The organism is Streptomyces sp. NBRC 110028 (genome assembly GCF_001417735.1).
In the GTDB taxonomy this organism is placed as follows: domain Bacteria; phylum Actinomycetota; class Actinomycetes; order Streptomycetales; family Streptomycetaceae; genus Streptomyces.
Map to the genome: position 1 here is coordinate 1 of NZ_BBUZ01000053.1, position 45264 is coordinate 45264.

The 45264-nt window shown below is 72.1% G+C and carries 44 protein-coding genes; 26 read left to right on the forward strand and 18 right to left on the reverse strand.

Annotation, left to right across the window (positions count from 1 at the left end):
- Window positions 1-124 precede the first annotated feature (124 nt).
- The 6 genes from ASC60_RS35540 (at window position 125) to ASC60_RS35565 (ending at window position 6372) form a co-directional block, all read left to right on the forward strand.
- Window positions 125-1219: a hypothetical protein gene (locus tag ASC60_RS35540; RefSeq protein ID WP_055557848.1), complete on the forward strand. Its 1095-nt coding sequence runs from the start codon at window positions 125-127 to the stop codon at window positions 1217-1219.
- A gap of 102 nt (window positions 1220-1321) precedes the next feature.
- Window positions 1322-2350 carry an N-acetyl-gamma-glutamyl-phosphate reductase gene (gene argC / locus ASC60_RS35545; RefSeq protein ID WP_055557849.1) on the forward strand — a complete coding sequence of 343 codons (1029 nt, stop codon included), beginning with the start codon at window positions 1322-1324 and terminating at the stop codon, window positions 2348-2350.
- Window positions 2347-3504: a bifunctional glutamate N-acetyltransferase/amino-acid acetyltransferase ArgJ gene (gene argJ, locus ASC60_RS35550; protein WP_055557850.1), complete on the forward strand. Its 1158-nt coding sequence runs from the start codon at window positions 2347-2349 to the stop codon at window positions 3502-3504. Before argC ends, argJ begins: the two co-directional genes overlap by 4 nt.
- A gap of 162 nt (window positions 3505-3666) precedes the next feature.
- The gene (argB, locus tag ASC60_RS35555) at window positions 3667-4605 is read left to right on the forward strand and encodes an acetylglutamate kinase (RefSeq protein WP_055557851.1); all 939 of its coding nucleotides are present in this window, start codon (window positions 3667-3669) and stop codon (window positions 4603-4605) included.
- Window positions 4602-5792 (forward strand): acetylornithine transaminase, encoded by a 1191-nt coding sequence (locus ASC60_RS35560; protein ID WP_079038843.1) that lies wholly within the window; start codon window positions 4602-4604, stop codon window positions 5790-5792. Before argB ends, ASC60_RS35560 begins: the two co-directional genes overlap by 4 nt.
- A gap of 19 nt (window positions 5793-5811) precedes the next feature.
- Entirely contained in the window at window positions 5812-6372 is a 561-nt protein-coding gene (locus tag ASC60_RS35565) for an arginine repressor (RefSeq protein WP_055557852.1), read from the forward strand.
- A gap of 356 nt (window positions 6373-6728) precedes the next feature.
- Here ASC60_RS35565 and ASC60_RS35570 read toward each other — a convergent pair whose 3' ends face one another.
- Window positions 6729-7727 carry a bile acid:sodium symporter family protein gene (locus tag ASC60_RS35570; RefSeq protein ID WP_055557853.1) on the reverse strand — a complete coding sequence of 333 codons (999 nt, stop codon included), beginning with the start codon at window positions 7725-7727 and terminating at the stop codon, window positions 6729-6731.
- 87 nt (window positions 7728-7814) lie between these two features.
- Window positions 7815-8405, reverse strand: a complete 591-nt coding sequence (locus ASC60_RS35575; protein WP_055557854.1) for a pyridoxamine 5'-phosphate oxidase family protein — start codon at window positions 8403-8405, stop codon at window positions 7815-7817.
- Window positions 8406-8456: 51 nt separating this feature from the next.
- On the opposite strand from ASC60_RS35575, the gene ASC60_RS35580 reads away from it, so the two are divergent.
- Window positions 8457-8843 carry a DUF488 domain-containing protein gene (locus ASC60_RS35580; protein WP_055557855.1) on the forward strand — a complete coding sequence of 129 codons (387 nt, stop codon included), beginning with the start codon at window positions 8457-8459 and terminating at the stop codon, window positions 8841-8843.
- Window positions 8844-8864: 21 nt separating this feature from the next.
- Here the strand turns inward: ASC60_RS35580 and ASC60_RS35585 are convergent, their stop codons facing one another.
- The 4 genes from ASC60_RS35585 to ASC60_RS35600 all read right to left on the reverse strand — a co-directional run bounded on the left by ASC60_RS35585 (window position 8865) and on the right by ASC60_RS35600 (window position 12713).
- Window positions 8865-9653 (reverse strand): FAD:protein FMN transferase, encoded by a 789-nt coding sequence (locus ASC60_RS35585; RefSeq protein ID WP_234357272.1) that lies wholly within the window; start codon window positions 9651-9653, stop codon window positions 8865-8867.
- The gene (locus ASC60_RS35590; RefSeq protein WP_055557856.1) at window positions 9650-10096 is read right to left on the reverse strand and encodes an FMN-binding protein; all 447 of its coding nucleotides are present in this window, start codon (window positions 10094-10096) and stop codon (window positions 9650-9652) included. Before ASC60_RS35590 ends, ASC60_RS35585 begins: the two co-directional genes overlap by 4 nt.
- 14 nt (window positions 10097-10110) lie before the next feature.
- On the reverse strand, window positions 10111-11481 hold the full coding sequence (locus tag ASC60_RS35595; RefSeq protein WP_055557857.1) for a ferric reductase-like transmembrane domain-containing protein: 1371 nt from the start codon (window positions 11479-11481) through the stop codon (window positions 10111-10113).
- Between the two features lie 194 nt (window positions 11482-11675).
- Window positions 11676-12713, reverse strand: coding sequence for a hypothetical protein (locus tag ASC60_RS35600; RefSeq protein WP_055557858.1), 1038 nt, complete (start codon window positions 12711-12713; stop codon window positions 11676-11678).
- A gap of 117 nt (window positions 12714-12830) precedes the next feature.
- On the opposite strand from ASC60_RS35600, the gene ASC60_RS35605 reads away from it, so the two are divergent.
- The gene (locus tag ASC60_RS35605; protein ID WP_234357273.1) at window positions 12831-13415 is read left to right on the forward strand and encodes a hypothetical protein; all 585 of its coding nucleotides are present in this window, start codon (window positions 12831-12833) and stop codon (window positions 13413-13415) included.
- Here ASC60_RS35605 and ASC60_RS35610 read toward each other — a convergent pair.
- From ASC60_RS35610 to ASC60_RS35620, 3 genes are all read right to left on the reverse strand, one after another.
- Window positions 13396-14553, reverse strand: coding sequence for a Cmx/CmrA family chloramphenicol efflux MFS transporter (locus ASC60_RS35610; protein WP_055557859.1), 1158 nt, complete (start codon window positions 14551-14553; stop codon window positions 13396-13398). The genes ASC60_RS35605 and ASC60_RS35610 overlap by 20 nt on opposite strands.
- Before the next feature lie 124 nt (window positions 14554-14677).
- Window positions 14678-14926 carry a DUF397 domain-containing protein gene (locus tag ASC60_RS35615; protein ID WP_055557860.1) on the reverse strand — a complete coding sequence of 83 codons (249 nt, stop codon included), beginning with the start codon at window positions 14924-14926 and terminating at the stop codon, window positions 14678-14680.
- Window positions 14923-15756, reverse strand: coding sequence for a helix-turn-helix transcriptional regulator (locus ASC60_RS35620; protein ID WP_055557861.1), 834 nt, complete (start codon window positions 15754-15756; stop codon window positions 14923-14925). The genes ASC60_RS35615 and ASC60_RS35620 overlap by 4 nt, the downstream gene beginning before the upstream one ends.
- 168 nt (window positions 15757-15924) lie before the next feature.
- On the opposite strand from ASC60_RS35620, the gene ASC60_RS35625 reads away from it, so the two are divergent.
- On the forward strand, window positions 15925-16380 hold the full coding sequence (locus ASC60_RS35625) for an ATP-binding protein (RefSeq protein ID WP_055557862.1): 456 nt from the start codon (window positions 15925-15927) through the stop codon (window positions 16378-16380).
- Here the strand turns inward: ASC60_RS35625 and ASC60_RS35630 are convergent.
- Window positions 16355-16603, reverse strand: coding sequence for a hypothetical protein (locus tag ASC60_RS35630; RefSeq protein WP_055557863.1), 249 nt, complete (start codon window positions 16601-16603; stop codon window positions 16355-16357). The genes ASC60_RS35625 and ASC60_RS35630 overlap by 26 nt on opposite strands.
- A 185-nt stretch (window positions 16604-16788) precedes the next feature.
- On the opposite strand from ASC60_RS35630, the gene ASC60_RS35635 reads away from it, so the two are divergent.
- Complete coding sequence (locus ASC60_RS35635; RefSeq protein WP_055557864.1) at window positions 16789-17820, forward strand: Gfo/Idh/MocA family protein; 1032 nt, start codon at window positions 16789-16791, stop codon at window positions 17818-17820.
- On the opposite strand, the gene ASC60_RS35640 is transcribed toward ASC60_RS35635, so the two are convergent.
- The gene (locus ASC60_RS35640; RefSeq protein WP_199831143.1) at window positions 17792-18976 is read right to left on the reverse strand and encodes a macrolide family glycosyltransferase; all 1185 of its coding nucleotides are present in this window, start codon (window positions 18974-18976) and stop codon (window positions 17792-17794) included. The genes ASC60_RS35635 and ASC60_RS35640 overlap by 29 nt on opposite strands.
- A gap of 310 nt (window positions 18977-19286) precedes the next feature.
- Here ASC60_RS35640 and ASC60_RS35645 point away from each other — a divergent pair, with 310 nt between their 5' ends.
- Complete coding sequence (locus ASC60_RS35645; RefSeq protein ID WP_055557865.1) at window positions 19287-20024, forward strand: dienelactone hydrolase family protein; 738 nt, start codon at window positions 19287-19289, stop codon at window positions 20022-20024.
- Window positions 20025-20278: 254 nt separating this feature from the next.
- On the opposite strand, the gene ASC60_RS35650 is transcribed toward ASC60_RS35645, so the two are convergent.
- On the reverse strand, window positions 20279-20821 hold the full coding sequence (locus ASC60_RS35650; protein WP_055557866.1) for a Uma2 family endonuclease: 543 nt from the start codon (window positions 20819-20821) through the stop codon (window positions 20279-20281).
- Between the two features lie 141 nt (window positions 20822-20962).
- Here ASC60_RS35650 and ASC60_RS35655 point away from each other — a divergent pair, with 141 nt between their 5' ends.
- The 3 genes from ASC60_RS35655 to ASC60_RS35665 all read left to right on the forward strand — a co-directional run bounded on the left by ASC60_RS35655 (window position 20963) and on the right by ASC60_RS35665 (window position 24671).
- Window positions 20963-22159 (forward strand): argininosuccinate synthase, encoded by a 1197-nt coding sequence (locus ASC60_RS35655; protein ID WP_055557867.1) that lies wholly within the window; start codon window positions 20963-20965, stop codon window positions 22157-22159.
- A gap of 104 nt (window positions 22160-22263) precedes the next feature.
- Window positions 22264-23694 (forward strand): argininosuccinate lyase, encoded by a 1431-nt coding sequence (gene argH, locus ASC60_RS35660; RefSeq protein WP_055557868.1) that lies wholly within the window; start codon window positions 22264-22266, stop codon window positions 23692-23694.
- Complete coding sequence (locus ASC60_RS35665; protein ID WP_055557891.1) at window positions 23694-24671, forward strand: aldo/keto reductase; 978 nt, start codon at window positions 23694-23696, stop codon at window positions 24669-24671. Before argH ends, ASC60_RS35665 begins: the two co-directional genes overlap by 1 nt.
- A gap of 261 nt (window positions 24672-24932) precedes the next feature.
- Here the strand turns inward: ASC60_RS35665 and ASC60_RS35670 are convergent, their stop codons facing one another.
- From ASC60_RS35670 to ASC60_RS35685, 4 genes are all read right to left on the reverse strand, one after another.
- Complete coding sequence (locus ASC60_RS35670) at window positions 24933-26078, reverse strand: RNA polymerase sigma factor (RefSeq protein ID WP_055557869.1); 1146 nt, start codon at window positions 26076-26078, stop codon at window positions 24933-24935.
- An 8-nt stretch (window positions 26079-26086) separates the two neighbouring features.
- A complete protein-coding gene (locus ASC60_RS35675; RefSeq protein ID WP_055557870.1) occupies window positions 26087-26494 on the reverse strand; it encodes a YciI family protein in 408 nt (135 codons plus the stop codon).
- A 163-nt stretch (window positions 26495-26657) separates the two neighbouring features.
- Window positions 26658-27536, reverse strand: coding sequence for an alpha/beta fold hydrolase (locus ASC60_RS35680; RefSeq protein ID WP_079038844.1), 879 nt, complete (start codon window positions 27534-27536; stop codon window positions 26658-26660).
- Window positions 27537-27666: 130 nt separating this feature from the next.
- Entirely contained in the window at window positions 27667-28356 is a 690-nt protein-coding gene (locus ASC60_RS35685; protein ID WP_055557872.1) for a 1-acyl-sn-glycerol-3-phosphate acyltransferase, read from the reverse strand.
- A 260-nt stretch (window positions 28357-28616) separates the two neighbouring features.
- Between ASC60_RS35685 and ASC60_RS35690 the strand changes: the two genes are divergently transcribed.
- The 3 genes from ASC60_RS35690 to ASC60_RS35700 all read left to right on the forward strand — a co-directional run bounded on the left by ASC60_RS35690 (window position 28617) and on the right by ASC60_RS35700 (window position 31041).
- Window positions 28617-29777: a glycerophosphodiester phosphodiesterase gene (locus ASC60_RS35690; RefSeq protein ID WP_055557873.1), complete on the forward strand. Its 1161-nt coding sequence runs from the start codon at window positions 28617-28619 to the stop codon at window positions 29775-29777.
- 112 nt (window positions 29778-29889) lie between these two features.
- Window positions 29890-30420 (forward strand): sigma-70 family RNA polymerase sigma factor, encoded by a 531-nt coding sequence (locus tag ASC60_RS35695; RefSeq protein WP_055557874.1) that lies wholly within the window; start codon window positions 29890-29892, stop codon window positions 30418-30420.
- Between the two features lie 117 nt (window positions 30421-30537).
- Window positions 30538-31041, forward strand: coding sequence for a GNAT family N-acetyltransferase (locus tag ASC60_RS35700; RefSeq protein WP_055557875.1), 504 nt, complete (start codon window positions 30538-30540; stop codon window positions 31039-31041).
- 66 nt (window positions 31042-31107) lie between these two features.
- On the opposite strand, the gene ASC60_RS35705 is transcribed toward ASC60_RS35700, so the two are convergent.
- Complete coding sequence (locus ASC60_RS35705; RefSeq protein WP_234357275.1) at window positions 31108-31455, reverse strand: hypothetical protein; 348 nt, start codon at window positions 31453-31455, stop codon at window positions 31108-31110.
- A 46-nt stretch (window positions 31456-31501) separates the two neighbouring features.
- On the reverse strand, window positions 31502-31870 hold the full coding sequence (locus ASC60_RS35710) for a hypothetical protein (RefSeq protein WP_055557877.1): 369 nt from the start codon (window positions 31868-31870) through the stop codon (window positions 31502-31504).
- 130 nt (window positions 31871-32000) lie between these two features.
- Here ASC60_RS35710 and ASC60_RS35715 point away from each other — a divergent pair, with 130 nt between their 5' ends.
- From ASC60_RS35715 to ASC60_RS35755, 9 genes are all read left to right on the forward strand, one after another.
- Window positions 32001-32645, forward strand: a complete 645-nt coding sequence (locus ASC60_RS35715) for an HAD-IA family hydrolase (RefSeq protein ID WP_055557878.1) — start codon at window positions 32001-32003, stop codon at window positions 32643-32645.
- A gap of 439 nt (window positions 32646-33084) precedes the next feature.
- Window positions 33085-34194 carry a methionine ABC transporter ATP-binding protein gene (locus tag ASC60_RS35720; protein ID WP_055557879.1) on the forward strand — a complete coding sequence of 370 codons (1110 nt, stop codon included), beginning with the start codon at window positions 33085-33087 and terminating at the stop codon, window positions 34192-34194.
- Window positions 34191-34982 carry a methionine ABC transporter permease gene (locus ASC60_RS35725; protein WP_055557880.1) on the forward strand — a complete coding sequence of 264 codons (792 nt, stop codon included), beginning with the start codon at window positions 34191-34193 and terminating at the stop codon, window positions 34980-34982. Before ASC60_RS35720 ends, ASC60_RS35725 begins: the two co-directional genes overlap by 4 nt.
- 27 nt (window positions 34983-35009) lie before the next feature.
- Window positions 35010-35837, forward strand: coding sequence for a MetQ/NlpA family ABC transporter substrate-binding protein (locus ASC60_RS35730; protein WP_055557881.1), 828 nt, complete (start codon window positions 35010-35012; stop codon window positions 35835-35837).
- Between the two features lie 169 nt (window positions 35838-36006).
- The gene (locus ASC60_RS35735) at window positions 36007-36672 is read left to right on the forward strand and encodes a GNAT family N-acetyltransferase (protein ID WP_055557882.1); all 666 of its coding nucleotides are present in this window, start codon (window positions 36007-36009) and stop codon (window positions 36670-36672) included.
- A gap of 306 nt (window positions 36673-36978) precedes the next feature.
- Window positions 36979-38232, forward strand: a complete 1254-nt coding sequence (gene cbiE, locus ASC60_RS35740) for a precorrin-6y C5,15-methyltransferase (decarboxylating) subunit CbiE (protein ID WP_055557883.1) — start codon at window positions 36979-36981, stop codon at window positions 38230-38232.
- A gap of 278 nt (window positions 38233-38510) precedes the next feature.
- Window positions 38511-43049, forward strand: coding sequence for a nicotinate-nucleotide--dimethylbenzimidazole phosphoribosyltransferase (gene cobT / locus ASC60_RS35745; protein ID WP_055557884.1), 4539 nt, complete (start codon window positions 38511-38513; stop codon window positions 43047-43049).
- A gap of 108 nt (window positions 43050-43157) precedes the next feature.
- Window positions 43158-44375: a uroporphyrinogen-III C-methyltransferase gene (cobA, locus tag ASC60_RS35750; protein WP_055557885.1), complete on the forward strand. Its 1218-nt coding sequence runs from the start codon at window positions 43158-43160 to the stop codon at window positions 44373-44375.
- A 64-nt stretch (window positions 44376-44439) separates the two neighbouring features.
- Entirely contained in the window at window positions 44440-45258 is an 819-nt protein-coding gene (locus ASC60_RS35755) for an RNA methyltransferase (protein ID WP_055557886.1), read from the forward strand.
- The last annotated feature ends 6 nt before the right edge of the window (window positions 45259-45264 follow it).

Genomic DNA, 45264 nt, shown 5'->3' on the forward strand with positions numbered 1-45264 from the left:
TCCCGCTCACTGATGAGGAACGGTGAGGCTGCCGCGTCCGGCCTCGTTGTCGGCGCTCTGTGTCATTATGCGGACGCGTCCCAGGGGAGTGGGCCGCGTTCTGCTGAGTGCCAGGGGGCTGGGGATGGGTGCGGGTACGGAGCCGGATGGCTCGTCCAGATCTGACGAGGAGTGGGAGCGGTTTCTGCGCGAGTCGGTGGCGGGTACCGCCGACGCGCCCAAGGAGCCGTCGGCGCGGGCCCGCGGCGTGGCGAACCGGCTGCGTGCGGAGCCCGGCCGAGAGATGGAGGGCCGGCGCGGCTACCCGCCCGCGAGGCCCAGGCGGCGCACGGGCTGGTACGTGGCAGGGCTGCTGGCCTCGCTGGTGCTGCTGGTGGTGGCGCTCGCGCCGGGGTGGGCAGTGGATCTGTTCGCAGGTGGAGACTCCCCGCCGTTGGCGGCCGAGACCGCCCGCCCGACCGGGGCACCCCCGGCGGAGGCGGCCCGGCGGCCCACCACGAAGGAGCCGTTCCGCGGCTCGCCGGCGGCGAGCTGGGCGAGCGGAGCGGAGGGGATCACCGTGCCGGAGGCCGGGGCGGTCGGCTGGATGAGCGCGGCCGGGGTCGAGCGGGCCCTCGCCCGCAGCCGGGACTTCCTCGTCGCGTCCGGCCTGGACCGCGGGGTGCTGCGGGGTGAGCGCCCCGACAAGGCGGTCGCACTGATCAACCCGCACCAGAAGGACGTACAGGACCTTCTGAAGACCGCGTTCCGCAGCCCGAACGAGAAGAACGACCCGCTCCTCCTCTTCAGCCGCTTCCAGCCCTCCCGCACCCACCTGGTCGGCGACGTCGTGAAGACCCGGGGCCGGCTCACCTACCGGGAGGGTGAGCGCGGCGCGCTCCGGGTGACCGCCGACGTCACCTTCGTCTACCCGGTCAGCCGCGCGGACGCGGGCGGCGACGACGAGATCGTGCGCACGATCGTCCGGCGCGAGCTGGTTCTGAGCTGGGACGACCCGGACAAGGTGATCACCGAGCCGGGCACGTTCTCGATCGTCTCGTACAAGTACGCCATGACCAACGGCGGCTGCGGCGCCCCCACCGGCTACTTCGTCCCGCCCTTCGGCACGGACCGCCGCGCGGACGAGGCCGGCGCGGAGGTCGACCCGTATGACCGCAGCACGCCGGTCGTCCGCGGCGGGCCCGCCGCGGACGAGTGCGGGAGGGCGACCCGGTCCTAGGGGGCGCCCGGCGCGCTCAGGCAGGTTAAGCCCTGCCTGAATATTCTTTGCATAAAGCTGCCATCGAACGTATAGTCATGCCATCCGTGAGGGAGGATGGCAATGGCGATACGCGCAGCGGTGGCGGGAGCGAGTGGATACGCGGGCGGTGAGCTGCTGCGGCTGCTGCTCGCGCACCCCGAGGCCGAGATCGGCGCGCTGACCGGCAACACCAACGCCGGACAGCCGCTCGGCTCCCTCCAGCCGCACCTGGTCCCGCTGGCCGGCCGGGTGCTGGCGCCGACCGGGGCCGAGGCGCTGGCCGGGCACGACGTGGTGTTCCTCGCGCTGCCGCACGGGCAGTCCGCCGCCGTCGCCGAGCAGCTGGGCGACGAGGTGCTGGTGATCGACTGCGGTGCGGACTTCCGGCTGGAGGACGCGGCCGACTGGGAGAAGTTCTACGGTTCGCCGCACGCCGGCACCTGGCCGTACGGCCTCCCCGAGCTGCCGGGGGCCCGCGCCGCGCTGGAGGGGTCCAAGCGCGTCGCGGTTCCCGGCTGTTACCCCACCGCCGTCTCGCTCGCGCTGTTCCCGGCGTACGCGGCCGGGCTGGCCGGGCCCGACGCCGTGATCGTCGCCGCCACCGGGACCTCGGGCGCGGGCAAGTCGCCCAAGCCGCATCTGCTGGGCAGCGAGGTCATGGGGTCCATGAGCCCGTACGGCGTGGGCGGTGGCCACCGGCACACCCCGGAGATGATCCAGAACCTGTCGGCCGCGGCGGGGGAGCGGGTCTCGGTCTCCTTCACCCCGACCCTCGCCCCCATGTCCCGCGGCATCCTGGCCACCTGCAGCGCCCCGGCGAAGCCCGGCGTGACGGCGGGGACGCTGCGGGCCGCGTACGAGAAGGCGCTGGGCGACGAACCGTTCGTCCACCTCCTGCCGGAGGGGCAGTGGCCCTCCACCGCCGCCGTGTACGGATCCAACACCGCCCTGCTCCAGGTCGCCCTCGACGAGGCGGCGGGCCGGGTCATCGTGATCAGCGCGATCGACAACCTCACCAAGGGCACCGCGGGCGGCGCGGTCCAGAGCATGAACATCGCCCTCGGTCTCCCCGAGGAGCTGGGACTTTCCACGATCGGAGTCGCTCCATGAGTGTGACGGCAGCCAAGGGCTTCACCGCCTCCGGCGTCGCGGCAGGGATCAAGGAGAACGGGAACCCCGATCTCGCTCTCGTCGTCAACAACGGACCACGGCTGGCCGCCGCGGGCGTCTTCACCTCCAACCGCGTCAAGGCCGCCCCGGTGCTCTGGTCCGAGCAGGTCCTGAAGGGTGGCCAGGTCTCCGCCGTCGTCCTCAACTCCGGCGGCGCCAACGCCTGCACCGGCCCGCTCGGCTTCCAGGACACCCACGCGACCGCCGAGAAGACCGCCGACGTCCTCGGGCACAGCGCGGGTGAGATCGCCATCGCCTCCACCGGGCTCATCGGCATCCGGCTGCCCATGGAACGCCTGCTGTCCGGCATCGAGACGGCCGCCGCGGCCCTCGGCGAGCACGGCGGCGAGAAGGCCGCCATCGCCATCAAGACCACCGACAGCGTCCACAAGACGGCCGTCGCCACCGGTCCGGACGGGACGTGGACCGTCGGCGGCATGGCCAAGGGCGCGGGCATGCTGGCCCCGGGCCTGGCCACCATGCTCGTCGTGCTCACCACCGACGCCGACGTGGAGGCCGCCGCGCTGGACACCGCGCTGCGCGCTGCCACCCGCACCACCTTCGACCGGATCGACTCCGACGGCTGCATGTCGACCAACGACACCGTGCTGCTGCTGGCCTCCGGCGCCTCCGGGGTCGCCCCCGCCGCGGACGAGTTCGCCGAGGCGGTCCGCACCGTCTGCGCCGACCTCGCGCGGCAGCTGATCGCGGACGCGGAGGGCGCCTCCAAGGACATCCGCATCGAGGTCATCGGCGCCGCCACCGAGGACGACGCCGTGGAGGTGGGCCGCTCCATCGCCCGCAACAACCTCCTCAAGTGCGCCATCCACGGCGAGGACCCCAACTGGGGCCGGGTGCTCTCCGCGATCGGCACCACCTCCGCCACCTTCGAGCCCGACCAGCTCAACGTCGCCATCAACGACGTCTGGGTCTGCAAGAACGGTTCGGTCGGCGAGGACCGCGAGCTGGTCGACATGCGCTACCGCGAGGTCCGGATCACCGCGGACCTCGCGGCAGGCGGTGAGTCCGTGGTGATCTGGGGCAACGACCTGACGGCCGACTACGTCCATGAGAACAGCGCGTACTCCTCTTGACGTGCCCGCTTGGTTGTCGCGGGTCCCCGCCGTCACCGACGAGGGTTCCTGCTTCAACGGCGACTGCCCGGCTCGGACGCGTCCGAGACAGGTCTTACACCGCCTCCACAGGCCAGCACCGCCCGCCCGGCGGCTGAAACGAGAGTCTTCCGGAAGTCTGATATGACGGTCAATCACTCGCAAGAGCGAAAAAGCCCGGCTCGTAAACACACCGCCCTCCCCAAGGCCCGCATCCTCATCGAGGCGCTGCCGTGGCTGACCCGCCACCACGGCAAGACCGTCGTCATCAAGTTCGGCGGCAACGCCATGGTGGACGAGGAGCTGAAGGCCGCGTTCGCCCAGGACGTCGTCTTCCTCCGGCACGCCGGGCTGCGCCCGGTCGTCGTCCACGGCGGCGGCCCGCAGATCAGCGCCCAGCTCGACCGGCACGGCCTGGTCAGCGAGTTCAAGGCGGGCCTGAGGGTCACCACCGACGACGCGATGGACGTCGTACGGATGGTGCTGGCCGGGCAGGTGCAGCGCGAGCTGGTCGGGCTGCTCAACCAGCACGGTCCGCTCGCCGTCGGCATGACCGGCGAGGACGCCCATCTGATGTCCGCCACCAAGCACTTCGCCGAGATCGACGGCGAACAGGTGGACATCGGGCGGGTCGGCCAGATCACCGAGATCGACACCGGCGCCATCCAGGCGCTGCTGGACGACGGCCGCATCCCCGTCGTCTCCTCCATAGCGCGCAGCGCCGACGACGGCCACGTCTACAACGTCAACGCCGATACGGCGGCGGCCGCGCTGGCCGCCGCGCTGCGCGCCGAGACGCTGATGGTCCTCACCGACGTCGAGGGCCTGTACGCGGACTGGCCGAACAGCGACGAGGTGATCAGCCAGCTCGGTGCGAGCGAGTTGGAGAAGCTGCTGCCGGACCTGGCCAGCGGCATGGTGCCCAAGATGGAGGGCTGTCTGCACGCCGTACGCAACGGCGTCACCACCGCGCGCGTCATCGACGGGCGGGTGCAGCACTCGATCCTGCTGGAGATCTTCACGGACGAGGGCATCGGCACGATGGTCGTGCCGGACGCCGATGACGAGGGGGCGGACCAGTGAGCAACGCGGAGCTGACGCGGCGCTGGCAGGGCGCGATGATGGACAACTACGGGACGCCGCGCGTCCCGCTCACCCACGGCGAGGGCGCCACGGTGTGGGACGCGGACGGCAAGGAATACCTCGACTTCGTCAGCGGTATCGCCGTCAACTCCCTCGGCCACGCCCACCCCGCCGTCGTACGGGCCGTATCCGACCAGGTCGCCACGCTCGGCCACGTCTCGAACCTCTTCGTCGCCGAGCCCCCGCTGGCGCTCGCCGAGCGCCTGCTCCAGCTCTTCGGCCGCAGCGGGCGGGTCTACTTCTCCAACTCCGGCGCGGAGGCCGTCGAGGCCGCCTTCAAGATCGGGCGGCGGACCGGCCGTACCCATATGGTCGCCACCGAGGGCGGCTTCCACGGCCGGACCGTGGGCGCGCTCGCCCTGACCGGCCAGCCCGCCAAGCAGGAACCGTTCCTTCCGCTGCCGGGCGAGGTCACCCATGTGCCGTACGGCGACGCCGAGGCGCTGCGCGCGGCCGTCACCACCGACACCGCTCTGGTCATCGTCGAGCCCATCCAGGGCGAGAACGGCGTCATCGTCCCCCCGGCGGGCTACCTCGCCGCCGCCCGCGAGATCACCCGGGCCACCGGCACGCTGCTCGTGGTCGACGAGGTACAGACCGGAATCGGCCGTACCGGACACTGGTTCGAGCACCAGGCGCAGGGCGTCGAACCCGATGTCGTCACCCTCGCCAAGGGTCTCGGCGGCGGCCTGCCCATCGGCGCCACCGTCGCCTTCGGCCCCGCCGCCGACCTGCTGACCCCAGGTCAGCACGGGTCCACCTTCGGCGGGAACCCCGTCAGCTGCGCCGCCGCCGTCGCCGTCCTCGACACGATCGCGGCCGACGGCATCCTCGACCGCGTCAAGCGGGCGGGGGAGCGGCTGCGTGACGGAATCGAATCGCTCGACCACGCATTGATCGGCCAGGTCCGTGGCGCGGGGCTGCTGCTCGGTATCGTGCTCACAGAGCCCCTCGCGCCGCAGGTGCAGCAGGCGGCTCAGGACGCGGGACTCCTGGTGAACGCGACCGGGCCGGATGTGGTCCGGCTCGCGCCGCCGCTCGTCGTCGGCGACGACGCGGTGGACACCTTGCTCCGGGAGCTGCCCGCCGTCCTGGACGCCGCACACGAGGGCCAAGGGGAACGATGATCCGGAGACTGACGAGACGATGACCGAGGCCCAGCACACCGAGGCGGGGCACGACGCCGACGCGCACCACAACGGACCGTCCGTGCCGCAGACCCGCACCGCCCGCCACCGCCGGATCGTGGACATCCTGAACCGGCAGCCGGTCCGCTCCCAGAGCCAGCTCGCGAAGCTCCTCGCCGACGACGGACTGTCCGTCACCCAGGCGACGCTCTCCCGCGACCTGGACGAACTGGGCGCGGTGAAGATCCGCAACACCGGCGGTGAGCTGATCTACGCGGTGCCGAGCGAAGGCGGCGACCGCACGCCGCGCGCACCGCTCGGCGAGTCGGCGAGCGAGGCGCGGATGGCGCGGCTGGCGGGCGAACTCCTCATCTCCGCGGAGGCGTCGGCCAACCTCGTCGTCCTGCGCACCCCGCCCGGCGCGGCCCAGTTCCTGGCCTCGGCCATCGACTCGGCGGAGTTGCACGTCATCCTCGGCACGATCGCGGGCGACGACACGGTGCTCCTCATCAGCCGCGACCCCGGCGGCGGCCAGGCCCTGGCCGACCACCTCCTCCGCCTGGCCCAGAAGGCCCCCTGAGTCGAGCCGCTCATGTGGTCCCGGCACGTCGGTGACAGACGACGCGCCGGGCCGGTGCGGGCAGACAGGCTCCGCCGTGGCAGGTCCCGGAACGTCGGCATAGTCTGGCTGTAAGGGGAAATCTCCCTTTCGGTCCGGGGGCTGTCGGCCCGCCCACGCGCGTTCAGTGGCGACACCGGGCCCATCCCGCCCGGCCCCCGGCGTACCTGCTTTCCGGAGGTGCACGGATGATGCCTGCGACACGCCCCACGCCGAGGAATCCCATCACTGGCCAGGGGCACCGGGCGACGTCGTTGTGGTGCGCGTGGCCGTGGGAAGCCGGCCGGGCGTGGGAACCGGCCGTGGTGTGACGGCCGTCAACCGGCCGACCTGCGGGCCCGCCGCGCCATCCACGCCGCGACCACGGACCCCGACACGTTGTGCCACACCGAGAAGACGGCCGCGGGCAAAGCGGCGAGGGGGCTGAAGTGGGCAGCGGCAAGAGAGGCCGCCAGCCCGGAGTTCTGCATGCCGACCTCGAACGCCATCGCCCGGCTCGCCGGCGCGCCCAGCCGCGCGGCCTTGCCCGCCGCGTACCCCAGCGCCAGCCCCAGCCCGTTGTGCAGAACGACCGCCAGCAGCACCAGCCCCGCCGCCGACCGGATCGCATCCGCGCTGCCCGCGACGACGACCGCCACGATCACGCCGATCGTCACGGCGGACAGCCACGGCAGCACCCCCAGCACCCGCGCGATGTAACGCCCCGCCACCAGCCGTACGACCAGGCCGCCCACCACCGGCAGCAGCACCGTCTTCAGGATGTCGGTGACCATCGACTGCGCGTCCACCGGCAGGAACTCCCCGGCCAGCAGCAGCGTCAGCGGCGGGGTGACGAGCGGGGCGAGCACCGTGGAGACGGTGGCGACCGAGACGGACAGCGCCACATCACCCCGCGCCAGGTACGTCACCACATTGGACGCCGTACCGCTGGGCGCGCAGCCGACCAGGATGACGCCGGCCGCCAACTGCGGTGACAGCCCGAGGCCGTTGGCGATGAGCCAGCCCAGACCGGGCATGATCACATAGTGGGCGACCAGCCCGAGCGCCACCGCCCAGGGCCGTTTCACCACACCCGTGAAATCGGCAGGGGTCATGGTGAGCCCCATGCAGAACATGATCACGCCGAGCAGATAGGGAACGCTCGGGGCCCAGCCGGTGAAGGTGCCGGGCGTGCTCAGGCCCGCCACTCCGGCGGCGAGGACGAGCAGGGGGAAGACGGTGACGGCCCGCCGGGCCGCCCGGTCGGCGGACCCGGCAGCGGGCTCCGCCGATGACGAGGGGGAGTCCGTTGCGGGGCTCTTGGATTCGGATCGCACGGCGTGATCGAACGCCGCGCGACCCCCACCACGCAAGACCGTCTCGATATCTGGTCGCTACAACGAAAGCGGTTACGACGAAAGCGTCTACAACGAAAGCGGCGGCAACGGCAGCGGCAACCCCGGCAGCCCGTCCAGACTGCTGGCGACATGGTCCTTCCGCTCGCAGTAGGCGGTCAGCTTCTCCTCGTCGTCCTCGCGCCGAAACCGCTGGGCGTGCAGCGTGCGGTCCTCGCGGTAGTCCAGATACGGCACCGCGTACCCACACATGTCCCGGATCAGTTCGGCCGTCACCACGATGACCGCCCGCAGCCCGTGCGCGCGCACATCGACCCCCGGAAAGTGCTTGACCAGCCCGGCGAAGCGCGGATCGTCGCGGAACACCACCTCACCCCGCCCATGCACCCGCACGATGTTCGGCGGCCCGTCAAAGGCGCACCACATCAGCGTGATGCGGCCGTTCTCCCGCAGATGGGCGATGGTCTCCGCGTTGCTCCCGGAGAAGTCCAGGTAGGCCACGGTCAGTTCGTCCAGCACGGCGAACGAACCGGACACCCCTTTGGGCGAGAGGTTCACGGTGCCGTCCCCGGCCAGTGGCGCGGTGGCGGTGAAGAAAATCTTCTGCTGTTCGATAAATGTGCGAAGTCTGCCATCGATGCGTTCGTACACCTTTCCCATGTGGCGCATTATCCGCCGGGGTCGACGCCACAGGGATGATTCGATGGAGACATGGCAGACAAGAACAGTCGGCGGCACCGCCCCGGGATCCGGGTCCGCCGCGTGTACGACACCCCGGAGCCGGACGACGGCACCCGTGTCCTGGTGGACCGGATCTGGCCGCGCGGCCTGGCGAAGGAAGACGCCCGGCTGGACGAATGGGCCAAGGCCGCCGCGCCCTCGACCGAGCTGCGCCGCTGGTACGGACACGAGCCGGAGCGGTTCGCGGAGTTCGCCCGGCGGTATCGCGCGGAGCTGGCCGAACCGGAGCGCCGCGAGGCCGTGGACCACCTCCGCGAGCTGGCCGGGCAGGGCACCCTCACGCTCCTCACGGCCGTGAAGGACCTGAGCCACGGCCACGTGGGCCTCCTGGCGGACGCGGTACGCGGCCACCGCTGACCGCCGGCAGACGCACTCCGGTCACGAGACGCACAGCTCAGCCGAAAAACGCGCGAAACCGCTTGTCTGCCACGTCGTCCCCTCCGCCGTCACCGCGAACGCCTCCGCGCCCGGCTGCCGCTGCAGCCACGGGCGGGCGCGCTCGGCGCCCATCGCGCAGGCCGCCGTCGCCCAGGCGTCCGCCTCCGTCAAGCTGGTGCCGATCACCGTCACCGAGGCGAGGCCGTCCGCCGGGGGGCGGCCGGTGTGGGGGTCCAGGATGTGGCAGCCCCGCTCGGCCGGGCCCGAGGTGGCCACCGCCAGCTCGCCGTGCGCCTCCACCACCGCCAGCAGCTCACCGCGCCGCCTCGGGTCGGCGATGCCCACCCGCCACGGACCGCCGTGGACCTGCACGTCGCCGCCGCCGTTGACGCACACCGAACCGGCGCCCGCCGAGGCCAGCATCCGGGCGGCGCGCTCGACGGCCCAGCCCTTGACCAGGCCGGTCGGATCGGCCCGCTGCCCGGCGTAGCGCGCGGTGAACCAGCCGTCGCTGCGGTACGAGATCTCCTCGCACAGGTCCAGCACGTCCCGTACCTCCGGTTCGCAACTCGACAGCGTCAGCTCCCCGCGTCCCAGACGGCTGATCTGGCTGTCCTGGCGGTACGTGGAGAACAGCTCGTCCACCCGGTGCAGCCCCACCACGGCCCCGTCCAGCGCGGCCAGCACCCGGGGCCGGTCGGCGTCGTGGACCTCGCGCAGGTCGAAGGAGAAGACGGTGCCCATGACGTGTTCGACATGGCGCAGGGACTGGTCATCGCCGTACGTCATTTGGTACCCGCCTTGTCGAGAGCGCTCTGCAAGGACTTGGAGTAGCCCTCGCTGGTGTACGTCGCACCGGAGACGGTGTCGACCTTCGCGGCGGACACCGCCTGCTGGTTGAGCTGGGGGATGGAGTCCTTGGCGATCTGGTCGCTGCGCGGTCCGGAGTTCGGCGTCTTGACGGCCTGCGCGGCGGTGATCTTCCCGCCGCTCATGGTCACGCTGACCTGCACCGGCCCGTACTGCGTGTCGACGACGTCACCGGTGACGGTCTGCCCGCCCCCGCCCGCACCCGGCGCGGTGGCCGCGACGGGCGGCGGGGCCTGCCCGGCCGGGGGCCCGGCGACGTTCTGGCCGCCGGCGGGCTGCTTCAGCGCGAGCAGCGCCACCACACCGGCGACGGTGGCGGCCGTGCCCAGGACGATACGGCGCAGCGGATGTTTCCTCTTCATGGCTCCACCTCAGGTCACAGCTCGAAGGATTCATGATGGATACGGCGGTCGGGGACCCCCGCGTCGTGCAGCGCCTCGTACGCGTGCTCGGTCAGGCCCGGAGGCCCGCACAGATAGACGTCGTGCTCGTCGATGTCGGGCAGCAGCGCCCGCAGCCGCTCCGCGCTGATCTCCGGCCGGGCCCCGTCCGGGCCGTTGACGGCGTACAGCAGCCGGGCGTCGCGCTCGGTCGCGATCTGCTTCAGCTCGCTCCACAGCGCCAAGTCCTCGATGGTCCGGGCGCGGTAGAGCAGGGTCAGGTCGCCGCCCTTGCCGGGCAGCGTCTCGAACAGGGCCCGGATCGGGGTGATGCCCGCCCCACCGGCGATCATCAGCACCTTGCCCTGGCTGCGGCGGGACGCGGTCATCGCCCCGTACGGCCCCTCCGCCCACACCCGGGTCCCCGGCTTCAGCTCGGCGAGCCCCGTGCTGTGCCCGCCCACCGCCTTCACCGTGATCCGCAGCAGGTTGGGCCGGGGCGGGGCGGACAGCGAGTACGGATGGGAGCCCCACCGCAGCCCCGGGGCCAGGAACCGCCACCGGAAGAACTGCCCGGCCTCCGCGCCGATCCGGTGCAGCTTGCGCCCCTTGATCAGCACCGAGACGATCCCGGGCGCCTCCTGGACGACCGCCTCCACCCGCATCCGGTGCCGCAGGTTCAGCCGCAGCGGCACCAGTAGCCGGTACCAGATCGCCAGCGCGCTGACCGCGCCGTACAGCACGTACCACGCGGTCTGCGCCGTCATGTCGCCCACGAACTCGGCGCCGTTGCTGAGCTGGTGCCAGAAGGTCAGGAAGACGGCGGCGTAGGTGAGCAGATGCAGGTAGTACCAGACCTCGTACGGGAGCCTCCGGCGCACCATCCCGGCCGAGACCAGCCCGATCACCACCAGGGTCACCGTGCCGGCCGTCGCTTCGAGCATGTCGGGGAAGGTGAGCACCATCGTCTCGGTCTGCGCGACGAACGAGACGCCGGCCTGGGTCGCGTACCCCGCGATGATCAGGCCCACATGGGCGAGGATCAGGCACAGCGCGTACCGCCCGCTCATCGCGTGCCACCGCGCCACCCGGTCCGACCCCACCCGCCGCTCCAGCGCGGGCACCCGCGCCATCTGCAGCACCACCAGCGCCAGGACGTACCCGGCGAGCAGTCCGCTGAGCCGCCCGGCACCGTTCAGCCAGGCGGCGTTGCCGGTGACGTTCGGGGTGTTCATCCACCACAGCGACAGCACCGCGGCCGCCCCTGCCCAGCTCAGCAGCACCAGCGGCACGGCGGGGGAGCGCCGTGGCCGAATCTGGCGCAGGGCCAGCCGCCGACCGGCCCGGCTGTTCAATAGCGTCGTCACGGCCCGTCCCCTTCCTATGGCTCCGGTGCACAGGGGTACGGCTGGGAGCGGACGATGACTCAAAGGCCGACGGAATTCACAAATTTGCGGTACGCGCCCTCGAACTCCATGGCTTCGAGGGAGCCGATGGACCGGGACACGAACCGGTACGGCTGATCAGCCGAACGTCACGGCGCCCCCCGCAAGACGACTCCTCAGCCACCGGAACACGTACGGCAGGCGTCCCCCCGACCGGGGTCGTAGGGGGCGCCGCACACGCAGCGGGGCCAGCCCAGGCAGGAGGGGCACTGGGTGTGGGGATCGGCGACGGGGCGGCCGCAGGTGCCGCCCCGGCCTTCGCATTCGCGGTGCGGCGGGCGGTAGGCGACCGCTTGGGCCGGGGTGCGGTTGGTGGCCGTGGGCGCGGCCTGCGCCTGGTTCTCGGCCCGGTCGTCATCCTCGTCGGGGCGGCGGTCGGGGCCGTGGCCGGGCAGGAGCCATCCGCCACGGCAGACGCCGCACGGCTGGTCGTCCTCGGTCGGCCGGTCGGCCGGGGCGGGGTGCCAGCCGTCTTCGCACCGCCCCGCACACGAGGTGGCCGCCAGCAGCCACATCGCGACATCGTCGGGCCGGTAACCGTCCTCTCCCGCGTCGGCTTCACGTTCGAGGGGCCGGCCGGCCCACGTGGTCCACCAGCGGCGCTCGATCCGCGCGATCAGCCGGGTGGCGGGCTGCCGGAGCAGCTCCTCGCGCACGGTCTGCACAACGGCCGGGGGCACGCCGCCCCCGCAGGCGCGCAGCAGCTTGCCCGGCAGCGCGGAGAGAACGGCGCGGACGGGGTCGGTGGTGGTGGCCGTGCGCCGGCAGGCATCGCACTGGTCCCAGGCACGGGGGTAGTAGGTGCGCGTCCAGCGGCGGTGCTTGTCCTTGCGCTTGTCGGGCTCGACGCGGGTGGGGGCCTCGGCGGAGGCCGGGCGCTCGGACAGCGGCGCGGAGCAGGTGCGGCAGCGGCCCTGGCAACCGCGGCAGGGCCTGCCCTCCTGGTCGGTGACCGCCTGGCACACCGGGCACTCCCGGCGGCAGACCGTGCACAGATGGTCCTCCGGATGCGGCTGCGGCAGCCAGCGCTGCTCACCCTGACACCGCACGCACTTCCGGGTGTCGATGTCCTCGAGGTGGGTGGGGAGGGTCGGCCGGCCAGGGCACTGGTCGCACTGGACGATGGCCCGGTCGGTGTTGCGGTGCAGGATCACGCGGCGCTCCCGGCGTGGTGGACGGAGGCGAGTCGACCAGCCTAGCGGGTGGCCCGGAAGTCGGCGGATTACGGAGTCGTATGATCGCTGACCACGTCGTTCGTTGTAAGGAATCCCATGTCCATGCCGCCCCCGCCGCAGGGGAACCCGTACGCTTCCGCGCCGCCGCAGGGGAACCCGTACGCCTCCGCCCCGCCCCAGGGGAACCCGTACGCCGCCGCGCCGCCCCAGACCCCGTACGGGCACCCGCAACCGGCACCCGGCTACCCCCAGGCACACCAGATGCCCGGTTACGGCCAGCCGATGGCCGGGGTTCCGCAGCCGCCCACCTGCCGGATCTGCGCGGCGTATCCGGCGGTGGAGGTCACCATCCGCGGCCACGTCGGCATGCTGCTGATGATGCGGTTCCTGAAGTGGCAGGGCCCGTTCTGCCGTACGTGCGGTACGGCGATGCGTCGGCAGGCGACGACCAACACGCTGTGGCAGGGCTGGTGGAGCCCGTTCTCGCTGTTCATCTTCAACCCGTACACGATCATCAACAACCTGGTGGTCCGGGGGAAGCTCAACAAGCTCCCGGAGCCGGGACCCGCCACCCATGTGGCGCGCCCCGACCCCGGAAAGTCCGTGCTTCAGCGCCCGGCGTCGTACGTCGCGCTGGTGCCCATCCTCTGGTTCCTGTTCCTCATCGTCCGAGGCGGCTAGCCGACGCCGGCCGCGCCAGGCCCGCCACGGCGAAGGCCAGTGCCACCAGCAGCGCGCTCACCCAGACCGGCGAGCGGTAGCCCAGCCCCGCGCCCAGCGTGAGCCCGCCGAGAGCCGGACCGACCGCCGCGCCCACATTGAGCGCGGCGGTCGCGAACGCCCCGCCCAGCGCGGGCGCTTCGGCCGCCGCGTACAGCGCCCGCGTGATCAGCGTGGACCCCACACCGAACGACAGCGCGCCCTGCACCAGCACCAACACGATCGCCACCCCCGGCTGGTCCGCGCCCACCGACAGCAGCAGCCAGCCGACGAGCAGGGCCGCCCCGCCCGGCACCAGCACCAGCATCGGCCGGGCGTCCGACCACCGCCCGGCGACCGTCACCCCGGCGAACGACCCGAACCCGAACAGCGCCAGCACGACCGGCACCCAGGACTCGTTCAGGCCGCTCACGTTCGTGATGAGCGGCGTCAGAAAGGTGAAGGTGCAGAACGTCGCCGCGTTCACCAGCATCCCCAGCCCCAGCGTCACCAGCAGCCGGGGACCGCGCAGCGCCCGCAGCTCACCGCGTGCGCTCGGCGCCTTTGTGGCCTGAGGCCGGTGCGGTACGGACCGTACGATCGCGAAGAGAGCCGGTACGGAGACGAGCGCCACCGCCCAGAACGCCGAACGCCACCCCCAGACCTGCCCCAGCACGGCCCCGGCCGGAACCCCGGCCACACACGCGAGCGTGACCCCGCCCAGCAACGCGGACGTGGCCCGCCCCTTGGCACTCGGCTCGACCATCCCGGTCGCCGTCGCGAGCCCCACGGCCAGGAACCCGGCATTGGCCAGCGCCCCCAGCACCCGGGTGGCCAGCAACACGGCGAAGCTGGTGGTGAGGGCACCGACGACATGGACGGCCACGAAGGCCGTCAGAAACACCAGCAGCGCGCGGCGCTGTGGCCACCGCATGCTGAGGAGCGCCATCAACGGCGCCCCCACGATCATCCCCACCGCGAACGCCGACGTCAGCGCGCCCGCGGCGGGGATGGACACATTCAGATCGCTTGCGATGTCCGGTACGAGACCGGACAGCATGAATTCGGATGTCCCTTGGGCGAAGACCGCCAGTCCCAGGACGTAGATGGCATAAGGCATGAAGGCTCCATGCATCGGCTCGAAGAAGAGAAGAGGGCCGATGACCGGATGGTTCGGTGAAGGCGCCACCGAACGAACCGGTGGCTAGAGCCTGGATGCCTCGGGACTGGACATGGCGGCTAGCTTAACCCCGGTCCGCCGCCGTGTGGGTCACGAAGGAAGCCCATGCGGTGGGGGAGAAGGCGAGCTGGGGCCCCTGCTTGTCCTTGGAGTCCCGCACGTGGATGGTGTCCGGGCAGGCGGCTACCTCTACGCATTCGTCGCCGTCGCTTCCGCTGTAAGTGGACTTGTGCCAGGAGAGGGCGACCTCTACGCAGCTGTCGCCGTCGCCGGTGGAGTAGCTGCTTTTGAACCAGGCCAGTTCGCTGCTCATAGCGCTCCTCGGATCTGCTTCAGCAGGCTCACGGAGTCCCCAGAGGTGAGAGCCTGTGAACGCAGTTTCGCATACCGCATCTGGAGCACGCTGACGTCCTTACGGTCAGAAATCAGCAAACCGCCTCGCTGAGCTTCGGAGTATCCGAACCACTCGTTATCCGGGGTCTCCAGCAACCGGATGGGTCCATTCAGCCCCGCGTGCTCCTCGCACACCAGCGGCATGAGCTGGAGCTCGATGTTCCGGAGGGCGGCGTGCTCCAGGAGGTGGTCAACGAGCTCTCGGGTCACGTCCGCACCACCGGTGCGGCGCCGGATCAGCGCCTCCTCGATGATGAAGCTGAACGCGGTGTTGGGCCTCTCACGGAGCAGGCGTTGACGCTCTTGGCGAGCAGCGAGCTGGGCCTCGATCTGCTCGTCGGCGAGCGGCGGCACGCCACTGTCGAAGACCGCACGTGCATACGCCTCCGTCTGCAAGAGCCCAGGGATCGCCCTGCACTCGTACATGCAGATGCTGATCGCCTGTTCCTCCAGCGCGGCCCACTGCCGGAACCACGCCGCCAAGCCCGGCTTCCGCACCAGACACTTCGCCGCCGCCCGCAGCACCCCGAACGCATCGAGCACGTCCTCCGCCCGGTCCACGTACTCCCGTTGCGGGAACCGCCGACCCTGTTCGATCGAGGCCTGTGTCTGGACCGAGTACTGGAGCAGCGGGGCCAGTTGCTCCTGGGTGTAGCCCGCTCGTTCTCGGAAGACCTTGACGATCGCCCCGAACGTCTTGAGGCTGTCCGTGGACTCCGGTTCGTTGTTGCCGCACGAGTTGTCGGCCATCGTCGGCCACCTCCGATGGTGCCTGGTGTACTGAACCTGACTATCTGCCCAACTCGGCCATGGTCACGGTCCGTTATGCGTACAGTCCACCAGCCGCACTCGTACAGTGACGCAGAGTACGAGGAGGTGATCTGGCCTGGTCATTCGCCGAACCGCAACGGTGACGCCATGTCAATCCCAGCGCATCCCGGAACGACTTCCGATCAGATCGCCCAACGCTTCAGCTCCACCCGACGCGGCGCCCGCCTCGCCCGGCTGCTCGTGCTCCAGCAACTCGACGCGTGGGGCTTCCCCTACCGCAGCCAGCCGTCCGACCTCATCGCCGCGATCGTGGCCGAACTCGCCGCCAACGCCGTCACCCACGGTCGCGTGCCCGGCCGGGACTTCGAGGTCCGACTGACCCGCACCGCCGCCACTCTCCGCGTCGAGGTGGCGGACACCCGCACCGAGGGACGGCCGCCCGTCGAGGACGCACCCGCCGCACCCCCGCCGGACTCCGAGACCGGGCGCGGTCTGCTGCTGGTCGCGGGGCTTGCCGCGCGCTGGGGCGTGGCGGAGCGGCGGGGGCCGGGGAAGGTGGTCTGGGCCGAGATCGACCTCACTTGCCGTGGTGGCCGAACTTGATCGGATAGGAGACGGTCGAGCGCGGCACCGGCTTCTTGGTGCCCTTCTTCTTGTCGTCCTTCTTCGCGTCATCCTTCTGGAAGTGGATGGGATACCGCCCCGTCTGGTGCGGCTGGGGCGACTTGCCGCCGTCCTTGTCGTCGCCGTCACCGTGGCCGTTGATCCACAGCACGCCCACCACGACCACGCCGAATATCAGCATCTGGTTCTTCTTGTCCGCCACCGACTCCCCCTCGGTCCGCCGATCGCCCGCCCCCGCCCGTCAGCCATGGTGGCATCACCGCACCGGCGCCGACACCGCTGTCTTTCGGCCATGATTGCCAGATGGGGCTGAGACAGTTTTCAGAAGTGAACGGAGAGTCGTACGGTCTGCACAGCCTGATACACGAAGAGGAGCGGTACTGAGCGATGGATAAGCCCTCCGGTTCCGCCCCTCTTCGCGTCGGTGTTCTCGGCGCGTCATCGATCGCCCGGCGGAGGACACTCCCCGCGTTGCGCGACTGCCCGGACACCACGGTCGTTGCCATCGCCAGCCGCGACCGCAAGAAGGCCGACGACTTCGCCGCCCACTTCGGCTGCGCCGCCGTACAGGGCTATGAGCAGCTGATCGAACGCGAGGACATCGACGCCGTCTACGTCTCGCTGCCCAACGCCCTGCACCACCCATGGGTGCGTGAACTGCTCACCCACGGCAAGCATGTGCTGGCCGAAAAGCCGCTCACCACCAGTCCACAGGACACCGCGGAGCTGGTGCGGCTGGCGGCGGAGCGAAGACTGGTCCTGCGGGAGAACATCGCGTTCGTCCACCACGGGCTGCACCGGCGGGTGGCCGGCATGGTGGCGGACGACCGCATCGGGGAACTCCGGCACGTCCAGGCGTCGTTCTGCATCCCGCCGCTGCCCTCCACCGACGTGCGCTATCGGGCGGACCTCGGCGGTGGGGCCCTCCTCGACACCGGGATCTATCCCGTCCGGCTCGCGCAGTACTTCCTCGGCGACGAGCTGACCGTCGCCGGTTCCGCGCTGCGCGAGGGGCCGGAGGCGGGGGTCGACGTGGCGGGCAGCGCCCTGCTCGTGGCGACGGCCGGGGCGACCGCCGCGCTCGCCTTCGGCTTCGAGCACAGCTACGGCTCGATGTACACGCTGTGGGGCAGCAAGGCGCGACTGATCGTCGACCGGGCGTTCACTCCGCCGCACACCATGTCGCCGGTGATCCGCATCGACGAGCAGGACCACGCCGAGGAGATCGTGCTCCCCGCCGAGCACCAGTTCGCCAACTCGGTGGCCTCCTTCGCCGACGCGGTACGGCGGACGCGGGCCACGGGGGCGGACCCGGGCCACGCCGCATGGGCCGCCACGACAGTGCGTACCGCCGAACTGCTCGCCCGGATCGCCGAGGCAGCCGTCCGCGTCAGCGGGCGGCCAGCATGTTCTCGATGAGGTCGGCGGCGCGCGGGGTGCCGCCCTCGGCCAGGGCGTCGGCCTGCAACTGCTTGGACCGGACGTTACGTTCCGGATCCTTGACCAGGTCGTTCAGCGCCGCCCGAAGGGTCTCGGCGGTGGCGTCGGCGGTGTCCACGCGGCGGGCGACGCCGAGTTCCACGAGCCGGTCGGCGTTCATGAACTGCTCGGCCGCCTGCGGCACGGCGATCATGGCAACACCGGCGAGGAGCCCGATGCCGCAGCTGCCCATGCCGGCGTGGGTGACGAAGGCGTCGGCCTGTTCCAGGATCGCCCGCTGCGGGATCCAGGAGGAGTGCACCTCGACGTTGGGCGGGACGGTGCCGAGTTCGCCGGGGTCGGTGTGCTTGCCGATCTGGAGGACAACGTGCCAGCCGGGCAGGTCGCCGAAGGCGGCGACGCACTGGCGGTAGAACGCCGGCTGGCGCGTGTACGACGAACCGAGCGAGATCAGCATGAGGTTGTCCGCGGCCGCCGGGCGGGTCCAGCCATGCGTGTCCGCTTCGGTGTCGAGGCAGGGACCGACGATGGACACCCTGTCGGTGTCGACCCGGTCGGCGTGCGGCTGCATCGCTCGCGGGATCAGGGCGAGCGCCCGGCCGGGCAGGCCGGAGAACGTGTCCACGTCCGTGGTGGTCGCACCGCAGTCGGCGAGCCACCGCGCGAACCTCTCCCGGTACGCGTCGGCGCCCGGCAGCTTGCGCAGATGCACCGCGACCTCCTCCTGGAAGCCCTCCCATCCGACGAACGTCGGGGACAGCTGCACGAGGGGACGACCCTGCGCCTCCGCGAGGGCACGCGCGGCACTGGCGCCGATGTCGTAGAGGTACAGGTCGGCCGGATCGTCGTCGTAGGCGGCGCGCAGTTGCGGGAGCGCCTGGACGGCGTTGTCCAGGAAGAGGCTCGCCGCGGCGATGGGATCGGCGGGCCAGTCGCCGTGCGCGACGGGCAACGTGGAGGTGCAGGGCACCAGCTCCGCGCCGGTGGACTCGATCCGGTCGGCCACTGACGGGTCGTTGGCGTAGGTGACCCGGTGCCCGCGGGCCACCAGCTCACGGATGAGCGGCAGGCTGGGCAGGATATGGCTGATGGTGGGGACGCCGACCATCGCGATATGGGCGCGGCGACGGGACATGGGCGATCACTCGTTTCTGGCGCGGGACGGGGGCGGGCGTGTGGCGAGGGCATGATAGTCCGTACGCACCTGGTGAAGTGCCCCTGGCGAGGCGGTAGTTGGGGATGTTCGCCGGTGATCGCGGAGCCTTTGCGGAAAACCCGTTGGCGGGCCTCGGCGAGCACTGCTACTTTTCCGGAGGCCGTGCGAGAGAACGAGGAGGTGGTACCCGTGAACGTATCGACATGGGTGCTCCCCTCCGGGGTCACGGTCGGGCGATAGGCAGGTCGTCCGGGAGCGCCGTTCACGCGCACTCCCGAAAGGCACGACCATGCGATTCACTTCTGAGCAGCGCCTCGACGACGGCGTCATCGAGCGCGCATTCACCCTCGGCGAGATCCCCGGCATCCTGTGGACGCCCGGAACCGCATCCGCATCCGCACCGGCGCCGCTGATCCTGCTCGGCCACCCCGGCGGACTGCACAAGATGTACCCCCGACTGGTGGCCCGGGCCCGGCACTGCGCGGCGGAGGGCTTCGCCACGGCCACCATCGAACTCCCCGGAAGCGGTGACCGGCCCCGTTCCGCCGCCGCCGAGCAGGCCCGCGCCGACCTGCACCGGGCCCTGGAGGCCGGCGGGCCGGTCGACGACGGGATCGTGGACCGGCTCGTCCTCCCGCTGGTCGAAAAGTCGGTCCCCGAATGGCAGGCCGCCCTGGACGCCCTGCTTCCGCTGCCCGGGGTCGGCGGCCCGGTCGGGTACTCGGGGGGAGTGATCGCCATCGGGGTCCGGCTGGCGGTGGTCGAGCCGCGCATCTCGGCCGCCGTTCTGTTCGCCGGGAGTTTCGTGCCGCGCACCCTGTTCGAGGAGGCCCGGCAGGTCACCATTCCGCTGCACGTCCTGCTCCAGTGGGACGACGAGGGGAACGACCGGCAGCGGGCCCTGGACCTGTTCGACGCCTTCGGCTCCGAGGACAAGACGCTGAACGCCAACATGGGCGGGCACACCGGCGTCCCGCGGTCCGCGGGGGACGCCGCGGCCCGGTTCTTCACCCGGCACCTCAGCTAGTGCCGCGTCAGCCAAGGTTCACCCCGCTCGCCGCCCTGGCACGGCCATCTGCGGCGTTGCCGAATCGACCGAGTAGGCCCACTACGAGGCCGATCCGGCGCCTTGCATCTGACCGCACCAGGACGCCTCGCTACCGGGCAAACCTTGGCTGACGCGGCACTAGCCACCACAACCGCCCGGACCGCGTCGGCACCGCCGGTGGCCGGTACCGACGCGGTCCGGGCAGCGCCGGGCCCGGAGGCTGAAGCCCAAGCTCAACTCTTGCGCTTGAACTTGTCCGTGGGGATGTCGACCGTGCTGCCGTCCGTCAGGTGGAGGGTGACGGTTTCCCCGTAGGAGTACTCGGTGCGGGAGGCGTACCTGTCGCCCTTGGGGCGGGTCAGCAGGGTGCACTGGCCGAGGAAGGGGTCGATGATCAAGTAGATCGGGACGCCGAATCGTGCGTACTGCCGCACCTTGATCACGTAGTCGTTGTCGTCGTTCTCGGTGGAGACGATCTCCACTGCGGCCAGCACGTCGTCGTAGGAGTACGGCTCCTTCGCTCCGTCTTCGAGGATCGTCACATCAGGAACGCGGGGAGGCTCGCCGGGGAACTGGATCAGCACGTCCGACAGGAGCCGTTCCTCGGCGATGCCCGATGCCTCGGCGGCGTTCTGTACCCGGCGAATGGTCCAGCTCTGGACGTCGCTTTGCGGCGTCATGACGATGTGGCCCCCCACGACCTCGATCTTGAAGCCCTCGAACTGGGCTGCGGCGCGCTCAGCCGCCTGCCAGAGGATGTCGTCTTGCACGCTCACGCCGGTTACCTCCCCTGTCGGGCACCTCTTAGCGGCATCGTAGCGCCGCCCGCCGACAGCCCGCCGGGTCGCCGCGTTGACGAAACATACGGGCCAGTGCATACTTATGCCAGTCAGTGCATGAACCGTAAGGAGAAACCCGTGACCGAGCGCGTCGTACTCGCCTATTCGGGCGGCCTGGACACCTCCGTCGCCATCGGCTGGATCGCCGAGGAGACGGGCGCCGAGGTCATCGCCGTTGCCGTGGACGTCGGCCAGGGCGGCGAGGACCTGGACGTCATCCGCAAGCGCGCGCTCGCCTGCGGGGCGGTCGAGGCGGAGGTCGCGGACGCCAAGGACGAGTTCGCCGACGAGTACTGCCTCCCGGCGATCAAGGCGAACGCGCTGTACATGGACCGCTACCCGCTGGTCTCGGCGCTCTCCCGGCCCACCATCGTCAAGCACCTCGTGGCCGCCGCCCGCAAGCACGGCGCCACCACCGTCGCCCACGGCTGCACCGGCAAGGGCAACGACCAGGTGCGGTTCGAGGCGGGTATCTCCTCCCTCGCGCCCGACCTCAAGTGCATCGCCCCGGTCCGGGACTACGCGATGACGCGGGACAAGGCCATCGCCTTCTGCGAGGCGAAGAACCTGCCGATCGCGACCACCAAGAAGTCCCCGTACTCCATCGACCAGAACGTCTTCGGGCGGGCCGTCGAGACCGGCTTCCTTGAGGACATCTGGAACGCGCCGATCGAGGACGTCTACGAGTACACCTCGAACCCGGCCACCCAGCGGGACGCCGATGAGGTCATCATCTCCTTCAAGGACGGCGTCCCGGTGGCCATCGACGGCCAGCCCGTGACCGTCCTGCAGGCCATCCAGCAGCTCAACGAGCGGGCCGGGGCGCAGGGCATCGGGCGGATCGACATGGTCGAGGACCGGCTGGTGGGCATCAAGTCCCGGGAGATCTACGAGGCCCCCGGCGCCATCGCGCTGATCACCGCCCACCAGGAGCTGGAGAACGTCACCGTCGAGCGCGAGCTGGCCCGCTACAAGCGGCAGGTCGAGCAGCGGTGGAGCGAGCTGGTCTACGACGGTCTGTGGTTCTCGCCGCTCAAGCGGGCCCTGGACGGCTTCATCACCGAGGCGAACCAGCACGTCACCGGCGAGATCCGGATGACCCTGCACGGCGGCCGGGCCGTCGTCACCGGCCGGAAGTCGGAGCAGTCGCTGTACGACTTCAACCTGGCGACCTACGACACGGGCGACACCTTCGACCAGTCGCTGTCCAAGGGCTTCATCGAGCTGTTCGGGATGTCCAGCAAGATCGCCGCGAAGCGCGACCTGGAGCAGTAGGCCGCAGTAGCCTGCGTAAGCGACGTAACGACACCGCCTTCCCGTCCGCGCGGCGGGGAGGCGGTGTCACACCACCCACCACCACAGCCTTGAGGAGCAACAGCGTGAGCAACGGCAACAGCGGCGACGTCCGGCTCTGGGGCGGCCGCTTCGCCGACGGGCCGTCCGAGGCACTGGAGAAGCTCAGCGCGTCGGTGCACTTCGACTGGCGCCTGGCGCCGTACGACATCGCCGGCTCCCGTGCCCACGCCCGGGTGCTCCACGCGGCCGATCTGCTGACCGCCGACGAGCTGGAGCGGATGCTGGCCGGGCTCGACCGGCTGGAGGCCGACGTCGCCGCCGGCGACTTCACCGGCACCATCGCCGACGAGGACGTGCACTCCGCGCTGGAGCGCGGGCTGCTGGAGCGGCTCGGCCCCGACCTCGGCGGCAAGCTGCGTGCCGGGCGGTCCCGGAACGACCAGATCGCCACCCTCTTCCGGATGTACCTGCGCGACCACGCCCGGATCATCGGCGGCCTGATCGCCGACCTCCAGGAGGCCCTGGTCGGGCTCGCCGAGGCGCACCCGGACGTCGCGATGCCCGGCCGCACCCACCTCCAGCACGCCCAGCCGGTGCTCTTCGCCCACCACGTCCTCGCCCATGTCCAGGCGCTGTCGCGGAACGCGGAGCGGCTGCGGCAGTGGGACGAGCGGACGGCCGTCTCGCCGTACGGATCGGGCGCGCTGGCCGGGTCCTCGCTCGGCCTCGACCCGCAGGCCGTCGCCGCCGACCTGGGCTTCGAGCACGGCTCCGTCGCCAACTCGCTCGACGGCACGGCGTCCCGCGACTTCGTCGCCGAGTTCGCCTTCATCACCGCGATGATCGGCGTCGATCTGTCGCGGATCGCGGAGGAGATCATCATCTGGAACACGAAGGAGTTCTCCTTCGTGACCCTCCACGACGCGTTCTCCACCGGCTCGTCGATCATGCCGCAGAAGAAGAACCCGGACATCGCCGAGCTGGCGCGCGGCAAGTCCGGCCGGCTCATCGGCAACCTCACCGGGCTGATGGCCACGCTGAAGGCCCTGCCGCTCGCGTACAACCGTGACCTGCAGGAGGACAAGGAGCCGGTCTTCGACTCCTGCGACCAGCTGGAGGTCCTGCTCCCCGCCTTCACCGGCATGATGGCGACCCTGACCGTCCACCGGGAGCGGATGGAGGAGCTGGCCCCCGCCGGGTTCTCGCTGGCCACCGACATCGCCGAGTGGCTGGTGCGGCAGGGCGTGCCGTTCCGGGTGGCGCACGAGGTCGCGGGCGCGTGCGTCAAGGAGTGCGAGCGGACCGGGATCGAGCTGGACCAGCTGACCGACGAGCAGTTCGCGAAGATCTCCCCGCATCTCACCCCCGAGGTGCGGAGTGTGCTCAACGTGCCGGGCGCGCTGGCCTCGCGCAGCGGGCGCGGCGGTACGGCCCCGTCGGCCGTGGCCGCGCAGCTGGCCGAGGTCAAGGACGATCTGGCCGCGCAGCGCGCGTGGGCGGACGCGAAGCGCTGATGTCCTCCGGCCTTCCTCGTCTCGCCGAGGCCGCCGCCGCCACGCCGGTGTCCCGCATCGGGCTCGGCCTGGCGGCGGTCGGCCGCCCCGGCTACATCAACCTCGGCCGGGACCGGGACCTCCCCGCCGAGCGCACCGTCGAGGCGATGCGGCGCCGCTCGCACGAGCTGCTGGACGCCGCGTACGCGCAGGGCGTGCGCTACCTGGACGCGGCCCGCTCCTACGGGCGGGCCGAGGAATTCCTCGCCGACTGGCTGCGCGCCCGGCCGGACGCGACGCGGGACGTGGTGGTCGGCAGCAAGTGGGGCTACACGTACGTGGCCGACTGGCGCGCGGACGCCGAGACCCATGAGGTCAAGGACCACTCCGTCGCCACGTACGAGCGTCAGCGCGAGGAGAGCCGTGCGCTGCTGGGCGACCACCTGGACCTGTACCAGATCCACTCCGTGACCCCCGACAGCCCCGCCCTCACCGACCCCGCCCTCCACGCCCGGCTGGCCCGGCTCGCGGCGGAGGGCGTCACGGTCGGCATCTCGACGAGCGGGCCCGCGCAGGGCGACGCGATCCGCGCCGCCCTGGAGGTCGAAGCCGACGGGCTTCCGCTCTTCCGTACGGTCCAGAGCACGTACAACCTGCTGGAGCCGTCGGCCGGGCCCGCGCTGGAGGAGGCCCACGCGGCGGGCCGGACCGTGATCGTCAAGGAGGCCATGGCCAACGGCCGCCTGGCCGCCCCCGACCGGGTCCCCACCGCGCTCCGCCGCGCCGCCGAGGAGGTGGGCGCGACGCCGGACGCCCTCGCGCTGGCCGCGGTCCTGCGGTGCCCGTGGGTGACCGTCGCCCTGTCGGGCGCGGCGACGGAGGCCCAACTGCGCTCCAACCTCACGGCGGCGTCGTTCCGCCTCCCGGAGCCGCTGGAAGACGTGGCGGAGCCGCCGGAAGCGTATTGGCGCCACCGCTCGTCCCTCCCCTGGACCTGACGGGGCCGTCTTCCCCCACCCCGCCCCTTCCCGAAACCGGGGCTCCACCCCGGGCCCGGGTGGGGGCTCCGCCCCCACACCCCCACCGGGGCTCCGCCCCTGGACCCCGCTCCTCAATCGCCGGAGGGGCTGGGGTGTGGGGCGTCTCCGCCTCCATGTTCCCGCTCCGCAATTGCCGGAGGGGCTGGGATATGAGGCATCTGCGCCCCCACACCCCCGCTCCGCAAACGCCGGGTGGGGGCTGGAAGGTGCGGCTTCCGCCTATGCGTTCCGGCGGGTGTTGAGGCGGGCGGCCTGGCGGGTGAGGTAGTCGCGTTCGGCGGCGTTGGGGGCCTTCTGGGCGGCCTCGGCGTAGAGGCGGGCCGCCGTCGGCAGGTCGCCGTCGCGTTCGTGGAGGTACGCGGACGCGGCGGTGTGGCGGGGCAGGGAGGCGTCCAGTGTGGCCAGCGCCGCCAGTCCGGCGCGCGGGCCGTCGGCCTCGCCGACGGCCACCGCGCGGTTGAGCCGGACGACCGGGCTGTCGGTCAGGCGCGCCAGCTCGTCGTACCACTCGACGATCTGCACCCAGTCGGTCTCCTCGGCGGTCGGCGCGTCGGCGTGGAGCGCAGCGATGGCGGCCTGGGCCTGGAACTCGCCCAGCCGGTCGCGGGCGAGGGCCCTCTGGAGGATGGCGACGCCCTCGGCGATCGACTCGGTGTCCCAGCGGGCGCGGTCCTGCTCGGCCAGGGGGATCAGACCGCCGTCGGGCGCGGTCCTGGAGGCGCGGCGGGCGTGGTGGAGCAGCATGAGGGCGAGCAGTCCCGCCACCTCGGGGTGGTCGTACGCGGCCGCGAGCTGCCGGGTGAGGCGGATGGCCTCGGCGGCGAGGTCGACGTCGCCGGAGTAGCCCTCGTTGAAGACCAGGTAGAGGACGCGCAGCACGGTGGCGACGTCGCCGGGCCGGCCGAACCTCACGCCGGAGACGGTGCGCTTGGCGCGGCTGATGCGCTGCGCCATGGTCGCCTCGGGCACCAGGTAGGCCTGGGCGATCTGGCGGGTGGTGAGCCCGCCGACGGCGCGCAGGGTGAGCGCGACCGCCGACGACGGCGTCAGCGACGGGTGGGCGCACAGGAAGTAGAGCTGGAGGGTGTCGTCGGCGGTGGGGGTGGGGCCGGGGGCCGGTTCCTCGTCGAGGAGGTCCTCGCGCCGGCGGCGGGCGGCGTCCGCCCGGGTCGCGTCGAGGAACCGGCGCCAGGCCACGGTGACCAGCCAGCCCTTCGGGTCGCGCGGGGGCTCGGCGGGCCAGACGCGGACCGCCTCGACCAGTGCGTCCTGGACGGCGTCCTCGGCCGCCGCGAAGTCGGCTCCGCGGCGGACGAGGATTCCGAGCACGCTCGGCGTGAGGCTCCTCAGCAGGGCCTCGTCCATCGATGAGGTCACTCCGTGATGGTGGGCGGCGCGGTCAGGAACGGGCGCAGTTCGAGCCATTCGTGGATCGGCTCCCCGCCCGCCCCGGGGGCGGCCGACAGCTCCCCGGCCAGCTCGACGGCGCGCTCGTAGCTGTCGACGTCGATCACCATCCAGCCCGCGATGAGGTCCTTGGTCTCGGCGAACGGGCCGTCGGTGACCGGCGGGCGCCCCTCACCGTCGTACCGGACCCACGTCCCCTCGGGGGCGAGTGCCTGACCGTCGACGAACTCGCCGGTCCCCTCCAGCCGGGCCGCGAAGTCCTGCATGTACTTCACGTGCGCGGAGATCTCCTCCGGCTTCCACTGGTCCATGGGCACGTTGTTGGCCGGAGCCGGTGCGCCACGGTAGTGCTTGAGCAGCAGGTACTTGGCCATGGTGGGTCTCCTCGGTGCTGATGCGACCCATTGTGGTCGCGTTCACCCCGGGGACGGAGCCGATCCCGCGTTCTCGACATCGCCGCCGAAGTTTTTTTCGGGAAGGGGCGGGGTGGGGGAAAAGCCCAGCGCACCGGCTACACACCGGCTCCGTACGCGCGCGCTACGCGTCCGCGCCGACCGACCCCAGGAACCGCCCCACCGCCCACGCGTACTCCTTCGGCGCGTCGTCGTGGATCCAGTGCCCGCACCCCGCGAACTCCCGCAGCGTGGTGCGCGGCCGCCGCCGCGCCATCTCGCGGGCGTGGCCGGGCGGCAGCAGGGGGCTGTGTTCGCCGTGCATCAGCAGGGCCGGGCAGGCCGAGCCGAGCCATTCGGACCAGAAGTCGCCCCGCATCGCCTCCTGGGAGGCCATCATGTGGGCCGGTTCGAACAGCAGCCGCCATCCACCCGTCGCCCGGTCCCGCTCGGCGCTGTCGAGGAAGTACGAGGCGTCCGGGATGCCGCGGGACTCGATCTGGTCGCGCAGGCTCTCCCGGTCGGCGGCCCAGGTCGGCCAGCCGGTGACGTCGAGTACGGGGTGGGCGACCACCGGGCGGTCCGTCACGGCGCCGATGTCCTCGACGACGAGGGCGCTCACCAGGTCGGGGTGGCGCGCGGCGAGGGCGTACGCGGCGACCGCGCCCGTGGAGTGGGCGACGACCGGCACCGGACCGGGGCGCAGCTCGTCCAGCAGGGCGGCGGCGTCGGCGACGTACTCGTCCAGGGTGAACGGCCCGCCGCCCCCGGTCAGCCCGTGTCCCCGCTGGTCCAGGGCGATCACCCGGTACGCGGGGGCCAGGGCGGCGGCCAGCGGCGCGTACATCCGGCCGCGGCCGAAGTGCCCGTGCAGGGCGAGGACCGGGGTTCCCGGGCCGCCGAAGTCGGTGAGGGCGAAGCGACGACCCCGGAGGGATATGAAGTCGGGGGAAGGCACGGTCAATGTCGTCACCCGCGGCACGGTAGTGGCCGTCCCGGGCGCGAGACCAGTACGGCGGGGCATCCTACCGACGGCGACAGGACAGTGACCGGAACGGTACGAAGAAGGCGGATGGTGACACTTCGGTGTCGGCGTCCGCCCGTATCGGCCCGGTCGCGGGCCCGTCGGCCACGGCGGGAAGCGTCAGAGCGCGTCAGGCCGCGGCCTTCGTCTCCGCGGCCTTCGCCTTCGTGGCGTAGATGTCCACGTACTCCTGGCCGGACAGCCGCATGACCTCGCTCATGACCTCGTCGGTCACCGCCCGCAGCACATACCGGTCGCGGTCCATGCCCTCGTAGCGGGCGAACTCCAGCGGCTCGCCGAACCGCACCGCCACCCGCCCGGGCCGGGGCAGTCCCTTGCCGCCCGGCTGGAGCCGGTCGGTGCCGATCATCGCGAACGGCACCACCGGCGCGCCGGTCATCAGGGTGAGCCGGGCGATGCCGGTACGGCCGCGGTAGAGGCGGCCGTCGGGGGAGCGGGTGCCCTCGGGGTAGATGCCGAAGATCTTGCCCTCCTCCAGCACCCGGCGGCCGGTCATCAGCGCGGCGACGCCGCCGTGCCCGCCGTCCCGGTCGACCGGGATCATGCCGACGCCGGTGAAGAACCAGGCCATCAGCCGGCCCTTGAGGCCCTTGCCGGTCACGTACTCGTCCTTGCCGATGAAGAAGACCTGGCGGTCGCAGACGAGCGGCAGGATCACCGAGTCGATGAAGGTGAGGTGGTTCCCGGCGAGGATCACCGGGCCGGAGCCGGGAATGCGCTCCGCGCCCTCGACCCGTGGACGGAACATCAGGCGCATCAGCGGACCGAGTACTGCCTTCAGGAACACGAAACGGGACAACGGGCCCTCCGGTCGGCATCAAGGTCGGGGGCGCTTCGCCTACGGCCCGTCAACCCGGTACCGCACAGAAGCGCCGATGAGGACGATACTCGCCGGTCATGTCACGGCGCACACCGGGTTCACCCACCTGATACGCAGTGTTGACACCCGTTTCCCACGCGTTTCGCCGCAGGTCTCCCGCCGATAAGGCGCACCCCCCTACCATCAGCCCGTTCGCTGACAGGAATTGACGGTGCTGGACACCAGAGCGAGGAGTGCTCATGGAGCGCGAACAGCGCGAGCAACAGCCCGGGCGGCGCGCCCTTCTGGGGGCCGCGGCCCTCGGCGCGGGAGCGGTGGCCCTGGGCGGCGCGGGCACGGCCACCGCCGCGGAAGCGGGCACCGCGGCGGCGAGCGGGCCCGTGCGCGGGCTGCCGGTGCCGACGGTCATCGGCCACCGCGGCGCCTCCGGCTACCGCCCCGAGCACACGCTCGGCTCGTACCAGCTCGCGCTGGACATGGGCGCGGACATCGTCGAGCAGGACCTCGTCCCCACCAAGGACGGGCATCTGGTGTGCCGTCACGAGAACGACATCACGGCCACCACCGACGTCTCCGCGCACCCGGAGTTCGCCGACCGCAAGACCACCAAGACGGTCGACGGCACCAAGCTGACCGGCTGGTTCACCGAGGACTTCACCCTCGCCGAGCTGAAGACGCTGCGCGCCAAGGAGCGCATCCCCGGCAACCGCCAGCGCAACACCCTCTACGACGGCCGCTGGGAGGTGCCCACCTTCGAGGAGGTGCTGCAGTGGGCCGAGCGAGAGGGCCGCAAGCGGGGCCGCCGGGTCTGGCTGTACGTCGAGACCAAGCACCCCACCTACTTCCGGGGGATCGGCCTCGGCCTGGAGGAGCGGGTCGCGAAGCTGCTCCGTAAGTACGGACGCCACAAGAAGGACGCGGCGCTCTTCCTCCAGTCCTTCGAGCCGAGCAGCATCCAGCGGCTGCGCAAGCTGGTCGCCACCCCGGCGGTCGTGCTGCTGTCCACCATCAACAGCCGCCCCTGGGACTTCGTCGAGGCGAACGACCCGCGGACGGTCGCGGACCTCGTCAAGCCCGAGGGCCTGAAGTGGATCGCGAGCTACGCCCAGGGCATCGGCCCCGACCTGTCGGTGATCATCCCGCGCACGGCCGACGGCAAGCTCTCCACCCCGACCAGCGTGGTCAAGGACGCGCACGCGGCCGGGCTCGTCCTGCACCCGTACACCGTGCGCAACGAGAACACCTTCCTGCCCGCCGACTTCCGCCGGGGCAGCGACCCCAACGCGTACGGGGACGCCTTCGGCGCCTTCAAGGCGTACTTCGCCACCGGCATCGACGGGATCTTCTCCGACAACCCGGACACCGCCCTCCTCGCCGCGGCGGACTTCCGCAAGCAGTAGGGACGGGGCGGGCCGCGCCACGGGCGTCAAGGCGCGGCCCGCCGTCTCCCCGGACGGGTGAGAGACCCGCGGCCCGGCAACCACCCGCCGAGCGCGTCACGTCCCGCCCGGCATGGAGCTTGTGGAGCAACTGCGTCCGCTGCTCGCCGCCGAGGCGGCGGCCGAGGCGTACGGAGCGTACGGAGCGGGCGTCGAGCCCGCCGAGCTGGAGCAGGCCGTCTGGCTGCGGCTGCTGGAGCGCACCCGGGACAGCGGCCCGCCGCCCCAGCCCGCGCGCTGGCTGCGCCACGCGGTCCGGGCCGAGGTGCGCGGCGCCCGGCGCCGGGCGCGCCGCGAGGTCCCGTACGACCCGGTCGGCGACGGCCCGCCGAGCGGCCCCGAGCCCCGCCCCGCCGAGCACGCCGCGCTCACCGCCGAGACCGGGCGGGTGCTGCGCGCCGCGGTGCGCCGGCTGCCCGGCCGCTGCCCGAGGCTGCTCGGGGCGATGCTGTCCCGGTCGGACCTGACATATCGCGAGATCGCCGTCGAGTTGGGTATCTCACAGGGCAGTCTCGGCCCGGTACGTTCCCGATGTCTGGGTTGCCTGCGCAGAATGCTCACGGCGGAGGTTGCGGCTCCTGAACCGTGGGGAAAGGAGCGTTAGACAATCGGCGCCCGGGAGGCGGCCACAACCATGTGGCGTCTCCTTTCCAGGCAATGAACCCCGGTCGCTCTACCCTCAGGCGGCCGGTGGACCGAAGCAAAGGGGAGGCATGCGCACATGGGCATGAGCGTGACCATCTCCGCGGCGACCGCGGACGACGCCGAGCAGATCCTCAAGCTGCAGTACCTGTGTTATCAGGGTGAGGCCGAGCTCTACGGGGACTACTCCATCGAGCCGCTGACGCAGACGCTCGACGACCTGCGCGCCGAACTGGGCGAGGGCTGTGTGCTGGTGGCCCGGCTCGGCGAGGAGGTCGTCGGCTCGGTCCGGGGCGCCGTCGACGACAAGGGCACGGCCGCCATCGGCAAGCTCATCGTCCACCCGCGGATGCAGCGGCACGGGCTCGGCGGGCGCCTGCTCGCGGCGATCGAGGCCCGGCTGACGGAGGAGCGCGCCGCCAAGCGGTACCGGCTGCTCACCGGTCACCGCAGCGACGGCAACCTCCGTCTGTACCGCAAGTACGGCTACGCGCAGGTCGGCACCGAAGAGGTCAACCGCCGCCTGAGCCTGGTCACCCTGGAGAAGGACGCCTCCATGTCGGCCTTCGCGGCCAGCGCGTAACGCCTGCGACGCGGCGGGGCCCCACCCTGTGCGGGGTGGAGCCCCGCCGCCGGGCGTTTCCCCTCCTCAGCCACCCCGCCGCCGCAGCCACAGCAGACCCGTCACCGGCAGGAGGATCGGGATGAACAGGTACCCCATCCCGTAGTCCGACCACACCGTCTGGTCGGGAAAGGCCGAGGGGTCGGCCAGGGTCCAGGTGCCCACGGTCAGCACACCGACCAGCTCCGCCCCGCAACACACCAGCGCCGCCTTCCGCGCCCCCTCCCCACCCCGCACCAGCGAGACCGTGATGAAGGCGTACACCACGGCGGAGACCGCCGAGAGGACGTACGCGAGCGGCGCCTCGTCGAACTGGGCGATCAGCTGGTAGAGCGAGCGCGACGCCGCGGCCACCGTGAACACCCCGTACAGCATCACCAGCAGCCGCCCGGGCCCCTGCCCGATCCCCGTACGCGCCGACTCAGCCACCCACGCCTCCCCAGATGTCGTACAGCCGTACCTCCAGCACCGCCAGCACCACGGCCGCCGCGGCGACCGTGGCCGAACCCCAGCGGGTCCGCTCCGCCAGCGACATGAACGCCGCGATCGGCACGGCGAGCGCCGAACCGACCAGATACGCGATGAAGATCGCCACACCCTGCTCGGGGTCCTCGCCCCGCGCCAGCCGCACGATCCCGATGATCAGCTGGACGATCGCCAGCAGGGACACCACGGCCATCCCGATGAAGTGCCAGTCCTTGGTGGGCTGGTCGCGGTAGGCGGCGAAACCGCACCACGCGGCGAGCGCGAGGGCGGTCGCACCGAGCACGGCGGTCAGCGGGTCGATCAACGGAACCTCCGCAGGCGGAGCGAACGGAACCTCCGCGCGGTGCGGTCCCGCACACAGGGGGTGACAAGCATGGGACGACTGTAATCGGCCCGAATGACCGCGTTGCGATCGGCCCCGTACGCTGCGCCCCATGAAGATCACCGCTGACGCGCTGCTGTTCGACAACGACGGAACCCTCGTCTCCTCCATGGAGTCCGTGGTCCGCTGCTGGACCCGCTGGGCCGCGGAGTACGGCGTGACGGAGGAGTTCGCCCGGGTCGAGCTGCACGGCCGCCCGGCGGCCGACATCATCGGCGATCTGCTCCCCGCCGACCGCGTCGCGGAGGCCCGCCGCCGCATCGACGAACTGGAGGTCGAGGACGTCCCCGGCGGGGTGCGGCTGCTGCCCGGCACCCTCGATCTGCTGGCCGGGCTGCCCGCGGAGCGCTGGGCGGTGGTGACCTCCGCGGGCCGCGCGCTGGCCGAGGCCCGCCTCGCCGAGGCCGGGATACGCCCCGGGCTGCTGATCACCGCGGACGACATCACCCGCGGCAAGCCGGACCCCGAACCGTTCCTGCTGGCCGCCGGGAAGCTGGGCGCCGACCCGGCCCGATGTGTGGTCTTCGAGGACGCCCCGGCCGGGCTCGCCGCCGCCCGGGCCGCCGGGATGCGGACCGTGGCGTTGACCACGACGACCAGCCGGGCGGAGCTGGAGGCCGACATCGTGGTGGAGGACCTGTCGGCCGTGTCGGCGCGGGCCGTCGACGGGGGAGTGGAGATCGTCGCGGGGGAGTGAGGGGAACAGGGGAGTAGAGGGGGTAAAGGGAAGCGACCGGACCGTGGATGACGCCGCTGTCCACGGACTGGTCATCGACGTCCGACATGCGGACATGCTTGATGGGCCCGTCAGGGTCTCTGGTTTACTGGCGGCCATGACCACGACGAGCTGCCGCACCCCTGCGACCGAGGCGATGATGACGCCCGGTGCTCGTTGTCGGTGTCGAATGTGTGACCGCTGAGGGCCCCCGCCTGAGCCTCGCGCCCCGAAGCGAGACCCGCTGAGCCATGCCCGCGCCGCCGCGCGCGGACCCGGCCCGCCCCGCGTCACCGGCCCCGAGCCGCGCCCGCGCCCACACCCGCGCGCGCACGCCCTCGGCCCGCCCACGCCGCTTCCGTAAGGAATGGAACCGTGCCCGGCGGCACAACCGCCTGCACTCAACAGTGACGGAAACCCTGTGATCACCACTACGGACCTGACGAAGGTCTACCGCTCACGAGGCCGCGAGGTCACCGCCCTCGACGGCGTCGACCTGCATGTCCGCGAGGGTGAGGTGTACGGCGTCGTCGGCCAGAGCGGCGCCGGGAAGTCCACCCTCATCCGCTGCGTCAACCTCCTGGAGCGCCCCACCTCCGGCACGGTCACCGTGGCCGGTCAGGACCTCACCGCGCTCGCCGGACGGGGACAGCGGGCGGGCTCCGCGCTGCGCCAGGCGCGCAGCCGGATCGGCATGGTCTTCCAGCACTTCAACCTGCTCTCCTCGCGCACGGTGCGCGACAACGTGGAGCTGCCGCTGGAGATCCTCGGCGTCTCCGGCAAGGAGCGCACCCGCAAGGCCCTGGAGCTGCTGGACCTGGTCGGCCTCGCCGACAAGGCCAAGGCGTACCCCGCGCAGCTCTCCGGCGGCCAGAAGCAGCGCGTCGGCATCGCCCGCGCGCTCGCGGGCGATCCGAAGGTGCTGCTGTCCGACGAGGCGACCTCCGCGCTCGACCCCGAGACCACCCGCTCGATCCTCCAGCTGCTGCGCGACCTCAACCGGCAGCTGGGCCTGACCGTGCTGCTGATCACGCACGAGATGGACGTCGTCAAGACGATCTGCGACTCGGCCGCGCTGATGAGCGGCGGGCGGATCGTGGAGTCCGGCAGCGTCGGCGAGCTGCTGGCCACCCCCGGCTCGCAGCTGGCCCAGGAGCTGTTCCCGGTCGGCGGGGCGCCCTCGGGCGCGGACCGCACGGTCGTGGACGTGACGTTCCAGGGCGAGGCCGCGGCCAAGCCGGTGATCTCCCAGCTGTCCCGTACGTACAACATCGACATCTCGATCCTCGGCGCCGCGATGGACACCGTCGGCGGCAACCAGGTCGGCCGGATGCGCATCGAGCTGCCCGGCCCCTTCGAGGAGAACGTCGTGCCGATCGGCTTCCTGCGGGAGCAGGGCCTCCAGGTCGAGGTGGCGGACGTGGCGTACGAGGCGGCCGGGACGCAGACCGCCGCCACCGCCGCCACCGCTGACACCACGGACGCCGCGGGCGCCAAGAAGACCGCCGTGCTCAAGGAGGGCGCCAAGTGACCTGGTCCGAGATGCAGCCCCTGTTGCAGCAGGCGTGTCTGGAGACGCTCTGGATGGTTGGCTGGTCGGCGGCCATCGCGATCGTCGGCGGGCTGCCGCTCGGCGTGCTGCTGGTCCTCACCGACCGGGGCGGCGTGCTGCCGAACGTGGTCGTGAACAAGGTCGTCGGCCAGGTGGTCAACATCGCGCGCTCGATGCCGTTCATCATCCTCATGGTCGCGCTGATCTCCTTCACCCGCGCGATCGTGGGCACCACCATCGGCCCCGCCGCCGCGATCGTGCCGTTGGCGATCGGCGCCATCCCCTTCTACGCCCGGCTCGTGGAGACCTCGGTGCGCGAGGTCGACGGCGGGCTGGTGGAGGCCGTGCAGGCGATGGGCGGCTCCACCTGGACCGTCGTACGCAAGGTCCTGCTGCCCGAGTCGCTTCCGTCGCTGATCTCCAGCGCCACCACCACGATCGTCGCGCTCATCGGCTACTCGGCGATGGCCGGCACGGTCGGCGCGGGCGGCCTGGGCGACCTCGCCGTCCGCTACGGCTACCAGCGGTTCGAGACCCAGCTGATGTGGGTCACCGTGGCCATCCTCGCGGTGGTGATCTCCGTGATCCAGTTCGCGGGTGACATCGCGGCCCGCGCGCTGTCGCACCGCAGCCCCGGCTCGGCCGCGCCCCGGCTGGTGCGCTCGCGCTCCCGTACCCGGAGCGCCGGTACCGCCGAAACCCGGGCCGCCGACACGGCCGGAGCCGCCGAGCCCGGCGAGCCCGCCCAGTTGACCAAGACTTCCTGACGCCTCGACACCAGAAAGGCACTTTTCGTGCGTAACGCCCTCAAGACCGCCACCACCCTGCTCGCCGCCGCCGCGCTCGCCGCCGGTGCGTCCGCCTGCGCCCCGCCCAGCTCGGGGAAGGCCGACAAAGACGGCCCGCTGCTCGTCGGCGCGAACCCCGTCCCGCACGCCGAGATACTGAACTACGTCAAGGACCACCTGGCCAAGAAGGCGGGCCTCAAGCTGGAGATCAAGGAGTTCACCGACTACAACTCGCTGAACCCTGCCACCCAGGACGGCTCGGTGGACGCCAACTACTTCCAGAACAAGCCGTTCCTCGACGACTACAACAAGAAGCGCGGCACCGACATCGTGCCTGTCGTCACCGTGCATCTGGAGCCGCTCGGCCTCTACTCGCACAAGGTGAAGAAGGCCGACGACCTCAAGAAGGGCGCCACCGTCGCCGTCCCCAACGACGCGGTGAACGAGGCCCGGGCCCTCCGGCTGCTGGACGCCCACGGCGTCATCAAGCTCAAGAAGGGCGCCGGCACCGAGGCCACCCCCAAGGACATCGCCGACAATCCCAAGGACCTGAAGTTCAAGGAGCTGGAGGCGCCGCAGCTGCCGAGGTCCCTGGACGACGTGGACGCCGCCGTCATCAACGGCAATTACGCCATCCAGGCCCACCTCAAGCCCGCCAAGGAGGCGCTGATCCTGGAGTCCCCGGACAACAGCCCCTACGGCAACTTCCTCGCCGTGAAGAAGGGCAACGAGGACGACCCGCGGGTCAAGAAGCTCGCCAAGCTCCTCACCTCCCCGCAGGTGAAGAAGTTCATCAAGGACAAGTACGACGGATCCGTACTCGCGTCGTTCTGATACACACCATTCTGGAAAACGACCGGCCGAACACGGAAGGCTCCGCATCCGGGCGACAATCCGATGCGGAGCCTTCCGTTTCCGCACCCCGTGCTGCATTTCGCCCGAGCGATGCTGCATGCTGGGCTCTTCGCCTCGACTTTGAAACGACCCGGTTACGGAGCGGCGCATGACATCCACTTTCCCGGACATCTCCATCAGCACGGAACGGCTGGTGCTGCGCCCGTTCGAGGAAGCGGACCTGCCCGCGCTCACGGACATGATGAACGACGAACTCGTCATCACCTGGAGCCGGGCTCCCCACCCGTACACCCACCGCGACGCACGCGACCAGGCGATGCGGCTCGCCCCCGCCGAACGCACCACGGGGCGCGGAATCGTCTTCGCGGTCGCCGAATTCCTCACCCAGCGGCTCGTCGGAATCATCCATCTGTGCAACACCGACTGGAAGGTCCTGGGCACCGAGATCAGCTATATCACCGCCCCCTGGGCGCGCGGCGAGGGCTACGCCGTGGAGTCGGTGCTGGCCGTCGCCCGCTGGCTGTTCCACGACCAGCGGTTCGAGCGGCTGGAGCTGCGGACCGCCGCGGGCAACACCGCCGGTCAGCAGGTCGCCCAGAAGGTCGGCTGCATCAGCGAGGGAGTGCTCCGTAACGCCTGCATAGCCCGCACCCAGACGGAGGACGGCGGCTGGACCGACCTGCGCACCGACCTCATCGTCTGGAGCCTGCTCCCCGAGGACCTGGAGGGCGCGCCCGACCGTACGGCCGGGAACGATGCCTTCAACATCTTCCCCACGTACTCCGAGTACACCGCCGGCGTCGACCGGCGCTGACCGGCGCTCATGTGTGCCGAACCCCGGCGCGCCACGCCTCCCGAGCGCCCCCGGCGCGCCACCTTCGCCCCTGCCCCCGGTCCGGCGGTCCGGACCAGGCGGGGTAATCTCTCCGGGCCGAGCACCTGCGGGCCGGCCCGTCCACAGCCGCGACACGCGCGTCCACGGCACGCGCAGCGCGGCGCACCCGCCACGGCAGGCCCTCCGGGGGCAGGCCATCCGTGGCACCGCCCGCGTGCACCACGCACCGCGACCGCGCGCACCAACCCGCGACCGAACTGCGACACATTGGGGAGACAGACGACGATGGCCGACCGCGTCACGGTGATCGGTTGGGACGGCTCCCCGCTCACGGACGCGGCCCGGTCCGCCCTCGGCGCGGCCACCCTCGTGGCCGGGGCCGCCCACCACCTGGCGCTGCCCGAAGTCCCGCCCGGCGCCGAACGCATCCGGCTCGGCAGCGTGGACCTCGCCGCCCGCCGCATCGCCCAGCACCGCGGCTCGGCCGTGGTCCTGGCCGACGGCGACCCCGGCTTCTTCGGCGTCGTCCGCGCCCTGCGCGCCCCCGAGCACGGCCTGGAGGTCGAGGTCGTGCCCGCCGTCTCCTCCGTCGCCGCCGCCTTCGCCCGGGCCGGGATGCCCTGGGACGACGCCCAGGTGGTCGTCGCCCACAGCCGCGACCTGCGGCGCGCCGTCAACGTCTGCCGCGCCCACACCAAGGTCGCCGTCCTCACCTCACCGGGCGCCGGTCCCGCCGAACTCGCCCTGCTCCTCGGCCCGGTGCACCGCACCTTCGTCATCTGCGAGGCCCTGGGCACCGAACGCGAGCAGGTCACCGTGCTGACCTCCGACAAGGCCGCCGACCACACCTGGCGCGACCCCAACGTCGTCATCGTCATCGGCGGCTCCGGCGCCGCCTCCGTCCGCAGCGGCGCACCCACCGGCGCCGCCCGCGGCGCACTGCAGAGCGGCGGCTGGATCGCCGGCCGCGACCCGGGCCACCCCGGCTCCGTACGCGGCTGGGCACTGCCCGCCCCCGCCTACGCGACCGTGCTCGGTGAGAGCGAGTCGCAGCAGCTGCGCTCCTTCCAACTCGCCCGCCTCGGTCCCCGCGTCGGCGATCTGGTCTGGGACATCGGCGCGGGCAGCGGCGCCGCCGCCGTCGAGACCGCCGGGTTCGGCGCCGCCGTCATCGCCGTCGACCGCGACCCGGACGCCTGCGAGCGCGTCGACACCCTCGCCCGCCGCTTCGGCGTCCAGCTCCAGGTCGTCCACGGCACCGCGCCCGACGTCCTCGAGGACCTGCCCGAGCCGGACGTCGTCCGCGTCGGCGCCGGGGGCGCGCCTGTCGTCGCCGCGTGCGCCGCGCGCCGCCCCGAGCGCATCGTCACCCACGCCGCCACCCGTGACGAGGCGGAGGCCATCGGCGCCGCCCTGGAGGACGGCGGCTACGGGGTCGAGTGCCTGCTGCTGCAATCAGTCGAGTTGGACACCCGGGTGTGGGCCGAACGCGAACGCGCGGTGGCCTTCCTCCTCTGCGGACACCGCCCGCACCAGTGATTTTGTCCCTGTGACGTTCGCCCCGAGCTTCGCCCCGGTGACCTTCCGGAAGCGCCGCGCGGGGTAGGCTGGCGGATCGTTGTACTGCCTGTACCGCTGCCCGGCGTTAGGCGCTTTATCGGCCAAAGGCCGGAATGTGACCCTTTCTTGTCGGGCCGCGGTGGGCAAGCCTCGGGCGTGCTACGTGCCGCGCACGGCGCACGCTCGTTCTTGCTCACGGGGCTTGCTCCCGGCGGTAGGCGGTTGGAAGGAGCACTAGCGATGGGCGAGGGGTACGCATGACCGACACCGGCCAGGTCCCGGGAGAGGGACTGCCGGAGAACGCAGGCGGACGACTCGGACAACCGCACCCGGCGGATGTCCACGCCCCGCCTGCCGACGCCGGTTACACCTTCCTCGACGGCCCCGAAACCGGCGGCGAGGAGGACGACCTGCTGCTGATGCCGGGCGCCCAGGGCGCCTGGAGCGAGCAGCAGGCGCAGTACGAGCAGCAGGCCCAGTACCAGCAGCAACTGCACTACGACCAGCAGGCGCAGTACGACCAGCAGGCGCAGTACGACCAGCAGCTGCAGTACGACCAGCAGCTGCAGTACGAGCAGCAGATGCAGGCCGCGATGCAGCCGCCGTACCCGCAGCAGCAGGGCCAAGGGCTGTACGAGGGCGGAGTGCTGGACCCCGGCATGGCCGCCTACGCCGATGCCCAGATGCCCGAGCCGCAGCCGGTGGCCGAACCCCCGGCCGGTCCGGCCGCCGACCCGGCGCCGGAACAGCCCGCACCGCAGCCGCCCCAAGCCCCCGCCGCGCACGCGGCCCCCGCCCCGCCTCCCCGCCGCCCCCTGCACATGGGCCCGCCCGTGCCCGACACCTCCGGCGGCGTGGTCCGCTCCCTCGCCGACCGCGGCCCGGCCGCCGGCCGGCACACCGCCCCGCCCGTCCAGCAGCCCCAGACGGCGCCCCCGCCCGAACCCGAGTACACCGGTGGCGTCGACTACGCCAGCGCCCCGGAGTACGCCGCCGGGCCGCAGTACTTCACCACCCAGCCCCAGCCCGAGGGCTCCGGCCCGCTCCCGGGCCCGCAGCTCGCCGACATCCCGCAGATCGGCGACGCCCCGCCGCCCGGCGACGCCTGGGATCCCCAGCCGCCCCGGCCCATGCCCGCACCAGCAGAAACGGTCGGTCTGGGCGATCAGCCGGAGGCGCCGGAGACGCCCGAGGGCGGTGCGCAGCCGACGGCGATGGACCTGGGGTACGCGGACCCCGGGTACGCCGACGCTGGTTACGCCGACCCGGCCGTGGCCATCCCGCCCCAGGGCGGGGCGCCCGCCATGGAACCCGGGCACCCGGCCGTCGACATCCCGGCCCAGGTCCAGCCGGGCATCACCCCGGACCAGCTCTACGCGGGCCCCCAGGCCGTCATCCCGGCCCAGATCCCCCACGAGGACGCCGAACCGGCCGCGGTGGACCCGGGCCACGCGATAGTCGCCGACGCGGAGGAGTACTCCCCGACCGCCGCCGACCCGTCTGTGGACCCGTCCGCCCCGGGCGAGGCTCCGGTGCCGGAAGCCGACGCACAGGCCGCGTCCGAGCAGGCCCCCGCCGAGCCGTCCGCGCCGGAAGCCCCGGCCGCCGATCCGGATGCCGCCGATCCCCAGGCGGCATCCGCTGACTCGCAGGTCTCGGCCGACGCGGCTGTCCCGGGTGAGGCCCCGGTGCCGGAGGCTGACGCGCAGGCCCCTGCCGAGGCGCCCGTGGCGGAAGCCCCGGCCGACCCGGCCGTCCCCGCCGAGGCGCAGGCCCCGGCCGATGCGGCTGAGGTCGACGCGCAGGTGCCCGCCGAGCCGTCCGCGGCCGAAGCCCCTGCCCCGGGTGAGGCCCCGGCGGCGGAGGCCGACGCTGACACGCAGGCCCCGGCCGATCCGGCTGCCGCCGTTGAGGCTGCGGCACCGGAGGCTGACGCCCAGGCGGCGCCCGCCGAACCGGAGGCTGACGCCCAGGCGGCGCCCGCCGATGCGCAGGCTCCGGCCGACCCGGCCCCCGTCGAGCCGTCCGTGGCGGAGGCTCCGGACGCCGCCGACCCGGCTGCCGCCGAGGACCAGGCCCCGGAGCCGGAGGCTGCGCAGGCACCCGCCGAAGCCGCTCCCGCCGAGGCCGCTGCCCCCGGAGAGGCTTCGGCCGATCCGTCTGCCCCGGACAAGGGTCCGGCGCCGGAGGCCGATGCGCAGGCGCCAGCCGAACCGGCTGCCGCCGAACCGGCTCCCGCCGAGGACCAGACCCCGGAGCCGGAGGCTGACGTACAGGCCCCGGCCGACGCGGCTGCCCCGGACGAGGGTCCGGCGCCGGAGGCCGATGCGCAGGCCCCCGCCGAACCGGCCCCCGCCGAACCATCCGAGGGGGAGGCCCCGGCCGAGGCCGCTGTCCCCGGTGAGGCTGACGCCGAGACGGCGCCTGCCGATGCGCAGGCTTCGGCCGAGCAGGCCGCGCCCGCGCAGGCGCCCGCCGAGCCGGCCCCCGCTGAGCCGTCGGCGGCGGAAGCCGCTGTACCCGGCGAGGCTCAGGAGCCGGAGCCGGAGCCGGAGGCGGACGCCGACGCGCAGGCTCCGGCGGCAGAGGCTGACGAGCAGGCCGCGCCTGCCGAGTCAGACCCCGCCGAGGCCCCCGCGGCAGAAGCCCCCGTCGAAGAGGGCACCCCCGAGGGCGAGACGCCCGCGGAGGCGGCGGCCCCCGAGCCTGAGGCTGCCGCCGATGCGGCGGCTCAGGACTCCGGCGCGGCGACGCCGGGCGGTGAGACCACCGCGACCGACGCCGCCGCCGAGGCGCAGGCGCCCGAGGCGGATGACGCGGCGGCCGCCGCCGGGGAGACCCCCGACGCCGAGACCACCGCGCCCGAGGGCGAACCGTCCGGCGACGCGGTGGAGGCTCAGGACGAAGCCGCCGAATCCGCTCAGCCGGAGGCCGACGAAGAGATCGAAGAGACCGAAGAGGCCGAACAGGCTGAACAAGCCGAACGGGCCGACGCCGCCGGCCAAAACCCCGACGACCCGGAATCCGAGGCCCCCGAGCCCGCCGCCGTCCCCTTCGGCCCTCGCGCCGACGCGGGATACGACGAAGCCGAGCGCGCCGCCGTCCACCGCGTGATGCGCGAGCGCCGGGACATCCGTAACGGCTTCCGGCCCGACCCCATCCCGCACGAGGTGCTGCTGCGCGTGCTGGAGGCCGCGCACACCGCGCCCAGCGTGGGGCAGTCCCAGCCGTGGGACTTCGTCGTCATCCGCTCCGAGGAAACCCGGCGCACCATGCACGAGCTGGCGGTGCGGCAGCGCGACGCGTACGCCAAGTCCCTCCCCAAGGGCCGGGCCAAGCAGTTCAAGGAACTGAAGATCGAGGCGATCCTCGAGACGCCGATCAACATCGTCGTCACCGCCGACCCGACCCGCGGCGGCCGCCACACCCTCGGGCGGCACACCCAGCCGCAGATGGCGCCGTACTCCTCGGCGCTCGCCGTGGAGAACCTGTGGCTCGCCGCCCGCGCCGAAGGGCTCGGCGTCGGCTGGGTCAGCTTCTTCGACGAGCGCGAGATGGTCCGTACGCTCGGGCTGCCGGATCACCTGGAGGTCGTGGCGTACCTGTGCGTCGGGTACGTGGACGAGTTCCCGGAGGAGCCGGAGCTGCTGCGGTCCGGGTGGTCCAAGCGCCGCCCGCTGTCGTGGGTCGTCCACGAGGAGTCGTACGGGCGGCGCGCGCTGCCCGGCGAGGACCCGCACAGCCTGCTGACCGACACTCTCCAGGGCATCCGCCCGCTGGACGCCAAGGCGCTCGGCGAGGCGTGGGAGCGGCAGAAGCGGATGACCAAGCCGTCCGGGGCGCTCGGCATGCTGGAGATCATCTCCGCGCAGCTCAGCGGACTGTCCCGGCAGTGCCCGCCGCCGATTCCGGAGCCCGCCGCGGTCGCGATCTTCGCGGGCGACCACGGGGTGCACGCCCAGGGCGTCACCGCGTGGCCGCAGGAGGTCACCGCGCAGATGGTCGCCAACTTCCTGGGCGGCGGCGCGGTCTGCAACGCCTTCGCGAGCCAGGTCGGTGCCGAGGTGTGCGTCGTGGACGTGGGCGTGACGAGCGAACTGCCCTCCACCCCCGGGCTGCTGCCGCGCAAGGTACGCGCCGGGACCGGCGACTTCACCACCGGGCCCGCCCTCACCCGCGAAGAGGTGCTGCGCGCCCTCGAAGTGGGCATCGAGACCGCCCGCGACCTGGTCGCCGCCGGGAACAAGGCGCTGCTCACCGGTGAGATGGGCATCGCCAACACCACCACCTCGGCCGCCTTGGTCTCCGTCTACACCGGCGCCGACCCGGCCGAGGTGACCGGTCGCGGCACCGGCATCAACGACGAGATGCACGCGCGCAAGATCGACGTCGTACGGCGCGGTCTGGAGCTGCACCAGCCCGATCCCGCCGACCCCATCGGCGTCCTGTGCGCCTTCGGCGGCCTGGAGCACGCCGCCATGGCCGGGCTGCTGCTGGGCGGCGCCTCCCTGCGTACCCCCGTCATCCTGGACGGGGTCAGCGCGGGCGCCGCCGCCCTGGTCGCCCGCGCCATCGCGCCCGAGGTGCTGGCGGCGTGCATCGCGGGCCACCGCAGCGCCGAGCCGGGCCATGTGGCGGCCCTCAACAAGCTGGGCCTGCGCCCCTTGGTCGACCTGGACCTGCGCCTCGGCGAGGGTACGGGCGCCCTGCTCGCCCTCCCCGTGGTGCAGAGCGCCGCGCGGGCGATGCACGAGGTGGCCACGTTCGACTCCGCGGGAGTCACGGAGAAGAACTGACGTGCGCCCCCGCCACGTAAGGTGTCGGCGGGGGCCACGCCCCACCCGTTGATCAGCCGCTCCAGCGCCGCAGCGGCAGGCATTCTGCATGAGGAGAGCCTCACCGCCATGTCCGAGAACTTCGCATACCCCGTCGGACTGCGCCTCACGGGGCGGCGCGTCGTCGTCCTCGGGGCGGGCCAGGTCGCCCAGCGACGGCTGCCCGCGCTGATCGCCGCGGGCGCGGACATCCTGCTGATCTCGCCCTCCGCGACGCCCTCCGTCGAGGCCATGGCCGAGGCGGGGGAGGTGCGCTGGGAGCGCCGCCGCTACCGGGAAGGCGACTTCGAGGGCGCCTGGTACGCGCTGATCACCACCGACGACCCGGACGCCAACGCCGCCGCCTCCGCCGAGGCCGAAGCGCGCCGGGTCTGGTGCGTCCGCAGCGACGACGCCGAGGCCGCCTCCGCCTGGACCCCGGCCACCGGGCGCAGCGAGGGCGTCACCGTCGCCGTGCTCACCGGGCGGGACCCGCGCCGCTCCGCCGCCGTACGCGACGCCGTGGTCGAGGGCCTGCGCGACGGCACCCTCGCCGCCCCCCGCCACCGCACCCGCGGCCCGCACGTCGCCCTGGTCGGCGGCGGCCCCGGCGACCCGGACCTGATCACCGTCCGTGGCCGCCGACTCCTCGCCGAGGCCGACGTCGTGGTGGCCGACCGGCTCGGCCCCCGCGACCTCCTCGACGAACTTCCGCCGCACGTCGAGGTCATCGACGCCGCGAAGATCCCGTACGGCCGCTTCATGGCCCAGGAAGCGATCAACAACGCGCTGATCGAACACGCCAAGGCGGGCAAGTCCGTCGTCCGGCTCAAGGGCGGCGACCCCTTTGTCTTCGGTCGCGGCATGGAGGAGGCCGAGGCGCTCGCCGAAGCCGGAATCCCGTGCACCGTCGTCCCCGGCATCTCCAGCTCCATCAGCGTCCCCGCCGCCGCCGGAATCCCGGTCACCCACCGCGGGGTCGCCCATGAGTTCACCGTGGTCAGCGGCCACGTCGCCCCCGACGACCCCAGCTCCCTCGTCGACTGGTCCGCGCTCGCCGGCCTGCGCGGCACGCTCGTCCTCCTCATGGCCGTCGAGAAGATCGGCGCCATCGCCGCCGCCCTCATCCGCCACGGCCGGAGCGCGGACACCCCGGTCGCCGTCATCCAGGAGGGCACCACCGCCGCCCAGCGCCGCGTGGACGCCACCCTGGCCACCGTGGCGGACACGGTCGCCGCCGAGGGCATACGGCCTCCGGCCGTCGTGGTCATCGGCGACGTCGTCTCCGTCGGCTCGCGCCGGGCGTAACCACCGGTAACTTCCTCACGTCGCCGCATTGGCACGGCATCCAGGACAAGGCAGTATCACTCAAGTGGCTGATCTCATCACCGTCGATGATCCCGACGACCCGCGGTTGCGCGACTACACGGGTCTGACCGATGTGGAGCTACGGCGCAAGCGCGAGCCCGCCGAAGGTTTGTTCATCGCCGAGGGCGAGAAGGTGATCCGGCGGGCCCGCCTCGCCGGTTACGAGATGCGCTCGATGCTGCTGTCGTCCAAGTGGGTCGACGTCATGCGCGACGTCATCGAGGACGTCCCCGCCCCCGTCTACGCCGTCAGCCCCGAACTGGCCGAACGCGTAACGGGCTACCACGTCCACCGCGGCGCCCTCGCCTCCATGCAGCGCAAACCGCTGCCCGAGGCCGACGAACTCCTCGCCGGCGCCCGACGCGTCGTGATCATGGAATCCGTCAACGACCACACCAACATCGGCGCCATCTTCCGCAGCGCCGCCGCCCTCGGCATGGACGCCGTCCTCCTCTCCCCGGACTGCGCCGACCCCCTCTACCGCCGCTCCGTGAAGGTCTCCATGGGCGCCGTCTTCTCCGTCCCGTACGCCCGCCTGGACACCTGGCCGCGCGGCCTCGAAGCGGTCCGGCACGCGGGCTTCAAGATCCTCGCCCTCACCCCCGACGCGAAGGCGACCTCCCTGGACGACGCCGCCCCCCACCGCCTCGACCGCGTCGCCCTCATGCTGGGCGCCGAGGGCGACGGCCTCTCCACCCAGGCCCTCATGGCCGCCGACGAATGGGTCCGCATCCCCATGGCCCACGGCGTCGACTCCCTCAATGTGGGCGCGGCGGCGGCCGTGGCCTTCTACGCCGTGACAACGGGCCGCCCCACCCTCTAGTGCCGC

Coding starts and splice junctions, on each gene's coding strand:
- ASC60_RS35690 (WP_055557873.1), top strand. CDS start 28,617: ATGGAGCGCGAACAGCGCGAGCAACAGCCCGGGCGGCGCGCCCTTCTG.
- ASC60_RS35640 (WP_199831143.1), bottom strand. CDS start 18,976: ATGTCCCGTCGCCGCGCCCATATCGCGATGGTCGGCGTCCCCACCATC.
- cbiE (WP_055557883.1), top strand. CDS start 36,979: ATGGCCGACCGCGTCACGGTGATCGGTTGGGACGGCTCCCCGCTCACG.
- ASC60_RS35735 (WP_055557882.1), top strand. CDS start 36,007: ATGACATCCACTTTCCCGGACATCTCCATCAGCACGGAACGGCTGGTG.
- ASC60_RS35605 (WP_234357273.1), top strand. CDS start 12,831: ATGTCCATGCCGCCCCCGCCGCAGGGGAACCCGTACGCTTCCGCGCCG.
- ASC60_RS35580 (WP_055557855.1), top strand. CDS start 8,457: ATGGCAGACAAGAACAGTCGGCGGCACCGCCCCGGGATCCGGGTCCGC.
- ASC60_RS35705 (WP_234357275.1), bottom strand. CDS start 31,455: ATGCTGTACGGGGTGTTCACGGTGGCCGCGGCGTCGCGCTCGCTCTAC.
- ASC60_RS35625 (WP_055557862.1), top strand. CDS start 15,925: ATGTCAATCCCAGCGCATCCCGGAACGACTTCCGATCAGATCGCCCAA.
- ASC60_RS35585 (WP_234357272.1), bottom strand. CDS start 9,653: ATGACGTACGGCGATGACCAGTCCCTGCGCCATGTCGAACACGTCATG.
- ASC60_RS35610 (WP_055557859.1), bottom strand. CDS start 14,553: ATGCCTTATGCCATCTACGTCCTGGGACTGGCGGTCTTCGCCCAAGGG.
- cobA (WP_055557885.1), top strand. CDS start 43,158: ATGTCCGAGAACTTCGCATACCCCGTCGGACTGCGCCTCACGGGGCGG.
- ASC60_RS35715 (WP_055557878.1), top strand. CDS start 32,001: ATGAAGATCACCGCTGACGCGCTGCTGTTCGACAACGACGGAACCCTC.
- ASC60_RS35680 (WP_079038844.1), bottom strand. CDS start 27,536: ATGCCCCGCCGTACTGGTCTCGCGCCCGGGACGGCCACTACCGTGCCG.
- ASC60_RS35565 (WP_055557852.1), top strand. CDS start 5,812: ATGACCGAGGCCCAGCACACCGAGGCGGGGCACGACGCCGACGCGCAC.
- ASC60_RS35700 (WP_055557875.1), top strand. CDS start 30,538: ATGGGCATGAGCGTGACCATCTCCGCGGCGACCGCGGACGACGCCGAG.
- cobT (WP_055557884.1), top strand. CDS start 38,511: ATGACCGACACCGGCCAGGTCCCGGGAGAGGGACTGCCGGAGAACGCA.
- ASC60_RS35675 (WP_055557870.1), bottom strand. CDS start 26,494: ATGGCCAAGTACCTGCTGCTCAAGCACTACCGTGGCGCACCGGCTCCG.
- ASC60_RS35590 (WP_055557856.1), bottom strand. CDS start 10,096: ATGAAGAGGAAACATCCGCTGCGCCGTATCGTCCTGGGCACGGCCGCC.
- ASC60_RS35540 (WP_055557848.1), top strand. CDS start 125: ATGGGTGCGGGTACGGAGCCGGATGGCTCGTCCAGATCTGACGAGGAG.
- ASC60_RS35670 (WP_055557869.1), bottom strand. CDS start 26,078: ATGGACGAGGCCCTGCTGAGGAGCCTCACGCCGAGCGTGCTCGGAATC.
- ASC60_RS35620 (WP_055557861.1), bottom strand. CDS start 15,756: ATGGCCGACAACTCGTGCGGCAACAACGAACCGGAGTCCACGGACAGC.
- argC (WP_055557849.1), top strand. CDS start 1,322: ATGGCGATACGCGCAGCGGTGGCGGGAGCGAGTGGATACGCGGGCGGT.
- ASC60_RS35615 (WP_055557860.1), bottom strand. CDS start 14,926: ATGAGCAGCGAACTGGCCTGGTTCAAAAGCAGCTACTCCACCGGCGAC.
- argB (WP_055557851.1), top strand. CDS start 3,667: ATGACGGTCAATCACTCGCAAGAGCGAAAAAGCCCGGCTCGTAAACAC.
- ASC60_RS35645 (WP_055557865.1), top strand. CDS start 19,287: ATGCGATTCACTTCTGAGCAGCGCCTCGACGACGGCGTCATCGAGCGC.
- ASC60_RS35635 (WP_055557864.1), top strand. CDS start 16,789: ATGGATAAGCCCTCCGGTTCCGCCCCTCTTCGCGTCGGTGTTCTCGGC.
- ASC60_RS35575 (WP_055557854.1), bottom strand. CDS start 8,405: ATGGGAAAGGTGTACGAACGCATCGATGGCAGACTTCGCACATTTATC.
- ASC60_RS35665 (WP_055557891.1), top strand. CDS start 23,694: ATGTCCTCCGGCCTTCCTCGTCTCGCCGAGGCCGCCGCCGCCACGCCG.
- argJ (WP_055557850.1), top strand. CDS start 2,347: ATGAGTGTGACGGCAGCCAAGGGCTTCACCGCCTCCGGCGTCGCGGCA.
- ASC60_RS35695 (WP_055557874.1), top strand. CDS start 29,890: ATGGAGCTTGTGGAGCAACTGCGTCCGCTGCTCGCCGCCGAGGCGGCG.